The sequence below is a fragment of the Ramlibacter henchirensis genome (assembly GCF_004682015.1).
Classification (GTDB): Bacteria; Pseudomonadota; Gammaproteobacteria; order Burkholderiales; family Burkholderiaceae_C; genus Ramlibacter; species Ramlibacter henchirensis.
Genome location: NZ_SMLM01000001.1, coordinates 2487694 through 2543392, shown reverse-complemented (window position 1 = coordinate 2543392; position 55699 = coordinate 2487694). Strand labels below are relative to the sequence as shown.

Sequence of the window (55699 nt, the reverse complement as noted above, 5' to 3'; positions counted from 1 at the left end):
GGCAGCTCGATGGCCTGCAGTTCCGTCATCCGCTGTACGACGTGCACGCGGCGTACCGGCGCCTGTCGCCGGTGTACCTGGCGGACTACGCGACGGCCGACGACGGCACCGGCATCGTCCACTCCTCGCCCGCCTACGGCCTGGAAGACTTCACCAGCTGCGTGGCGCACGGGCTGAAGTACGACGACATCCTCAACCCGGTGCAGGCCAACGGCAGCTACGCCGCGGACTTCGCCCTCTTCGGCGGGCAGGACATCTGGAAGGCCGTGCCGGCCATCATCGAGGCGCTCGACCAGGCCGGCCGCCTGTTCGCCACCGCGCCCATCAGCCACAGCTACCCGCACTGCTGGCGCCACAAGTCGCCGGTCATCTACCGCGCAGCGGCCCAGTGGTTCATCCGCATGGACGAAGGCAAAGGCGTGTTCACGAAGGACAAGGCGCCCGCCACGCTGCGGCAGATGGCGCTCGCGGCCATCGAGGAAACCAGCTTCTTCCCCGAGAACGGCAAGGCGCGCCTGCGCGACATGATCGCGGGCCGGCCCGACTGGTGCATCAGCCGCCAGCGCAGCTGGGGCGTGCCCCTGCCCTTCTTCCTGCACAAGGACACGCACGAACTCCATCCGAGGACGATGGAGATCCTGGACCTCGCGGCCGGCATGGTGCAGGCCGGCGGCATCGAGGCCTGGAGCAAGGCCTCGCCCGAGGAGATCCTGGGCAAGGTCGGGGCGGCGGCAGACGCGGCGCAGTACGCCAAGAGCACCGACATCCTCGAGGTCTGGTTCGATTCCGGCACCACGCACACCACGGTGCTCAAGGGCTCGCACGCCGGCGCCGGTCATGAGAACGGCCCCGAGGCCGACCTCTACCTCGAAGGCCATGACCAGCACCGCGGCTGGTTCCACTCCTCGCTGCTCACGGCGTGCGCGATGTACGGCCGCGCGCCGTACCGCGGCCTGCTCACGCACGGCTTCACGGTCGATGCGCAGGGCCGCAAGATGAGCAAGTCGCTGGGCAACGGCGTCGATCCGCAGGAGACTTGGAAGAAGCTGGGCGCCGAGATCATCCGCCTGTGGGTGGCCGCGTCCGACTACTCCGGCGACATCGCGGGCGACGAGAAGATTCTCGCGCGTGTGGTGGACGCCTACCGCCGCATCCGCAACACGCTGCGTTTCCTGCTGGCCAACGTGAACGACTTCGACCCGGCCAAGGATTCCGTCGCGCCGGCGGAGATGCTGGAGATCGACCGCTACGCCATGAGCCGCGCGGCGCAGTTCCAGAACGAGGTGCTCGCCCACTACGAGGTGTACGAGTTCCACCCCGTCGTCGCGAAGTTGCAGGTTTACTGCTCCGAGGACCTGGGCGCGTTCTACCTGGACGTGCTGAAGGACCGGCTCTACACGACCGCGCCCAAGTCGCACGCGCGGCGCAGCGCGCAGACCGCGCTGTGGCACATCACGCATGCCATGCTGCGCTGGATGGCGCCTTTCCTCAGCTTCACCGCGGAGGAGGCGTGGAAGGTGTTCGGCACCTCCGAGTCCATCTTCATCGAGGAGTACGCGGAACTCGGCGCGCCCGACGAGGCGCTGCTGGCCAAGTGGAACCGCATCCGCGAGATCCGCGACGTGGCCAACAAGGAGATCGAGGCCCTGCGCGCGGAAGGCAAGGTGGGCTCCTCGCTGCAAGCCAATCTGACCGTCGCTGCGCCGGCCGACGACCACGCCCTGCTGCAAAGCCTGGGCGACGACCTGAAATTCGTCTTCATCACCTCGGCCCTCGCGTTGCTCAAGGGCGACGCCGTCGCGGTGCAGGTCACGCCGTCGTCCGACGCCAAGTGCGAGCGCTGCTGGCACTGGCGGGCCGACGTCGGCAGCGACGCCAGGCATCCGGAGATCTGCGGCCGCTGCGTGAGCAACCTGTTCGGACCGGGCGAAGACCGGCGGTGCGCCTGATGGCGCGCGGGGCGAGTGGAGGCCTGCGTGGAACGCTGCCCTGGCTGGGGCTGGCGCTGATCCTGCTCATCGCGGACCAGCTGACCAAGACCCTGATCCTGGGCTATTACCAGCTGGGCGACAGCACGTATGTCGCCCCCTTCTTCAACATCGTGCGGGTGCACAACACCGGCGCCGCGTTCTCCTTCCTGGCCACGGCCTCGGGCTGGCAGCGCTGGCTGTTCACCGGCATCGGGGTCGCGGCGGCGCTGTTCATCGTCTGGATGCTGCGGTCCCATTCGGGACAGAAGCTGTTCTCCTTCGCCCTGGCGTGCATCCTGGGGGGCGCCATCGGCAACGTCGTCGACCGGCTGATGCACGGCTACGTCGTGGATTTCCTGCAGTTCCACTGGAAGGACCGCTGGTTCTTTCCGGCGTTCAACGTGGCCGATGCCGCCATCACCATCGGCGCGGCGGCCTTGATCCTGGACGAGATCCTGCGCGTGCGCCGCAGCCGATAGGCTCCCCGGGCGGGGCCCGCCCGCGTATCATCGGATGCCTCAAGCATGAAGCATCTGTTGAATCTGCTGGCGGCCATCGCGCTGCTGGTCTGGGGAACCCACCTTGTCCGCACCGGCATCCTGCGGGTGTTCGGCGCCAATCTCCGGCAGGTTCTCGCACGCAGCATCAGCAACCGCTACACGGCTGCCGTCTCGGGCATCGGCGTCACCGCGTTGCTGCAATCGAGCACCGCCACCGCCCTCATCGTCTCCGCGTTCGTCGGCCAGGGGCTGATCACGCTGCCGCTGGCGCTGGCCGTGATGCTGGGCGCGGACATCGGCACCAGTCTGGTCACGGTGGTGTTCTCGTTCGACCTGTCCTGGCTGTCGCCCCTGCTGATCTTCACGGGCGTGGTGATGTTCATCTCGCGCTCGTCCACCAACGTCGGGCGCTTCGGCCGCGTGCTGATCGGGCTCGGGCTGATGCTGCTGGCGCTGCGGCTGGTGTCCGAATCGACCCAGATCATGGTGCAGTCGCCGATCGTGCAGGCGCTGCTCGCCTCCATCAGCAGCGACCTGCTGCTGGAGATCACCGTCGGCGCGCTGCTGGCCGTGCTCTCGTATTCCAGCCTGGCGATCGTCCTCCTCACGGCGACGCTCGCCAGCACGGGGATCGTCCCGACCGAGATGGCGCTGGGGTTGGTGCTCGGCGCCAACCTGGGCAGCGGCCTGCTGGGCGTGCTGACCACGGCGCGGTCGCCCGTCGAAGTGCGCCACGTTCCGCTGGGCAACCTGGTGTTCAAGTGCCTGGGCGTGCTGGTCGCCGCGCCGTTGATCGGCGTCTGGCTGCGTGAACTGCGGCCGCACCTGGCGGACGACGTGTCCACCGTGGTGCTGTTCCACCTCAGTTTCAACATCCTGCTGGCGCTGCTGTTCATCGGGGTCGTTCATCCCATCGGCCGCGCCGTGATGCAGATGCTGCCCAAGCCGCAGCGCATCGCCAACGGCCGTCCGCACCACCTGGATCCCTCCGCGCTGGGCACACCCTCGTTGGCGATCTCCTGCGCCGCGCGCGAGGCGCTGCACCAGGCCGATGTGGTCGAGACCATGCTGCTGGGCATCCTCACCGTTCTGAAGAACAACGACCTGCGCCTGGCCGAGGAACTGCGCAAGCTGGACGACACGGTCGACGAGCTGTATTCGGCCATCAAGTACTACCTGACGAAGATCTCGCGCGAGGCGCTGGGCGAGGAGGAAAGCCGCCGCTGGACCGACATCATCAGCTTCACGATCAACATGGAGCAGATCGGCGACACCATCGAGCGGATCCTGATGGACATCGAGGACAAGAAGATCCGCAAGGGCCGCAGCTTCTCCGACGCCGGCATGGCGGAGATCTGCGAGCTGCACGCGCGCCTGATCGACAACCTGCGCCTGGGGATGAGCGTCTTCCTCAACGGCTCGGTGCGCGACGCGCAGAAGCTCCTGGAGGAGAAGGCGCGTTTCCGCGACCTGGAGCACGCGTATGCGTCGACCCACCTGGAGCGGCTGTCCGGCAATACCGTGCAGAGCATCGAGACCAGCTCGCTGCACATCGACCTGATCAGCGACCTGAAGCGGATCAATTCCCACATCTGCTCGATCGCGTATCCGATCCTGGAGTCGGCCGGTGCGCTGGCGCCGAGCCGGTTACGCAGTGATGTGCTGGCGACAAGCAAGGAGCCGATCTAGGTTCAGGCGGCGACGGCGGGCCAGTTCACCGTCATTCCCGCCTCCGCGGGGATGACGGACTGACCTGCCCGCACCCGCACACTGCTCCCACGCGTCAGGCGGTGCCTGGCCCGGGCGATTTCTGGGATGAGCGGGGCCGCAGCGGCCCGGCCGACGCGAGCGCCTCGCGCATGCGAGGTGCGAAGTCCGTTTCAACTTCTGACTCGCGGGAGTTGTCCGAACAGAGAGAGCGGCCTTCGGCCGGTCTCTCTGTGAGTTCTACCGCGGGAGGCCGGGCCGCGTTGAAGGCCCCGCGCGTCCGTGTGCGAGCAAGGCGAGCACCGGACCGGCACAGCATGAGCCCGGGCCAGGCACCGCCTGACGCGAGGGCGCGATGCCAAAGAATCACTGTATTCAACACTGCCGCGCGCGTGCCCTCACCCCAGCCCTCTCCCAGAGGGAGAGGGAGCAAGGTAAAACTAGCCCACCCGAAGAGCAATCACGCCCGCGACGATCACGGCCGTGCCCAGAGCGCGGCGAGGCGTGAACACCTCCTTCAACAACCACGCCCCGAGCAGAGCGGCAAACAGCACCGAGGTCTCGCGCAACGCGGCAACCACCGCGACCGGCGCCTTCGTCATCGCCCACAGCGCGATCCCATAAGACCCCATCGAGGCCATCGCGCCCACGGTGGCCAGCGGAGCACGCGAGCGCGCATAGGGCCACGCCACCGCCACACCTCGCCGGTGCAGCACCAGCAGCGTGAAAGGCCAGCCATGCACGAGGAACAACGCGCACACGTACTGCAGGGCCGTGCCCCCGGTGTTCACCGACGCGCGCACGCCGAGCGCATCGACCACGGTGTAGAGGGCGATCACCACCGCGTTGCTCAGCGAAAAGGCCAGCGCCTTGGGCCGCTCCAGCGCATGGCTGGAAAGCCCCAGCACCAACACCCCGCCCGAGACGCCGAACACGCCGGCCCACGCCAGTGGCGACAGGCGCTCGCCCAACGCGACGGCCGAGGACAGCGCCACGAGCATCGGACCCAGGCCGCGCATCAGCGGGTACGTCAGGCCCAGGTCGCCGTGCCGGTAGGCGCCGGACAAGGCGATGTAGTAGCCGAAATGGATCACCACCGAAGCGAGAACGTAGGGCCATGCGGCGGCCGGCGGAAGGCCGGTGAAGACGACCAGCGGCAAAGCCAGCACGCAGCACATCAGCTGCAGCAGCGCCGTGTCCAGCTCCTTGTCGGTGCTGGACTTCACGAGCGCGTTCCAGCCCGCGTGAAGCAGCGCCCCGAACAGGACGGCGGTCGCGACACCCCAGGAGAGGCTCGTAGGCATGCGTCCGATTAGACCAGCCGGCAGCCGTGTCCCCTGCAAGGCCGCCCGCATTGCGCCGTGTGCATGGATGGGCTCCGGCCCGCGTAGGACCCCGCCGTCAGCGTTCCACAGGCGCGCCGAACCGTGCCACGATTGCAGCGCCGTCCCGTTCAACACGAAACGCCATGGCCAGTTCCAACATCCATCCCGCCCTCGCCGCAGTCAAGAAGAGCGGCGCCAACAAGGTCAAGGTCGCGGTCAGCGACATCGACGGCGTGCTGCGCGGCAAGTACCTGCACATCGACAAGTTCGAGGGCGCGACCGAAGGCGGCTTCGGCTTCTGCGACGTGGTGTTCGGCTGGGACATGCACGACGTCACCTACGACAACACGCAGGTGACCGGATGGCAGCACGGCTTTCCAGACGCGCTGGCGCGCCTGGACCTCGGCACTGCGCGCAATGTCCCATGGGACAACGGCGTGCCGTTCTTCCTGGGCGAGTTCGTCAATCCCGACGGCTCGCCGCATCCGGTGTGCCCGCGCCAGCTCCTCAAGCGCGTGCTCGCGCGCACCGAGAAGCTCGGCTATGCGGTGATGGCCGGCATGGAATTCGAGTGGTTCAACTTCCGCGAGACGATCCACACCTGGGCCGCCAAACAGGGCATCCCGCCCGAGCCGATCACGCCCGGCATGTTTGGCTACTCGGTGCTGCGGATGGCCGACAACCCCGGCTTCTTCAATGCGCTGATGGACGAGATGCTGGCCTTCAACGTGCCGATCGAAGGACTGCACACGGAGACCGGTCCTGGCGTCTACGAGGTGGCCATCGCCTTCTCGCCGGCGCTGGAGCAGGCCGACCGCTCGATCCTGTTCAAGACCGGCGCGCGGGAGATCGGCAAGCGCTTCGGCATCATGCCCAGCTTCATGGCCAAGTGGAGCCCCAGGTACCCCGGCTGCAGCGGCCACATCCACCAGAGCCTGTCGGACGGCAAGGCCAACCTGTTCTACGACGCGAACTCGGCGCGCAGGATGAGCCCGCTGTTCGAGAGCTACCTCGCCGGGCAGGTGGCCTGCATGATGGAGTTCGGGCCGATGCTCTGGCCCACGATCAACAGCTACAAGCGCCTGGTCGACGGCTTCTGGGCGCCGGTCAAGCCGACGTGGGGCATGGACAACCGCACCGCGAGCTTCCGCGTGATCGCCGGCTCGCCCAAGGCGACGCGGCTGGAGACGCGCTGCCCTGGCGCCGACGTGAATCCCTATCTCGCGATGGCGGCCGTCATCGCGGCCGGCATGCACGGCGTCGAGAAAGGATTGAAACTCACCGCGCCGCCGATCACCGGTACCAACCAGGGCGGCGAGAACGTCCCGCGGGCACCGCGCACCTTGATCGAGACCACACGCATCTTTCGCGAGTCGGCCATCGCGCGCGACTGGCTGGGCGACACCTTCGTCGATCACTTCGCCGCGACCCGCGAGTGGGAATGGCGCCAGTGGCAGGATGCGGTGACCGACTGGGAATTGAAGCGCTACTTCGAGATCATCTGAGCCATGGCCTTGTCCAGCTTCTCCTTTCCCACGGCGATCCGATTCGGGCCGGGCGCCCGCAAGGAAGTCGCCGAGCACTTGCGCGCGCAAGGTCTCACGCGCCCGCTCATCGTCACCGACAAGGCCCTCGCAGCGTTGCCCGTGCTGGCCGAGTTCAGGTCGCACCTGCAGGGCCTGGACGTTGCGGTGTACGCCGGCGTGGCGGGAAATCCCACGGCACGCCAGGCGATGGAGGGCGCGAAGGCCTTCCGCGCGCATGGCGCCGATTGCGTCATCGGCTTCGGCGGCGGCGCCGCGCTGGACGTTGCCAAGGTGGTGGGCATCGCGGCCACGCACGAGGGCGACATCATCGAGTACGCCTGGGACCACCCGCAGGTGCGTCCCATCGCTAAGGCGCTGCCCTACTTCGTCGCGCTGCCCACCACGGCGGGCACCGGATCGGAGGTCGGCCGCTCGGCCGTGATCAGCGAAGAGGACACGCACCTCAAGCGCGTGGTCTTCAGCCCGAAGATCCTGGCGCGCCAGGTGTTCGCCGATCCCGAGCTGACGCTCGCCCTGCCGCCGCACGTCACTGCCGCCACCGGCATGGACGCACTCACGCACAACATCGAGAGCTATCTCTCGCCCGCGTACCACCCCCTGTGCGACGGCATCGCGCTCGAAGGCACGCGCATCGCCGCGCGGTCGCTCGTCACCGCGGTCCGCGAGCCCGCCAACATCGCCGCGCGCAGCGACATGATGATGGCCTCGATGATGGGCGCGATCGCCTTCCAGAAAGATCTGGGCGCGGTGCACGCGTGTGCGCATGCGCTGGGCGCCGTGTGCGACCTGCACCACGGCCTGGCCAACGCGCTGATGATCGAGACGGTGCTGGCCTGGAACATCGAGGCGGCGACCGACAAGTTCGAGGAGCTCGCGCATGTCTGCCGCCTGGGCGGCGGCGGGCCCGGCCTGGTGCGCTGGCTGGGGCACCTCAAGCAGCAGATCGGCATCACCGGCACGCTCGCTTCGCATGGCGTGAAGAAGGAGCAGATCCCGCGACTGGTCGAAGTCGCATCCAAGGACATCTGCCACCAGACCAATCCGCGGCCCGTCACGCCGGCCGACTTCGAGCGGCTGTTCCAGGCTGCGCTCTGATCCCATGGACGACCGGCCCAAGATCGGCATCAGCGCCTGCTTCTTCCATCCGGATGCGGCACGCAAGGCGGCGCCCAGCAAGACGCTGCTCTGGATCGAGCAGTCCACCGCGCACTGGGTGATGTCGCTCGGCGCGTTGCCGGTGATGGTGCCCTCGCCTTTCGGCGACACGGCGCGCGGCGACGTGGGCCTGGACGACTACGCGCGCTGGCTCGATGGACTGGTGATGCACGGCGGCGCCGACGTCTGGCCCGGCAGCTACGGTGAGGAGCCGCTGCGTCCCGAGTGGGCCGGCGACCGCGCGCGTGACGAGTACGACATCGCGCTGGTGCGCGCCTTCGAGGCGGCCGGCAAGCCGGTGTTCGGCATCTGCCGCGGATTGCAGCTGATCAACGTGGCGCACGGCGGCACGCTGTACCAGGACATCGCGACGCAGAAGCCCGGCGCACACACCCACCGCGATACCGAGGCGTACGACCTGAACTTCCACGAGGTCGACATCATCCCGGGCTCGAAGCTCGCAAGGCTGCTCGGCGAGCCGCGCCACAAGATCAACAGCGTGCACCACCAGGGCATCAAGGACCTGGCGCCCGGCTTCGTGGTGGAAGCCACTTCGCCGGACGACGGCGTGATCGAAGCGATCCGCCACACCGGCGACGCGTGGGTGGCCGCCGTGCAATGGCATCCCGAGTTCCACTTCCCGCGGCTGGGCGTGGTGGACGACACGCCGCTGCTGCGCGACTTCCTCGACGCCGCCCGCGAGGCGCGCAGAACAAGATGAACCGCCTGCCCGTCCACAACCCGGCCACCGGCGAACTGATCACCGAACTGCCCGCCGACGACGAAGCTTCGGTGCAGGCCAGGTACACCGCCGCGCGCGCGTCGCAGCCAGCCTGGGCCGCGACGCCGCTGGCCGAACGCAAGGCCTGCATCGAGCGATTCCGCGGCGCCGTCGTGCGCGAGACCAATTCGCTGGCCGCGACCATGACGCGCGAAACCGGCAAGCCGATCCGCATGTCGCGCAATGAACTCACCGGACTCCTGCCGCGGATCGACTTCTTCCTCGGCATGGTCGAGCCCGTCATCGCGCCCGAGCAGGTGTTCGACGAGGCCGGCACGCGAGAGGTCATCCAGCATGAGCCGCTGGGCGTCGTCGCCAACATCTCGGCCTGGAACTACCCCTGGTTCGTGGGCTGCAACGTGATCCTGCCGGCTCTGCTGACCGGCAACTCGGTGCTCTACAAGCCGTCGGAATACGCGGCGATGACAGGGCTGGAGATCACGCGGTTGCTGCACGAGGCCGGCGTGCCCAAGGACGTCGTGGCCTGCCTCGTCGGTGCGGGGCCGGTGGGATCGGCCCTGCTCGCGCAGCCCGTCGACGGCGTGTTCTTCACCGGCTCGCACGCCACGGGCCGCCGCATCGCGCAGGCCGTGCAGGGCCGCTTCATCAAGCTGCAGCTGGAGCTGGGCGGCAAGGACCCGAGCTACGTCTGCGACGACGTCGATGTGCGCGCCGCCGCGGAATCGCTGGCGGATGGCGCCATGTACAACACGGGCCAGAGCTGCTGCTCGGTCGAACGCATCTACGTGCACGACAAAGTGCACGACGAGTTCGTCCAGGCCTTCGTCGACACTGTGAACGGCTATCGCCTCGGCGACCCGATGGCGGATGACACCTACATCGGCGCCATCACGCGCGCTCCGCAGCTCGAGGTGCTGCAGTCGCAGGTCGACGACGCCGTGGTCAAGGGCGCCCGGCTGCTCACGGGCGGCCACCGCAAGCCGGGCCCGGGCAACTGGTTCGAAGCGACCGTGCTCGCCGACGTCGATCACCGCATGGAGCTCATGCGCGAGGAAAGCTTCGGTCCCGTGATCGGCATCCAGAAAGTGTCGGGCGACGAAGAAGCGGTGCGCCTGATGAACGACACGCGCTACGGTCTCACCGCCGGCGTCTACACGCGCGACGAGACCCGCGCCAAGCGCCTGCTGTCGCAATTGCGCGCGGGCAGCGTCTACTGGAACTGCTGCGACCGGGTCAGCCCGCGCCTGCCGTGGAGCGGCGTCGGCGATTCAGGCGTCGGCCTCACGCTGTCGAGCTACGGGATCCAGACCTTCACCCGGCCCAAGGCCTGGCACCTGCGTTCGGCCTGAGGCCGAACGGCTCAGGCCGCTTCAAGCTCGCCGCGCGCCTTGACGCAGTAGTCCAGCAGCGCGTCGATCTCGGTGGACTTGTCGAACACGGCATCCGCGCCCAGCTGCGCGCAGCGGCGCCGCATGTCCGAGGTGGCGTGGTTGCTCAGCACGATCACCTTCTGGCCGTGCCGGCGCGAACGCAGCGCCTCCACCACGCGAAGGCCGGTGCCTTGGCGCAGGAACAGGTCCACCACAGCGACGTCCCAGCCGTCGGCGTTCTGGCTGAACCAGCGCCGCGCCTCCTGCTCGGTCTCCGCGAGGCCGACCGGCTGGACCTCGGCCAGTTCCTCCAGCGTTTCGATCAGGTTGTCTCGAATCGTCGGGCTGTCCTCGACGATGTAGGCTCTCAGCGCCATAAGGCAGTGCTCCGCTAGGCCGCGGCGCCCTGCACCTGCGGCAAATCTCACTCGATCGGGGCAATCTACCCAACCGCAATGTCGCAAGGTGCAAGCAGGAGGGCCAAGCGGCTGTAGGAAAGCGCGGTCAGCGCGTATTCACACACGAGCGGCGCGGAGCACTGCGGGAGGCAGGCCCAGGCCGCTCCCGCGCCTGTGCTCACAGGGTCAGGATGGTGGACCCCGTGGTCTTGCGAGCCTCCAGGTCCCGGTGCGCCTGCTGCACCTGTTCGAGCGGATAGCGCTGGTCGATGCGGATCTTCACCTTGCCGGACGCGACCACCTCGAACAGCTCATCGGCCATCGACTGCGTGTTCTCGCGGGTGGCAATGTGGGTGAACAGCGTCTGGCGCGTCACGTACAGCGAACCCTTGGCGCCCAGGATGCCGGGCGCGAACGGGGGCACCGGACCGGACGCGTTGCCGAAGCTGGCCATCAGGCCGAGCGGCTGCAGGCAATCGAGCGACTTGTCCCAGGTGTCCTTGCCCACCGAGTCGTACACCACCTTCACGCCCTTGCCGCCGGTGATCTCCTTGACGCGCTCCTTGAAGTCTTCCTTCGCGTAGTTGATGACATGGGCCGCGCCGTGCTCCTTGGCCAGCTTGCACTTCTCGTCGGAGCCGGCCGTGCCGATCAGCTGCAAGCCCAGCACCTTCGCCCACTGGCAGGCGATGAGGCCCACGCCCCCGGCGGCGGCATGGAAGAGGACATGGTCGCCGGGCTTCAGGCCGCCCTGCGGCTGCGTGCGCTTGAGCAGGTACTGGGCGGTGAGGCCCTTGAGCATCATGGCCGCGCCGGTATCGAAGTCGATCGCATCCGGCAGCTTGCACACCGTCATCGCCGGCATCACGCGCACCTCGCAATAGCTGCCGGGCGGCTGGCTGGCATAGGCGGCGCGGTCGCCGGGCTTGAGGTGCGTGACGCCGGGGCCGACGGCTTCCACGATGCCGCTGGCCTCCATGCCGATCTGCAGCGGCAGCGGCAGCGAGTACAGGCCGGTGCGGTGGTAGACGTCGATGAAGTTCAGGCCCACGGCCTTGTGGCGAATGCGGATCTGCCCCGGACCGGGCTCGCCGACGGACACGTCGACCAGTTTCAGTTGCTCGGGTCCACCGGTCTGTTCGATGCGGACGGCACGGCTCATCGCTGTTCTCCTCTTGCGTTGGACAAAGGCGCGCCATCCTGCCATGAATCGAATCGCCTCGCCGGGCGCGCCGCCGCTTGCCGCTACAGTCGCTGCCCATGCAACAACGCCTGACGCCGGGCACGGTCGGCCTGCTGGTCCTGCCGCCGCTGCTGTGGGCCGGCAACGCGGTGGTCGGCCGCGTGATGGCCGGCTCGGTGCCGCCGATGACACTGAATTTCCTGCGCTGGGCGATCGCGTTCGTGCTGCTGCTGCCGTTCGCCGCGCAGTTGCTCAAGCCCGGCAGCTCGCTGTGGCCGCACTGGCGACGCTTCCTCCTGCTCGGGCTGCTGGGAGTGGGCTGCTACAACGCGCTGCAGTACCTGGCGCTGACGACGTCGACGCCGCTGAACGTGACGCTGGTGGGCGCCAGCATGCCGGCCTGGATGCTGGCGATCGGCGCGATGTTCTTCGGCCAGCGCATCACGATGCGCCAGGTGACGGGCGCGGCGCTGTCGATCACGGGCGTGCTGGTGGTCCTCAGCCGCGGCGACTGGGACGTGCTGCTGCAGGTGCGGCTGGTGCCGGGCGACATCTTCATCCTGCTGGCCACCGCGTCCTGGACGTTCTACAGCTGGCTGCTGGTGCGGCCCGGAGACCCGCCCGAGATCCGCGGCAACTGGACCCTGTTCCTGATGGCGCAGCTGGTGTTCGGCCTCGGCTGGTCGGGCCTGTTCGCGGGCGCCGAGTGGCTGTCCGCGCCGCAGCACATCGAGTGGGGCTGGCCGACGATCCTGGCCCTGGCCTACATCGCGCTCGGTCCCGCGATCCTGGCCTACCGCAGCTGGGGCCTGGGCGTGCAGCGCGTCGGACCCAACATCGCCGGGTTCTTCTCGAACCTGTCGCCGCTGTTCGCGGCCGTGCTGTCGGCGGCTTTCCTCGGCGAACTGCCGAGCGCGTACCACGCCGTCGCCTTCTTGCTGATCGTCGGCGGGATCGTGGTGTCTTCGCGCAAGACCGCCTGAGCGATTGCCGCGCGACGCTCAGCGCACGTACTGGTCGACGAGCGCGCCGCCGAGGCCGCAGGCCTCGTAGTGCTTGCGGCACATCTCGATCTTGGTGAACACGTCCTCGTACCCGGTGACCTGTCCTTGTTCGTCGACGTAGACCATGGCGCCGTGGATGTTGAAGAAGGTGATCATCTCCTGCGCGCCACCGCTCGCCTGGTCCACCACCAGCGTGTGGATCTCGCCCGGCGGCTCATAGACGAACGCGCCCTCGTGCGCGATCCAGTCATGTTCCAGGTAGCGCCAGCTGCCCTTGAGCACCAGGCCGGTCACCCACGACGGATGGATGTGCCGCGACAGCACCCCGGACTTGCGCACCCGCAGCAGGTTGCACCAGCTGCCGGTGACGGTGTTCAGCAGCAGCGGCCGGAACCACACGTCGGGCGCCTGCGGCACCCACACACGCTCGTCCTCGGGAATGGCCTGCTGCGCGATCTCCGGCCGGATGCCGGGAAGCTGCGTGATCATGTGGCTCGCCTTTTTTGTATGACGTCAGCTGACGAGATATCCGCCGTCGACGGGCAGGACGATGCCGGTGACGAACGCGGCCGCGGGTGACGCCAGGAACAGCACCGCGCCGGCGATGTCCTCCGGCCGGCCCCAGCGGCCCAGCGGCGTGCGCGCCAGGATCGGGTCGCTGCGCGCCGGGTCGGCCTGCAGCGCTTCGGTGAGCCGCGTTGCGATCCAGCCCGGGGCGATGGCGTTGACGCGGATGCGGTCCGCGGCATACGCGATCGCCAGAGACTTCGTGAGCTGCGCCACGCCACCCTTGCTGGCCGAGTAGCCGGGCACCAGCGGGCCGCCGAAGAAGCTCAGCATGGACGCCGTGTTGATGATGGCGCCCGCGCTCTCGCGCAGCTTGTCGCGCGCGGCGGCGCAGGTGCGCATCGTCCCATTGAGGTTGATGTCGACCACCTCCGCAAACACCTTGGGGTCCTGCTCCATGCCGCGGCGCAGGATGCCGGCGCAGTTCACCAGCACATCCAGGCGCGGCAGTTCGCCGATGCAGCGGACGACCGCTGCCTCATCGCGGACATCGAGTACCGCGCGCTCTGCGCCGGCGAGCGTGGCGTCCTGCGCGGCGGCTTCCACGTCCTGCGGCGACGAGCCGGTCACGCGCACGCGCGCGCCGCAGCGCAGGAACCCCGCGGCGATGCCCGAGCCGATGCCCGAGGTGCCGCCCACCACCAGCACCTGCCGGCCCGCGAAGACGTCATCGCGAAACACCTGCGGCTGCGCGCCGCTCGCCGCGTCGCTCATCGCGCCTCCATGGCCGCACGCACGCGATCGGCGGTCGGGATCGGTTCCACCGCGCCATAGCCTTCGGTGGACAGCGCCGCCGCCACGGATGCATAACGCCCCGCCGTTGGCAGGGCGTCGCCCGCCAGCAGGCGCGCAATGAATGCGCCGCCGAACGTGTCGCCCGCTCCGGTGGCGTCCACGACCTTGCACGGGTGCGGCGCGATGCGGTGCCGCTGATGCGCATCGGCGACCACGGCGCCTTCATGCCCGAGCTTCAAGGCCACGATCTTCGCGCCCAGCCCGAGGCACCAGTCGACCAGCGCGTCGGGATCGCGCAGGCCGCTGATGGCCGCGACGTCGTCCAGGCTGGGCAGGCAGATGTCGCAGCGCTTCATGACATCCGTCATCACGGCGCGGGCGCGGTCCACGCCCCAGAGCTTCAGGCGCAGGTTGGTGTCGAAGGAGACCTGCACGCCGGCGTTCCGCGCGATGTCGATCGCCGCATAAGCGGTGTCGCAGGCCGACGCCGAGATGGCGAGGCTGATGCCGGAAAGGTGCAGCACGCGCGCCGCCGCGATGCTGTCGCGCGGCAGGTCGGCCGGCTGCATGCGGCTCGCGGCCGAACCGGCGCGCATGAAGTCGAAGTGGTGGCCGCGCTCGTCGTGCGTGACGAAGTAAACGGCGGTGTACGCGGAGGGATCGGTGCGCACGCCGGAGTGGTCCACGCGCTCGCGGTCCCACAGCGCGCGCAGCGTGCGTCCGTGCTCGTCGCTGCCCAGCGCGGACACGAAACCCGCCCGCGCCCCCTGGCGCGCCGCGGCGATGGCGAAGTTGGACGTGTCGCCGCCGAAGCCCTGGAGGTAGAGCCGCCCGCCGCCTTCGCCGGTCTGGTTGAACTCCACCATCGCCTCGCCAAGGGCGAGCACGTCCACCGGAGCAGCCTGCTGCGCCATGCGCTCAGATCCGCCCGTACTTGGCCAGGCCCTTGCGCAGCGATTTCTCGGCCACGATCAGCTTGGCCTGCTCGAGTTCGCGCTGGTCGATCTCGCGCGACATGGCCAGCACTTCCTTGGCCTTGTCCTTCGGCACGACGACCACGCCGTCGATGTCGGCCACGATGATGTCGCCCGGATGGACGATCACGCCGCCCACTTCCACGGGCACCTGCGAAGCCACGGTCTTGTAGCGGCCGAGCGTGGTGCCGGGGCTCACCGAGCGCGCGAAGACGGGAAAGTCGTAGTCGCGGCGGATCTCCGCCAGGTCGCGCACGCCGCCGTCGAGGATGGCGCCGGCGTGCTCGTTGGCGAACGCGCCCGCCGTCATCAGGCCGCCCCAGACGGCCACGTCCGGTTCACCGCCCTGGATCGCGATGACGATGACGCTGCCGGCCGGCGCTTCGTCGATCAGGTCCAGCGCATGCTGCGGCGGCAGGAACTCGTCGGTTGCCGCTTCCAGCACGGTGGCGGCGGGGCCGACCACGCGCTTGTCGTTGATGCGCGGCTTGATGCACTCGTCCATGTAGCCACGCTTGCCGCAGACCTTGTCCACGGCGTCGGCGACGGAGGCGACGGCGACCTCGCGCAGTCCTTCGATGATGTCCTTCATGTGCTTCGCGTCACTGCTTGCGGCTGCCGTTCGCGGCGGCCAGGAGCTTCTCGGTCCACTCCTTGCTGACGTCCGCCTCAAGGTATTTGCGCACGGCCGGCTGCGAGGCCTGGCGGAACTTGTCGATCTCGGCGGCGCTGAGCTCGGTGACGGTCATGCCCTTCTCGGCCAGCACCTTCTTGGCCGAGAGGTCCTGCTCGCGCGTCATGTCGCGGTGGATCTTCTTGGCCTTCTCCACGCCCTCGTCCACGGCCTTCTTCTCCGTGGCGGACAGGCCGTTGTAGAAGCGGTCGCTGACCAGGTAGGCATGCAGGCTGTAGACGTGGCCGTCCAGCGTGACGTGCTTCTGGTGCTGGTAGAGGCTGGCCGCGAGGATGTTGGTCACGCCGTTCTCCTGGCCGTCGGCGGTGCCTTGCGCGAGCGCGGCGGGCAGCTCACCCCAATCGATCGCGGTGGGGCTGGCGCCGAGCGACTCGACCAGCTTGACGAACACCGGGCTGGGCTGCACGCGCATCTTCAGGCCCTTCATGTCCTCGGGGCTCTTGATCGCGCGCTTGCTGTTGGTGAAGTGGCGGATGCCGTTGTCCGCATAGGCCATCAGGCGGATGCCGGTCTTCTTGCGCATGTCCTCGGCGAGTTCCTTGCCGAACTGGCCGTCCAGCACGCGGTAGGCGTGGTCGTGGTTGTCGAACACGAAGGGCAGGCCGAAGATGTTGAACGTCTTGTAGACGCCGGGGATGCCGCCGTCGTGCACCACCGCCATCTCGATGGAGCCCAGGCGCAGGCCTTCCATCATCTGCTGCGCGGTCCCCAGCTGGCCGGCCGGGTAGATCTCCACCTTCACCGAGCCGTTGGTGGACTTCTCCACGTGCTCCTTGAATGCGACCGCCGCGGCGTGCTTGGGCTGGTCGCTCTTGCCCGGCTGGAAGTGGGCGTACTTCATCACCTTCTGCGCGTGGGCCGGAAAGCTCGCGGCACCGGCGCAGAGCGCCGCCGCCAGGGCGAGCAGGGAGATTCGACGTGTCGTCATGGTGGGGTCTCCTTCGAAAAAAACGTGGACGGGCTCAGTTCCTGTAGCCCAGCAGGCCCGGCAGCCAGGTCGACAGCACGGGGAAGAAAGTGAGAAGCGCCAGCACGATCAACAGTGCGACCAGCATGGGCCGCGCCTCGCGAACCATCGGGCCCATCTGGACGCCCGAGACGATGGAGGTGACGAAGAGCAGCCCGCCCACGGGCGGCGTGATCATCCCCAAGGTCAGGTTGACGATCACCACGATCGCGAAGTGCAGCGGATTCAGGCCGGCCGCGTCGGCCAGCGGCGCGAGGATCGGCACCATGATCATCACGCCGGGCAGGGGCTCGATGAAGATGCCGACGACCAGCAGCAGCACGTTGATCGCGAGCAGCAGCATGGTGGGCGAGAGCTGCATGCCTGCGATCCAGCCGGCCACCGTCTGCGGGATCTGCCCCACCGTCAGCACCCAGGCGAACACCGCCGAGGTGGCGACGATGAAGAGCACGGACGACGTCATCAGCGCGGTGCGGAACAGGATGGCGGGCAGCATGCTCCACTGCAGCGTGCCGTACACGAAACGGCCGACCAGCAACGCGTACAGCACGGCGGCGGCCGAAGCTTCCGTGGGCGTGAAGACGCCGGAATGGATGCCGCCAAGGATGATGAAGGGCAGCAGCAGCGCGGGCAGCGCGCGCACGAACAGGCGGGTGAGCGGCAGCGTCTCCTCGGGCGCGCTGCGGTAGTTGCGCTTCGCACTGACGATGTGGTTCACCACGGCGAGCGAGAGTGCGATCAACACGCCGGGGACGATGCCCGCGAGGAACAGGCCCGTGACGGTGACGCTGTTGTCCGTCAGGGCGTAGATGATCATGATGATCGAGGGCGGGATGATCGGGCCGACGATGGCGGTCGATGCGGTGAGCGCCGCCGCGTACGCGTCGCTGTAGCCGGCCTTCTTCATCATCCGGATCAGCATCGCGCCGGGGCCGGCCGCATCGGCCAGCGCCGAGCCGCTGATGCCCGAAAAGAAGGTGAGGGTCAGGATGTTGGCGTGGCCGAGGCCGCCCCGGTGCCGCCCCACCAGGCGCGCCGCGAAGTGCAGCAGCACGTCGGTGAGAGCGCCGCCCGACATCAGCTCCGCCGCCAGGATGAAGAACGGGATGGCCATCAGCGGGAAGCTGTCCAGTCCGCTGAACAGGTTCTGGATCACCACCAGCGCACTCAGGCCCGGCTTGACCCACACGGCCACGAAGCCGGCGACCAGCATGGCGAAGGCGATCGGCGCACCCAGCACCATCAGGCCGACGAACACTCCCCCCAGGACGGCGCTCACGGGCTTTCGCTCCTAAAGGGCTTGCGGGTCGAAGCCTTCGATCCGCTCCCACTCGCCGGAGCGGATCCAGCGCGGGGCGACGAAGAACAGGTGCACGAGCATGAGCGCGGCGCCCACGGGAATGGCCAGGTAGACCTTGCCAAAGGACCAGTTGAGCACCGGTGTCTCCTGCTCCCAGCCGAACTCCGCGTACTCGATGCCGAGCCAGATCACGGCCAGCAGCGATGCGGCGATCACTGCGACGATCAGCGACCGCACCCATCGGGCCGGCCCGGCCGGCAAGGCATTCGGCAGGGTGTCGATGGCAATGTGCCCACCGACCCGAAGCGCCAGTCCGGCTCCCAGGAAGGTGGCCCAGATCATCATGTAGCGGGTGACTTCCTCCACCCAGGTGAAGGAGTAGGAGAAGGCGTAGCGGGTGATCACATTCAGGATCACCAGCACGGACATGAGTGCGAGAAGCACCACCAGTACCGCCTTGTTGGCCGCGATGAACCGCTGCTCCCACCGGTTCGGCGGCGCGGTCAGGACCGGTGCGTCCAAGGGCTGTCTCCAGTTGTGTGCGGCAGGGAAGCGGTGTATCGTATCTAATATCTCAGATTCGCGATGCTGGTTAACCCTGAAGCGGTGTCGCTGCCCTTATCCTCGGCAGCCCAAGTGGAGATCAACGCCCGACTCTCATGCAGCGGTTTCTGGAACGCCCCAAGTCCCTGACGGACCTTGCTCACGACAGCATCCGGCAGCTCATCGTGAGCGGCCAGATCGGGCTGGGCGAGCAGCTCTCCGAGGCTTCGCTCGCCGCGCAACTCGGCATCAGTAAGACGCCCGTGCGGGAGGCGCTGCTGCGGCTGCGCGTGGACGGCCTGATCGACATCCAGCCGCAGCGCGGCACCTTCGTGTTCTCGCTTTCAACGCGCGAGGTCGAGGAGATCTGCCGCTTCCGCGAGTTCGTGGAGGTCGCGGCGCTCGCCGGCGCGATGCGCGAGCGCCGGGCCGAACTCGTTGCGGCGCTGCAGGCCAACGTGGCACAGATGGCGCGGGCCCACGAAGCCGGCGACTGGCGTGCGATCCCGTCACTCGACCAGTCGTTCCACCAGGTCATCGTCGATCACTGCGAGAACTCGTATCTCAAGCAGGCCTACCAGCTGATCTCCTCCAAGATCGCCGCCATGCGCGCGCGCCTGCCGGAGGAGAACGAGCGGGTCGGGCACTGCCAGGAGAACCACGCCGCGATCGTGCGCCTGATCGCGGACGCAGCGCCCGCCGAGGCGCAGCAGGCCCTGGCGCTGCACATCCAGGACACGCTGCAGTCGTACATGGCCGCGATCAGTCCTGAAAGCGCCGCCAACTCGCCTTTCGTGGCCGCGCGTCGCCGCAACGGAACGGGCGCCGGTATCGCGGCCGCCTGACCGCGATCCGCCCAGGTCCGCTCAGTAGGTGCCGGGGTAGGTGCCGCCGTCCGCGAGGATGTTCTGCCCCACGATGTACCCCGCGTGCTGGCTGCACAGGAAGGCGCAGATCGCGCCGAACTCCTCGGGCGTTCCGAAGCGCTGCGCGGGGCCGAGCTTTCGCCTCGCATCCATCGCCTGCTCCAGCGTCTGGCCCGCCTTGCGCGCGGCCTCCGTCATGGTCTTGCGCAGGCGGTCGGTGTCGAACGGGCCGGGCAGCAGGTTGTTGATGGTGACGTTGCGGGATGCCACGTCCGTCATGCGCGCAACGCCCGCGACGAAGCCCGTGAGGCCGCTGCGCGCGCCGTTCGACAGGCCCAGCAGCGCCAGCGGCGCCTTCACCGCGCTCGAAGTGATGTTGACGATGCGGCCGAAGCCGCGCGCCGCCATGCCGTCGACCGTGGCCTTGATCAGCTCGATGGGCGTGAGCATGTTGGCGTCGAGCGCGTCGATCCACGCCTGGCGGTCCCAGTCGCGGAAGCTCCCCGGCGGAGGCCCGCCGGCATTCGTCACGACGATGTCGTAGTCCTTGCGGTGCGTGAACACAGCGGCGCGTCCTTCGGCGCTGGTGATGTCGGCCGCCACGAATTCCACTTTCGCGGCTTGCGGCCGCTGCGGGTCGGCCTGAAGGCGCGCCGCCGCTTCCTGCAGCGCCGGCAGGCCTCGCGCGACGATCACCACGTTCACGCCTTCGCGCGAAAGCGCCTGCGCGCAGCCGAAGCCCAGTCCCTTGCTGGCGCCGCACACCAGCGCCCACTTGCCCGAAATGCCCAGATCCATGGCGACGTCCTGCTAACGGTGAAGCGCCGGATGATACGGTCGGCGCGCGGCGCGGCCGTCAGCGGCCGCTGCGCGTGAAGACGAAGATGCCCGCGATCACCAGGGCCGTGCCCACGACGATCCAGCCCGTGAACGGTTCGCCCAGGATGAGCGCGCCCATCGCGATGGTGGACAGCGGCCCGACCATGCCCGTCTGCGCCGACAGCGCGGGGCCGATGCGTTCGATGGCCATCATCACCAGCAGCACAGGCACGGCCGTGCACAGCGTGGCGTTGAGCAAGGACAGCCACACCACCTGCGGCGCCACCGAAAGCGCCGCGCCGACGGGCCGCAGCAGCAGGAATTGCACGATGCAGCACAGGCACGCTACGGATGTCGCCAGCCCCACCAGCCGCAGGGATCCAAGCCGCTGCACCAGCTGGCCGCTGCAGACCAGGTAGATCGCGTACGTTACGGCGCTGATGAAGATCAGGGTGGCGCCGAACAAGGTGCCCTCGCCTTGCAGCCCGAGCTCGTGCCCGAACACCAGCAGCACGCCCGCGTAGCTGATGCCCATGCCGGCCAGCTGCGTGCGGGTGAACGGCTTGCGGTGCAGCAGCCAGCCGAGCAGCAGCACCAGCGTCGGCGTGAGGTACAGGATCAGCCGCTCCAGCGATGCCGTCACGTACTGCAGCCCGACGAAGTCGAGGAAGCTGGAGACGTAGTAGCCGCTGATGCCCAGCCCCACCACGCCAAGCCAGTCGCGCGGCTGCAGGCGCGGCCTGCCGCGGCTGGCCCACCACGCCATCGCCGCGAAGAACGGCAGCGCGAACAGCATGCGCAGCATGATCAGCGTGACCGCATCCACCCCGTAGCGGTAGGCGAGCTTGACGATGATGGCCTTGCCGCTGAACGTGATGGCGCCGGCGACGGCAAAGGCCAGCCCTGGCAGGAGACGCGGTGCAGAAGCCGCGGACGCCGGGCTTTCAAGGCCGGTGTTGGTGCGCATCGGTGGCGGATCGTGCGGGCCGCCTACCACGACCTCAGGTCGAACGGTCCGCGCGGAAAAACATGCAGCGCGGACACCTCTTGATGACGGATCCGGCTTCGCCGGTCCATCATCAACTGTTCAGAACCACCTGGAAAACACGAAGTGTTTTCAGGTGAGCGCCGCTCAGGCCTCTTCCTCGTGGAACACGTCCTCGCGCTGCTTCTTGACCGAGGGCAGCAGCACGATGATCAGCAGCAGCAGGGCGGCGCCCAGCAGGCCGGCCGAGAGCGGGCGGCTGACGAACACCGACCAGTCGCCCCGCGAGAGCAGCAGCGCGCGGCGCAGGTTCTCCTCCATCATCGGGCCCAGGATGAAGCCCAGCAGCAGGGGCGCCGGCTCGGCGCCGAGCTTGATGAAGAGGTAGCCGATCACGCCGAAGATCGCCACCATCCAGATGTCCCAGGTGTTGTTGTTCGTGGAGTAGACGCCGATGGCGCAGAACAGCACGATCGACGGGAACAGCCAGCGGTAGGGCACCGTCAGCAGCTTGATCCAGATGCCGATCAGCGGCAGGTTCAGGATCACCAGCATGGCGTTGCCGATCCACATCGAGGCGATCAGGCCCCAGAACAGCTGCGGGTTGCTGGTCATCACCTGCGGCCCCGGCTGGATGTTGTGGATGGTCATGGCGCCGACCATCAGCGCCATCACGGCGTTGGGCGGGATGCCCAGCGTGAGCAGCGGGATGAACGAAGTCTGCGAACCGGCGTTGTTGGCCGCCTCGGGCGCCGCCACGCCGCGGATGTTGCCCCGGCCGAACGGCAGCTCGCCCGGCTTGAGCTTGGTCTTCTTCTCGATCGTGTACGCCGCGAAGGCCGACAGCAGCGCGCCGCCGCCGGGCAGGATGCCCAGCATGGACCCCAGCGCGGTGCCGCGCAGGATCGCGGGCGCCATGCGCTTGAAGTCCTCCTTTGTCGGGAACAGGCCACTCACCTTGGCCGTGAAGACCTGGCGCTCGTCGGCATGCTTGCCCAGGTTGGAGATGATCTCCCCGTAGCCGAACACGCCCATGGCGATCACGATGAAGCCCAGGCCGTCGGTCAGTTCCGGGATGTCGAAGGAATAGCGCGCCACGCCGGAGTTCACGTCCGTGCCGATCAGGCCCAGCAGCAGGCCCAGCAGGATCATGGCGACCGCCTTGATCAGCGAGCCGGACGCCAGCACCACCGCGCCGATCAGGCCCAGCACCATCAGCGAGAAGTATTCGGCGGGGCCGAACTTGAAGGCGACCTCGGTCAGCGGTGCGGCGAAGGCCGCCAGGATGAGCGTGGCGACCGAGCCGGCGAAGAACGAGCCGATGCCGGCGGCCGCGAGCGCCGGCCCGGCGCGGCCCTGGCGCGCCATCTGGTAGCCGTCGATGATCGTGACCACCGAGGACGATTCGCCCGGCAGGTTGACCAAGATGGCGGTGGTGGAGCCGCCGTAGGCCGCGCCGTAATAGATGCCGGCCAGCATGATCAGCGCCGACACCGGCGGCAGCGCGTAGGTGGCCGGCAGCAGCATCGCGATGGTGGCCACCGGGCCGATGCCGGGCAGCACGCCGATGGCGGTGCCCAGCACGACGCCGATGAAGCAATACAGCAGGTTGATGGGCGTGAAGGCGACGCCGAAGCCCAGCGCGAGATTGGTCAGGAGATCCATGGCGGGCGTCCTATCAACGTGTCAGGAAGGCGGGCCACACCGGGAACTGCAGGTTCAGCAGCACGATGAAGGCGACGTAGCTGAGGATGGCGAGCACGGTGGCAAGCACGATCACTTCCTTGGCCTTGTGCTCCTCGCCCGCCATGCTGGCGATGAACGTCAGGGCGTAGATGCCCACGATCAGGCCGAGCGAGGGGATGCCGAGCTTGGGAAGGCCGCCGATGCAAATGCCGAAGACGATGTTCGAGCCAATGATGAACAGCAGCGGCTTCCAGGCGATGCTGCCGATCTTCTCCCCGTCCTCGGTCTCGACGACGAGGGACTCGAAGACCACGATCGCCCCGATGATGGCCAGCAGGATGCCCAGCATGAGGGGGAAGTAGCCGGGGCCCATGCGGGCGCCTTCGCCGATGGTGTAGTTGGTCGCTCCGAGTGCGAAGCCGGCGCCCACGATCGCGAACATCAGGCCGGCCACGAAGTCTTTCTGGCTCTTGATTCTCAAGTTTCTTCTCCTGAAAGGCGATGCCAAAGGGCTGGATTGTCCCGACCGCCAGTCCCTGCTTCGTTGTGGATTACACCTATACACACTTGACCCAGCCGCAGCCCGGCGGGTGGACGGCTCAGTCCAGCGGGGGCGTGGCGGTCAGCACCTCTTCCAGGGTGGTGAGGCCCTCCGCGACCCGCAGCGCGCCGGCCAGGCGCAGCGGACGCATCCCGTCCTGGATGCCCTGCCGGCGCAGGGCCTCCATGGAAGGCTCGCGTGACACCTTGTCCTTGAAGCCTTCGCCGACGGTCAGCAGTTCGTACAGGCCCATGCGTCCCATGAATCCCGTCATGCGGCAGTCCACGCAGCCCACCGGGCGGTAGGGCCGCCAGCCGCCGGTGAGCTTCCAGGGACGGACCACCTCCTCCACCGCTTCCCGGCTGGAGGCGCTGTCGGGCTGGCGGCATTGCCTGCACAGCGTGCGCACCAGCCGCTGGGCCAGCACGCCCAGCACGGTGGCGTTGATCAGATACGCGGGGACGCCGAGTTCCATCAGGCGGGAGATGGCCGAGGGCGCGTCGTTGGTGTGCAAGGTCGAGAACACCAGGTGGCCGGTGAGCGCGGCCTGCACCGCCATCTCGGCCGTCTGGATGTCGCGGATCTCGCCCACCATGATGATGTCCGGGTCCTGCCGCATCAGCGCGCGCAGGCCTTCCGAGAAGCCGAAGTCCAGCTGCGTCTGCACCTGCGTCTGGTTGAAGGCGGGCTCGATCATCTCGATCGGGTCCTCCACCGTGCTGACGTTGACCTCCTCGGTGGCCACGCGCTTGAGCGTGGAGTAGAGCGTCGTCGTCTTGCCCGAACCGGTCGGGCCGGTCACCAGGATGATCCCGTGCGGCCGGCGCACCAGCGCCTCCCAGCGCTGCGCGTCGTGCTGGGTGAAGCCGAGCGCGTCGAGGTCCTTGACGGCGGTGTCGGGATCGAAGATGCGCATCACCATCTTCTCGCCGAAGGCGGTGGGCAGCGTCGACAGGCGCATCTCCACCTCGTCACCGCGCGGGTTGCGCGTCTTGATGCGGCCGTCCTGCGGGCGGCGCTTCTCCACCACGTCCATGCGGCCGAGCAGCTTGATGCGCGCCGTCATGGCGTTGAGCACGCCCATCGGCATCTGGTAGACCGGGTGCAGCACGCCGTCGATGCGGAACCGGATCACCCCCTGCTCCCGCCGCGGCTCCAGGTGGATGTCGCTCGCGCGCTGGTCGAAGGCGTATTGCCACAGCCAGTCGACGACCTGCACCACGCCCTGGTCGTTGGCGTCCAGCTGCTTGTTGCTGCGCCCCAGCTCCACCAGCTGCTCGAAGCTCGCGGCGCCGCTGCCGCCTCCGGTACGCTGCGCCGCGCGCACCGACTTGGCCAGCGCGAAGAACTCCGCCGTGTAGCGATGGATGTCCTGCGGGTTGGCCACCACGCGACGCACCGCGCGCTTGGCCTGCCGCTCGACCTCGGCGACCCAGTCGGTGGTGAAGGGTTCGGCCGTGGCGACCACCACCTCGGAACCCGTCACCTGCACCGGGAGCACGCGGTGCCGCTCCGCGTAGCCCGCGCTCATCGTGTCGGAGACGCGGCCGACGTCCACCTTGAGCGGGTCGATGCGCAGGTATTCCATGCCGGCGCGCTGGGCGAGGTATTGCGTGAGCGCCTCGATGTCCAGCGGCTTGCCGTCGCTGGCCCTCGTCATCGACACGGCCGCGAGGCGCACGAGCGGATGCTGCGAGCTCTCGGCCTGCGAGCAGCGGGCGATGGTGCGGGCGGCTTCCTCGCCCGAGATGACGCCGTCCTCGCTCAGCCACTCGACCATGCTGCGCCAGTCCAGCGGACCGTGGAATTCGGTGCGAGCGGAGGGCTTCGGTCGGGCGCTAGGGCTCATGGCGCCATCATTCCACACTCTTGAGCACGCGCAGCCACTTGACCGCGGGCAGCTCCCACCGCTGCTGGATGGTGTAGGCGCGCTCCATCAGTTCCGCGCGCGTCGGCAGCTGCGGCGTGCGCAATGCGAGCACGATCGTGTTGCCTTCCCGCGTCGGCCGGAACGACCAGACCGCATCGGGCCCGAAGGCGGAGCAGATGCGAGCCAGGCTCCGCTCATAGCTGGAGGACCGGCCGAACAGGTTGACCGTCATGCAGCCATCCTCGGTGAGCAGCCGACGGCAATCCGCATAGAAGGCCTGGCTGTCCAGGACCGGGGCCGCGGCCTCGTGGTCGTACAGGTCGACCTGCAGCGCGTCGATCGCGCCGCGCCAGTGCTCGTGCGCCGCGACTTCCGCGGCATCGCCGAGGATCACGGACAGGCGGCTGTCGTCGCGCGGAAGCTTGAACCACAGGCGGCAGGCGGCGATCACCTGCGGGTTGAGCTCGATGGCGGTCGTCTTCATCCGCAGGTGGCGGTGACAGAACTTGGTCAGGCCCGCGGCGCCCAGACCGAGCTGCATCGCGTGCCGCTTCGAGACGGACGCAGGATCGACGAACAGCAGCCAGGCCATCATGCGCTGCACGTATTCGAGGTGGATCGAGAAGGGATCGTCCAGGCGCATCGACCCCTGGACCCATTCGGTTCCGAGATGCAGGTAGCGGATGTCGCCGTGGTCGGAGAAGTTGACTTCAGGCAGCGGGGTCGGGCGGGCGCTCACGGCGGCGGATTATCCGCAGCGCAACGAACGGGCCCATCCGCAAGCAGCGCCGCCAGCCGTGGAACCACGTCCTGGGCATTTTGCGTCGTCGCCTCCGCCAGCTCTTCAACCGCAATGCCTCGCAGGCCCGCGACCACCTCTGCAATACGCGCCAGCTCCCCCGGCTCATTGCGCCCTTGGGGCAAGCCTTGCGCCCTCTCCTGCGCCGTCCGGTAGAGCCAGTGCGGCGGAATGTCCGGTGCGTCCGTCTCCAGCACGAGAGCCGAAAGAGGCAATCCCGCCGCGAGTCGGCGCAACTGAAGCGCCCTGTCATACGTGACCGCGCCCCCAAAGCCGAGCTTGAATCCGAGCGCGATGAATTCGTGCGCCTGTTGCTCGCTGCCGTTGAACGCATGCGCGATGCCTTGCACGGACACCTCCCGCAGATGCCTCAGCAGCCGGTCCGCCGACCTTCGCACGTGCAGCACAACCGGAAGCCCATGACGGCGCGCGATGCGCAGCTGCTGGCGATAGAAGAACTCCTGCTTGTCCGCGTCCAGGCCCGGCACGAAATAGTCGAGCCCGATCTCGCCGACCGCGACCAGTCGCGGATCGTTCGCGTGTTCGGTGAGCGCGCCATCGAGCGTCTCGAGGTCCTCTTGCGACGCTTGCGGCGTGAACAGCGGATGGATGCCCAGCGCATAGCTGTCGCCGCCCTGGTGCGCGAGGGTCCGCACCGCGTCAAACGCAGCCGTGTGAACCGCCGGAATCAGGCAGTGCACGACACCCGCACGCCGCGCGCGCTGACGCACATCCGTGGCATCGCGAGCGAACTCGGGAGCGTCGAGGTGGCAGTGCGTATCGACGAGCGCTGACATCGCGCGGATCATGCCCGATCCCCTCCGGAGGGCCCGGCCGCAATCGTGCACCGCGCAGCAAACCGTGATACCGTGTGCTCTCGCTTTCCAGGGTTCTTGAAGCGAACCCTTCGTTGTGGACAAGGTGATCCGATGCGCAGGCCAGCTCTCTACAGCTCCAGCCGTCCGGCTCCTGCGCACCCGGCTCGAGCCGCAGCGCAGGAAGCACCCGAGGCGGCAACCCCTTCCGCCCCCCAACCCGCAGCACCGGCCCGCAAGCGCCGTTTCAATCTCTCCAGCCCAGCCATGATGTGGGCGGCCATCGCGCTGCTCGCTGCGATGCTGGCCGCCAGCCTCACGCTCAACCTGCGGCCGGGCCAGCAGCGCATCACGCAGAAGGACATCAACGCGGCGGTGCTCAAGACGCTTGAAACCCAGCAGTTGCCCTCCGAGTACGCCAAGGCATACGAGAACGTGCGGCCATCGGTCGTGCGCGTCGTGAGCTACGTGAAGAAGAGCCGGCTGAAGGAAGAGCCGCCAAGCCGGCTGCCGCAGCGCACGCCCAAGGCCAAGCCCGAAGCGATCGATCCCGCGAACAAGGTCGAGCGGCCCTCCGCCTCGGGTGACGAGGAAGAAATCGAAGCCGGCGTCGGCACGGGCGTGGTGATCGTGGACAAGGGAATCATCCTGACCAACCTGCACGTGGTCTCCGGCGCGGACAGCATCAAGGTGACGTTCCACGACGGCCTGGAGGCGTCGGCCACGATCACCGGCGTGCAGGCCGAGAACGATCTCGCGGTGCTGCAGGCCGCGAAGATCCCCGACGACATGATCGCGGCCACCATGCGGTCCACCGGCGACCTGGGACCGGGCGACAAAGTGCTGGCCGTCGGCTTCCCGTTCGGCATCGGGCCTTCCGCTTCCGGCGGCGTGATCTCCGGCCTGAAGCGCTCGTTCCGCTCGCCGGAGGGCAAGCAGGAGATGAGCAACCTCATCCAGTTCGATGCGGCCGCCAACCCCGGCAATTCCGGTGGCCCGCTGGTCACGATGGATGGCGAAGTGGTCGGCATCGTCACCGCCATCCTCAATCCCACCCCGGCGCGCACCTTCCTCGGCATCGGTTTCGCCGTACCCATCGAGAACGCCGCGCAGGCCGCCGGCCTGCCGCCCTTCTGAGCGGCAATTGCGCCTTTCATCCCGTCCGCCCCTTCCTCCATCCAACAGAGAAAGCACGCCTGCAATGGATTCCACGACGCGCCAGGACACCGCCACTGCCAAGCTCATGGAGCAGATCCTCTATGAGGTCAAGCGCATCGTGGTCGGGCAGGACCGCTTCCTCGAACGCGTGATGGTCGCCATGCTCGCCCAGGGCCACCTGCTGGTGGAAGGCGTGCCGGGACTGGCCAAGACGCTGACAGTCAAGACGCTGGCCAGCACGGTGCGCGGCCACTTCAAGCGCATCCAGTTCACGCCCGACCTGGTGCCGGCCGACCTGGTGGGCACGCGCATCTACAACCAGAAGAACGGCGACTTCAGCACCTCGCTCGGCCCGGTGTTCACCAACCTGCTGCTCGCCGACGAAATCAACCGCGCCCCCGCCAAGGTGCAGAGCGCGCTGCTCGAAGTGATGCAGGAGCGCCAGGTCACGATCGCCGGCGAGACGCACAAGGTGCCCAGCCCGTTCCTGGTGATGGCGACGCAGAACCCGATCGAGACCGAGGGCACCTATCCGCTGCCGGAAGCGCAGGTGGACCGCTTCATGATGAAGGTGCTGGTCGACTACCCCACCGACGAGGAGGAGTACGTGATCGTCGAGCGCGTCACCGGCCCCGCGGTGGACGTGTCGCCCGTGGCCACCACGGAGCAGCTGGCGACGCTGCAGCACGAGTGCCGCCGCGTGTACGTCGATCCGTCGCTGGTGCAGTACGCGGTGAAGCTGGTGTCCGCCACGCGCAACCCGGAGCGGCACGGCATGAAGGAGCTGCGCCGCTTCATCACCTTCGGCGCCAGTCCGCGCGGCACCATCAGCCTGACCGAGGGCGCGCGTGCTCTGGCCATGCTCCGGGGACGCACCTACGCCTTGCCCGAGGACATGACCGACCTGGTGAGCGACGTGCTGCGCCACCGCCTGGTGCTGTCGTACGAGGCCCTGTCCGAAGGCATGAACGCCGATGCCGTGATCGGGCAGATCATGGCCAGGATTCCGGCGCCGGCCCGCCCGCTCGAACATGAAAAACTGGCTGCGTAGGGCGCCTGCGGCGCCCCAGCCCGTTGCCGAACCGGCGCCCGCGCCGGGCGGCGCCGCCGAGCGCGTGCTCAAGCGCCTCGAGTGGACGGTCATCCGCCGGCTCGATGGCTTGCTGCAAGGCGACTACCGCACGCTGATGCGCGGTGCGGGGCTGGACCTGGCCGACCTGCGCGAGTACCAGCACCACGACGACGTGCGCCACATCGACTGGAACGTCACCGCCCGCACCGACACGCCGCACGTCCGCGTCTTCACCGAGGACCGCGAGATGGCCGCGTGGTTCCTGATGGACCTGAGCCCGTCGGTCGACTTCGGTTCGGGCGAGCAGCGCAAGCGCAATGTCTCGGCCGAGTTCGTGGCCGTGCTGGCGCGCATGCTCACCCGACACGGCAACCGCATCGGCGCGATGCTCTACGGCTCCGGCGTGGACACGGTGATCCCGACCCGCGGCGGCCGCCGCCATGTGCTGCACCTGCTGCACACGCTGCAAGACCGCCCCAGCATCAAGGAGGGCGGTCCGACGCGGCTGCGCGACCTGCTCGATTCGGCCGCCGGCCTGATCAGGCGCCGCTCCACGGTGTTCGTCGTGTCCGACTTCATCAGCGAGCCGGGCTGGGAGCGCGCGCTCGCGCTGCTGGCCCAGCGCCATGAGGTGGTGGCCGTGCGGGTGCTCGATCCGCTGGAGCTGCAGCTGCCGGACCTGGGCCTGCTGACGCTGCGCGACGCGGAGACCGGCGAGCAGGTGCTGGTGGACACGCACGACGCGGGCTTCCGCAAGCGCTTCGCCCGCATCGCCGCCCAGCGCGAAGCCGACCTGCGGCAGGCGCTGATGCAGGCCGGCGTCGACGCGCTCGAGCTTTCCACCGACGCCGACCTGGTCGACGCGGTGATCCGCTTCACCGAAATGCGCAAGCGCCGCACCCGCCTCTCGGCCGGCGGCGGGATGCCGGCGCACCTCAAACACGCCGCCTGATGAACACGCCCACCCCCGAAGCGGCCTTCGGCCGCCTCCCCCTCAAGGGGGCGCCACCAGCGGCCCAGCAAAGCCGGTTCCGCGGTGGCCGCTTGCATGTCCCGGTCGATCGCACGCCGTGCGCGATGCGAACTCCGTTTAGCGAATGACGGGAGGTCCGATGCATTTCCTCTGGCCCGAATTCCTCTGGCTGCTGCTGGCCCTGCCGCTGCTGGTGGTGACGTATGTCTGGCTGCTGCGCCGCAAGAAGAAGATGGCGGTGCGCTACGCGTCGCTGTCGATCGTGAAGGAAGCGATGGGCGCCGGCCAGAGCATCAAGCGCCACATCCCGCCCGTGCTCTTCCTGCTGGCCATGACGGCGATGCTGCTGGCGGCAGCGCGGCCGCATGCGGTCGTGACGCTGCCGTCGAACCAGCAGACCATCATCCTGGCCATGGACGTGTCGGGCAGCATGCGCGCCGCGGACGTGCAGCCCAACCGCCTGGTTGCGGCCCAGAACGCCGCCAAGTCCTTCATCGGCGACCTGCCGCGTCATGTGAAGGTCGGCATCGTCGCCTTCGCCGGTTCGGCGCAAGTGGCCCAGCTGCCGACGGTGAACCGGGACGACCTGATCACCGCGATCGACCGCTTCCAGCTGCAGCGCGCCACGGCCACCGGCAACGCCATCGTCATCTCCCTGGCCACGCTGTTCCCCGACCAGGGCATCGAACTCGCGGCCATGCAGGGCAGCGGCCGCGAGCGGCAGCGTGGCTTCGCCATCGATGCCGACAAGAAGGAGAAAAAGGAGTTCACTCCCGTCGCTCCGGGTTCGTACAGCTCGGCCGCGATCATCATGCTGACCGACGGCCAGCGCACCACGGGCGTGGACCCTCTCGAAGCCGCCAAGATGGCCGCCGACCGCGGCGTGCGCGTCTACACGGTGGGCATCGGCACGGTGGACGGCGAAACCATCGGCTTCGAAGGCTGGTCCATGCGCGTGCGCCTCGACGAAGAGACGCTCAAGGCGATCGCGCAGAAGACCCAGGCCGAGTACTTCTACGCCGGAACGGCGCAGGACCTGAAGAAGGTCTACGAGACGCTCAGCTCCAAGCTGACGGTGGAGAAGAAGGAGACCGAGATCTCGGCGCTGATGGCGATGGCCGCGGCCGCGCTGGCGCTGTTGTCGGCGGGGCTGTCGCTGCTGTGGTTCAACAGGATCCTTTGACGCTTCGCGTCAAAAGGCCCGGTTGCCGTTGATCAAGCGAGGCGACCCGACGTTAGCCGCAGCTGCCTTCCGCAGCGCGCCGCCAGCGCCTCGTCGTGCGTCACGAGCACGAACGCCGTTCCGCGCTCATGGGCCAGGTGCAGCATCAGGTCGAAAACCGCGTCGGCCGTCACGCGGTCCAAGTTGCCGGTGGGCTCGTCCGCCAGCACGCAGTCAGGTCGCGTGACCAGCGCCCGCGCGATCGCGACGCGCTGGCGCTCGCCGCCGGAAAGTTCGGCGGGACGATGCCCCAGTCGATGCCCCAACCCCACCGCCTCCAGCGTTTCGGTTGCCGCGGCGGCGCAGGCCTCGGGCGATTCGCGCCGGATGCGCAGCGGCATGCCGACGTTGTCGAGCGCACTGAATTCCGGAAGCAGGTGATGGAACTGGTACACGAACCCCAGGTGCTTGTTGCGCAGGTCGCCCTGTTTCGCCTGATTCAGCGAAGCCATCGCGTGACCGGCCAGCTGCACCGACCCCGCCGTGGGCGCGTCCAGGCCGCCGAGGAGGTGCAGCAGCGTGCTCTTGCCCGAGCCGGAGGCGCCGACGATGGCCACCGTTTCGCCGCTTTCGACGTCGAGGTCCACGCCGCGCAGCACCTCCACGTCCAGGCCGCCTTCGGTGAACCGCTTGGCCAGGCCGCGGGCCTGGAGCACGGGCGCGCCGTTCTCATTCATAGCGAAGCGCCTCGGCCGGGTTGACGCGGCTCGCTCGCCAGCTCGGGTACAGCGTGGCCACGAAGGCCAGCACCAGCGAGATCACCGCGATCGGCACGATGTCGCCGCTTTGCGGGTCGCTGGGCATGCGGCTGATCAGGTAGATGTCGCGCGGCAGGAAGCTCGCGCCGAGGGCGGTCTCCAGCGCCGGCACGATGACGTCGATGTTGAGGGCGATCGCCAGCCCGAGCAGCAGGCCGGCCAGCGTGCCGATCACGCCGACGGTGGCGCCCTGCACGACGAAGATGCCCATGATGCTGCGCGGACTCGCGCCCAGCGTGCGCAGGATCGCGATGTCGGCCCGCTTGTCGGTGACGGTCATCACCAGCGTGCTCACCAGATTGAAGGCGGCCACCGCGACGATCAGCGTCAGGATGATGAACATCATCCGTTTTTCCAGTTGCACGGCCGCGAACCAGGTGCGGTTCTGGCGCGTCCAGTCCCGCACCACCACCGGCCCGGTGAGCACTTCGCTCGCCAGATGCGCGGCGACTTCGCGCGCCTGGTGCAGATCGGCGAGCTTCAGGCGCACCCCCGTCGGGCCTTCGAGGCGGAACAGCCGCTCCGAGTCCTGCAGGTGCATCAGCACCAGCCCGCTGTCGTATTCGTAATGGCCGGAGTCGAAGGTGCCCACGACGGTCATCTGCTTCAGCCGCGGCACGATGCCGGCGGGCGTGACCTGCCCGCCGGGCGCGATCATCGTGACGGGATCGCCCTCCCGGACGCCGAGCGCCCGCGCCAGCTCCGCGCCGAGCACCACGCCGAACTCGCCCGGCGCCAGCCGCTCCAGCACGCCGGCGCGCACGGTGCGCGCGAGGTCCGTCACCTCGGGTTCGCGCGCGGGGTCGATGCCGCGCACCAGCGCGCCACGCATGTCCTCGCCGCGCGCGATCAGCGCCTGCGCGGCGACGAAGGGCGCGGCGCCCCGCACCTGCGGATGGCTGCGCGCCTCGCGCATGGTGCGGTCCAGGTCGGGCAGCACGCCGCCGCCGGGTCCGTACACCTCGATATGCGACACCACGCCCAGCATGCGGTCGCGCACTTCCTTCTGGAAGCCGTTCATCACCGACAGCACGATGATCAGCGCCGCCACGCCCAGCGCGATGCCGAGCATGGAAACGCCGGAGATGAAGGAGATGAAGCCGTTGCGGCGGGTCGCCCGCCCGGCCCGGGTGTAGCGCCAACCCAGCACCAGCTCGTAGGGGACGCGCATGGTCGTGAAATAGGTTTGAGGCGGGATTTTGGCATCCGCGACAATCCCGGCCATGTCGGACGGTGACCACTTGTTGATTCCCTTCGCCGCGAGCGGGGAACCGGGCTGCCGCGAGACCCTGCAGGGGCTGTCCCTGCCGCACCTGGAGCGGCTGGCCGCGCGCCTTGCGCCCGACGACGCGGAGCCGGGCGACGAACGCTCCTTCTCGATGCCCTACGAGCGCGTGCTCGCACGCGAATGCGGGCTGGCCGCGCCCGACGGTCTTCTGCCTTTCGCCGCCTGGGAAATGCGGCAGGGCGGCCGCGATCCCGGCATCGCCGGGTGGGCCTGGGTGACGCCCTGCCACTGGCGCGTGGGCACGGACCATGTCTTCATGCTGCACCCGCAAGACCTCCAGCTCGATGCGCAGGAATCGCAGGCGCTGCTGGCCGCGATGCAGCCTTACTTCGAGCAGGACGGCATCCGGCTCGCCTACGAAGCGCCCACGCGGTGGCTAGCCGAGGGCGAGCTGTTCGCGAAATTGCCGTGCGCGTCGCTGGACAGAGTCGTCGGCCGCGTCATCGATCCCTGGATGCCGCGCGGCGACGCCGGCAAGCCGCTGCGCCGCCTGCAGCAGGAGATGCAGATGCTGCTGTACACGCATGCGGTGAACGAGGAGCGCACCCGGGGCGGACAGCTGCCGGTGAATTCCTTCTGGGTCAGTGGCAACGGCGCTTTGCCCGAAGGCGCCGCTCGCACACCGAGAGGCGGCATGCGACTCACCAACTCCCTGCGCGACGCGGCCCTGCTGCGCGACTGGCGCGCGTGGGCCGCGGCCTGGCAACAGCTCGATGAACGCGAATGCGCGCGACTCGAACGAGCGCTCGACCAGGGCCTCTCCGTCGCGATCACCCTCTGCGGCGACCGCTCCGCACGCACCTGGCGCAGCGGCGGCGCGGGCTGGCGGCGCCGCATCACTTCCGTTTTCTCCCGCCGGCGGACCGCCGACCTGCTGGCCGACCTATGAAGATCATCACCCGCGACATCCCGCCCCGCGCGGCCTGGACCCTCGAACAGGCCGGCATCCATCCCCTGCTCGCCCGCCTCTACGCCGCCCGCGGCGTGGTCGCACGCGACGAACTGGACGACGGCCTCGCGCGCCTGCTGCCTCCTTCGGACCTCAAGGGCGCGCAGGAAGCGGCGGTGCTGCTCGCCGACGCGATCGCGGCGCAGCGGCGCCTGTGCATCGTGGCCGATTACGACTGCGACGGCGCGACCGCCTGCGCCGTCGGCGTGCGGGGCCTGCGCCTGCTCGGCGCGCGCCACGTCGACTACCTCGTTCCCGACCGCGTGGCCGACGGCTACGGCCTCACACCCGCGATCGCGCGGCGAGTGAAGGAGACGGGCGCGGAGTTGCTGATCACCGTGGACAACGGCATCGCCAGCGTCGAGGGCGTCGCGGCCGCCAACGCGCTCGGCCTTCAGGTGCTGGTGACCGATCACCACCTGCCCGGCCCGCAGCTGCCGGACGCCGCGGTCATCGTCAATCCCAACCAGCCGGGCTGCAGCTTCGAGAGCAAGTCCATCGCAGGCGTCGGCGTGATGTTCTACGTGCTGCTGGCGCTGCGGGCCGAGCTGCGCTCGCGCGGCGCGTTCGATGCGGCATCGCAACCCAAATTGGACGCGCTGCTGCCGCTGGTTGCGCTCGGAACGGTCGCGGACGTGGTCAAGCTCGATCCCAACAACCGCCGGCTGGTCGCCCAGGGTCTGAAGCGGATCCGCGCGGGCGCGCTGCCTTGCGGCCTGGCCGCCCTGTTCAGCGCCGCCGGCCGGAAATCGCAGGCCGCGACGACGTTCGATTTCGGCTTCGCTCTCGGCCCGCGCATCAACGCGGCCGGACGACTGGCCGACATGCGACTGGGCATCGAGTGCCTGCTCACGGACGATGCCGCGCGCGGGGCCGAACTCGCGGCGACGCTCGACGGCATCAACCGGGAGCGCCAGGGACTGGAAGGCGAGATGCGCGAGCAGGCGCTGCAGATCGCCGAAGCCCTGTTCGACGAAGGCGAGGAGCCGCCCGCGGCGCTGTGCGTGTTCGATCCCGACTTCCACGAGGGCGTGGTGGGCATCGTCGCCTCACGCCTGAAGGATCGATTCCATCGCCCCACGTTCGTCTTCGCGGCGAGCCAGGCGCCGGGGCGCGAGCACGAGCTCAAAGGTTCGGGCCGTTCGATCCCGGGCTTTCACCTGCGCGACGCGCTCGACCTGGTGGCCAAGCGCCATCCTGGGGTGCTGCTTCGGTTCGGCGGCCATGCGATGGCGGCCGGCTGCACCATCGCCGAGGAGCACCTCGACAACTTCGAGCAGGCGCTGGCCACCGTGGCGCAGGAATGGCTGGATGCTGCGACGCTGATGCGGCGCCTGCACACCGACGGCCCGCTGGCGCCCGAGTACCGCCGGCCCGACCTCGTGGACACGCTGCACGAACAGGTGTGGGGCCAGGGGTTCGCGCCGCCGGTGTTCAGCGAGGAGATGGACGTGCTGTCGCAGCGCCTGGTCGGCGAGCGCCACCTGGCCCTGAAGCTGCGTCACCAGGGGCAGCCCGTCGACGGCATGTGGTTCGGCCGCACCGAGCCGCTGCCGGCCCGGGCGCGCATCGCTTACCGGCTCGAAGCGGATGAATGGCAGGGTGCGCGGCGGGTGCGCTTCCTGATCGAGGGGATGGAGTCGGCCTAGAGGCGGTGGCCCCAGCCGTGCTCGTCGTCGAAGTAGGCGAACAGCCGCACGGCGATGCGCCGCAGTTCGTCGTCGGGCAGCGTCTGGGCGCGCGCGAGCTGCCACATCGCGTACTCGCGATCGCCCAGCATCATGGAAGAACTCACGCAGCGGCCATGGCCCGCCATCAGCAACGTGAACGTGCCCAGCAGCTCGGTGGGGCAGTAGCGCGTGGAGGACGCCGGCAGGTCGAAATCGTCACTCGCCTCCAACGATGCGGCCTGCTCCGTGCCTGCTTCCTGCAGGGCCGGATCGGCGAGACGGGCTGGATTCATGGCGGGCTCCCTGGCGATGTTTTCTTGATCAAACGATAGGCAGCGGCACGGCACGGACCAGTCGGCGGCTGTGCCTTGGGCCTGTCGGACGCCAGCTCAACACGGGCGGGCAAAACGGTGCGTCCGCCGCGGTGAAAACGCGCACGCCGCCGCAGGACAGGGGCGCGCCAAGGATGGGTCAGCGGGAGACGAGGGTCACCGGCGCGCCGGATTCGGCGGCGGCGGGACGGCTGGTGCCAGGGATGAACGGCACGGCACAGCTTCCGATGGTGGACTGCGCCAGGTACTGCAGGCAGTCGGCATGCGCCATGCGCTGCACTTCCACCGCGGCGCGCCGGTTCTCGGCCTTGCGCACCTGGTGGCTGCACAGGAGGTAGAACGCCATCAGCTGCGTCGCCACCACGCCGCACAGGGCCAGCCAGAAGGCGGGCTGGCGGGACATTGCTTGGCGGGACTCGAGCAGGCGCGACGGCATGGAACGCTCCGATGGATTCTTCGTTCGATGCTAGGAACGCGTTGCGTCACCTGCTTTCCGTGCCAAACGCGAATGGCGGTAGGACAAAATCGCGTGCTCGCATGAATCCCATCCTTGACGCGGACGGCACAGCGCAGAGCCTCGAGGCGGTCGCGCTGGCACGCGCGATCGAAGCCCTGCTGCTCGATGCAACGGTCCAGGTACCGGCACGCCTGGTGCAGCCGCTGCCCGGGGGCGGCAGCCTATTCGTGATGCCGGCGCTGGACGCGCGCATCGCGATCACGAAGCTGATCACTTTCACGCCGGCGAATGCGGGCACGGGCAGGCCTGCGATCCAGGGCGACGTGGTCGTCTTCGATGTCGCGACCGGCGAACGGTTGTTCGTGCTGGACGGACCCACGGTGACGGCGCGGCGCACTGCCGCGGTCTCGCTCTTGGCGGCGCAGAAGCTGGCGGCCGGGAAGAAGGGACCGCTGCTGATCGTCGGCGCGGGCGCGCAAGGTCGGGCGCATCTCGAAGCGTTCGCGAAGGGGCTGCCGCTGTCGGGCGTGATGGTTGCGTCGCGCAGTGATGCCAGTGCGCAGGCGCTCGTCGAACACGCGCAGACGCTCGGCGTGCCGGCCACGGTCGTGAGGGACCCCGACGAGGCGCTGGCGCACTGTCCACTGGTGGTCACCTGCACGCCGGCCGACGGCGTGGTGCTGCGCGCGCGGCCGCGCGCCGATGCCTTCATCGCGGCAGTGGGCGCCTTCACGCCGCGCATGGTGGAACTCGCGCCGGACTTGTGCCGGCATGTCGCCGATCAAGGCAGCATCGTCGTGGACACCGCCGACGCAGTGCACGAGGCCGGCGACCTGATCCAGGCGGGACTGGACGTGGCGCGTTATCCAACGTTGAAGGACGTGGTGGAAGGCCGCGTCAAGGCGCGGTCCGGGCCCGTGCTGTTCAAAAGCTGCGGCTGGGCGGGCTGGGACCTCGCCGCGGCGCGCGCGGCGCTGGCGGCGCTCAGGCCTTCGGCAGCGTGACGCCGCGCTGGCCCTGGTACTTCCCGCCGCGGTCCTTGTAGCTGGTCTCGCAGGTCTCGTCGCTCTCGAAGAACAGCACCTGCGCGCAGCCCTCGCCAGCGTAGATCTTGGCGGGCAGCGGCGTGGTGTTGGAGAACTCCAGCGTGACGTAGCCCTCCCACTCGGGCTCGAAGGGCGTGACGTTGACGATGATCCCGCAGCGCGCGTACGTGCTCTTGCCCAGGCAGATCGTCAGCACGTTGCGCGGGATGCGGAAGTACTCCAGCGTGCGCGCCAGCGCGAAGCTGTTGGGCGGGATGATGCAGACGTCGTCGTGGAAGTCGACGAAGCTTTTCTCGTCGAAGTTCTTCGGGTCCACCACCGTGCTGTGGATGTTGGTGAACACCTTGAACTCGGGTGCGCAGCGGATGTCGTACCCGTAGCTGGACGTCCCGTAGCTGATGACGCGCCGGCCGTCCACCTGCCGGATCTGCCCGGGCTCGAAAGGCTCGATCAGCCCGTGCTCCTCGGCCATGCGCCGGATCCACTTGTCGCTCTTGATGGTCATCGCGCGCTCTCCTGCCGCCATTCTAGGTGCCGTGACCTGACCGCTTTTTCCCACCAGGACGTGCGGTGGGCTCAGGTCAGCCTGGTTCGCCTAAGAATCGTCTGCGGGCATGCCGTCCACGTACACCCGCTCGACCAGACGGTCGTCGCCCAGCACGATCAGGGAGAACAGCAGTTCGTCGAGGTTGCGCGCATTGGCCACCTTGCGCGCCAGCAGCGGCGTGGCCTGAGGGTTGAGCACCAGGAAGTCGGCCTCGCAGCCGGGCTGCAGGTTGCCGATGACGCCCTCGAGCCCGAGCGCCTGCGCCGCGCCCGCCGTGTGCTGCCACCAGAGGTTCTGCGGGCTGAGGCTCACACCCGGCTTGGTCTGGCCCTCCCGGCCCACGTAGTACGCAGCCAGCATCGTGTGGAACGGGCTGAAGCTGGTGCCGCCGCCGACATCGCTTGCCAGCCCGTAGCGGAAGCCCACGCGCTGCGCGCCGTCGTAGTCGAAGAAGCCGCTGCCCAGGAACAGGTTGCTCGTGGGGCTCACCGCAGCGGCCGCGCCGGTGTCGCGCATCAGCGCGCGGTCGTCGTCGTCGAAGTGGATGCAGTGCGCGTAGACGGCGCGCTCGCGCATCAGGCCGAAGCCCTCGTACACCGCGAGGTAGCTGCGCGCGTGCGGAAACAGCTCGCGGGCCCAGCGCACCTCGTCGCGGTTCTCGGCCACGTGCGACTGGATCCAGACGTCGGGGTACTTCGCGGCGAGTTCCCCTGCCCCGCGCAGCTGCGCTTCCGTGCAGCTGGGCGCGAAGCGCGGCGTGATCGCATAGCCGAGGCGGCCCTGGCCGTGCCAGCGGCGGATCAGCGCTTCGGTGTCTGCGAGCGAGCGCTCGGTTTCGTCTCGAACACCGTCGGGCGAATGGCGGTCCTGCAGCACCTTGCCCGCGATCAGCCGCAGCCCGCGCGATTGCGCCTGCGCCATCAGCGCATCGACCGACGCGGGATGCGAAGTCGCGAACGTCAGCGGCGTGGTGACGCCGTTGCGCAGCAGCTCGTCGAGAAACACCTTCGCCACCGGCCCGGCATAAGCCGGGTCGGCGAAGCGCGCCTCGTGCGGGAAGGTGTAGTTCTCGAGCCAGGGTAGCAGGCCGTCGGCGGGCGAGCCGATGACGTCGGTCTGCGGGAAATGCACGTGCAGGTCGATGAAGCCCGGTGCGAGCAGGCGGCCCGGCAGGTGCTCGACCGAGACGCCCGGGTAATTGGGCGAAAGCGCGGACCAGGCGCCCGCGGCGCGCACGCGGCGAGTGCCGTCCGTGCCGGGGCCGATGAGCAGCAGCCCGTCCTCTTCGTAGAGGGCCGAACCGTCGTCGGCGAAGCGCAGCAAGGCGGCTCGGTAGGCTTTCATGTTCTTGATCCTGGATCCCCGCATGCGCGGGGATGACGTCGGCGCTCTTGCGCCCACGTCATTTTGGGATCTTGCCCTGCACGCCCGATACGAGAAAGTTCATGGACAGTATCTGCTCGTCGGTCATGGCCGAGCCGGCCGGCACGATGGCGCGCCCGTCGTTGTCGTTGATCGGGCCATTGAAGGGCTTGAGGCGCCCTTCGGCGATGTCGCGCTGGCGCGCCAGCACCTCGTCGCGCACCGGCTGGGGCATCTTCGGGCCGAAGTGCTCGACCCGCACCATGCCTTCCCGCACGCCGCCCCAGACGTTGCCGCTGCGCCAGCCGCCGTCCAGCACGTTGCGAGTGCGACGGGTGTAGTAGTCGCCCCAGTGATGCGTCACGGCGAGCAGTTGCGCGTCCGGCGCGGCGAAGCGCATGTCGGAGTGGTAGGCGATCGCCAGCTTGCCGCGCTCCTGCGCCGCCGTCATGACCGCGGTGGAGGCGGTGTGGAAGGCGACGACGTCCACGTCCTGGTTGAACAGCGACAGCGCCGCCTCGCGCTCGCGCGGCGGGTCGAACCAGGCGTTGAGCCATAGCACCTTGACCTGCGCCTGCGGGTTGACCGACCGCATGCCGAGCGTGAAGGCGTTGATGCCCTGCAGCACCTCGGGGATCGGAAAGCCCGCGACATAACCGGCCACGTTCGTCCGCGTCATGCGGCCGGCTGCAACTCCGGCGAGGTATCGGCCCTCGTAGTAGCGCGCGTTGGCCGTCGCCACGTTGGGCGCGGTCTTGTAGCCGGTGATGGATTCGAACTTCACGTCGGGGAATTCGCGCGCGACCTTCAGCGTGGGTTCCATGTAGCCGAAGCTCGGCGTGAAGATCAACTTGTGGCCCTGCCGCGCCAAATCGCGCAGCACGCGCTCGGCGTCGGGTCCTTCGGGCACGTTCTCGATCGAGCGCGTTTCGACACGGTTGCCCAGCGCGGCCTGCACCGCCTTGCGGCCTTCCTCGTGCTGGCGCACCCAGCCCGCTTCGGTGAGCGGCGCGACGTGGATGAAGCCGACCTTCAGCGGCGCGGAGGTCTGCGTGGCGGCGGGCAGGGAAAACAAGGCGGCCGCGAATGCGGCAGCGAGGTTTTTGTACATGGTGTTCCTCTACATGGCCCAAAAATTGTCCCCCCCGAAGCGGCCTGCGGCCGCCTCCCCCCGAGGGGGCGCCACCAGCGGCCCGGCGAAGCCGGTTCCGCGGTGGCCGTTGAATGGGAAATTGCCGCTGAGGGCGCAGCGGCACTTGCAATTCTAAGAGGTGGCGTCAGGCGGCCGCGAAGCGGTGGGCCGCGATCTCCAGGAGGCCGTCGAAGATGAGGCTGTCCACCAGCTCGAACGGAATCGTCATGTGCGGCGCCATCTTCCAGCCCGCGCCGCCGGTCATGAAGCAGGCCGGCTCGGCGCCGCAGTGGCGGCGCACGTGCTGCACCATGCGCTCGATCGCGCCCGCGATGGCGTAGGTGCCGCCGCTGGTGAGCGCGTCGCTGGTGTTGGTCGGGAACTCGCGCACGTCGCCGGTGGGCACATGCAGGCCGGCGGTGCCGGATTCGAGCGCGCGCAGCATGATGCCGTGGCCCGGCAGGATGAAGCCGCCCAGGAAGCGGCCGGCCTCGTCGACCGCCTCGACCGTCACGGCGGTGCCCACCATCACGACCACCATCGGCCGCGCCGGGCCTTCCGCGAGCAGCCGCTGCCTCGCGCCGATCATCGCGATCCACCGGTCCGCGCCCAGCCGCCCGGGATGGTCGTAGCCGTTGGTGAGCCCGCATTCGGCCGCCGTGGCGTAGACCCATTGCGCCCGCAGATCCCAGGCTTCCTCGAGCTGTTCCTCCGCCCGGCGCCGCACCGCATCTCCCGCCACCGCGCAGCCCAGCATGCGCTTTGGTGCGGCCATCCCGGCCCAGGGGCCCTCGGCGAGCTGCTCGATGTTCTCGAGGAACTCCGCGCCGTGGTCCAGCACCGGCGAGCCCGGGCGCGGGTCGGCATGCACCGCCCACTTCAGGCGCGTGTTTCCGATGTCGATGAGGAGGACGGACACGCCTTCAGGCGGCGGCCGAGAGCTGCTCGCCCAGGATGGACAGGCACTGCGCCTGCGAATCTTCCTGCGTGCGCAGCTGCTCGCATTCGGCCAGCAGCTTGTCCAGGCGCCTGCGCAGGTGCTTGTGGGCCTCCTTCGGACCGTCGAGGTTCAGGCCCGACGTCTTGCCCTCGGCCGCCGCGCGGGCGAGCGTGCCGAGCTGCGAACGCCACTCCTTGGCCTCCTGGCCAAGCGCTTTCTGCAGGGATGCCTGCAGTCCGAGGCGACGGTCGGCGCTCGCGCGCGTCTGCTGGTGGACCTGCTGGGCGGCGGCCACCGCCGCGCGCAGCAGCTTGAGCCGGGCCACCAGCGTCTCGCAGCGGGCGTTGTCCGCGCGGATCTGCTCCTGCGCGCCGGTGTCCGCGCCCGCCTGCGCCTCACGCGTCTTGAGCTGGTTGCGCATGTCCTGCAGCCAGCGCGCGCCCTGGTCGATGATCTTGTCCAGCGCGCGGTATTCCACCTCCAGCTCCACCAGCGTGCGGTCGCCCGCGGCTGCGTGCGGCTGCTCCTGCCGGAACAGCGCCGACAGTTCAGCCGGAAGGGTCTTGATCACCGAATCGATCTCCTCGACCTGGGCCGCGAACTCGGCGCCCGCGGTGCGGTTCTTGCCTGTCACGGTGGCCCACAGCCCCTTGGGCTGCAGCAGATCGAAATCCAGCGAGGGCAGCACCTGCGCGAGGCGGTCCAGCACCGGCTCGACGGCAGCGGCGCGCGAGGAGGTGGATTGCTCCTGCAACTGCGTCCGCAGTTCCGAGAGGCGGTTGACGTGCTGGTGGCCGGCATCGGCCGCCATCTGGTCCAGGAAGGCCGCCGGCGAGATCGGCGCCCTGACGGTGGACGCCACTTGCGCCAGCTTGGCCGGCGTCATGAGGGAAGCCGTACGTTCGTTGGAGGTGTCCATGGGCGGGGGTGGCGAGGGGTGGGCGCCAATATACCGCTCCGGCGGCGGCTTTCCCGCGGCGCGGCAGAGCCGCCGATCAGATCGCGCCGAGCCAGCAGGCGCGCTGGATGGCCGCCAGCTTGCTGTCGACGCGCAGCTTGCCCATGGCGTTGGCCAGGTGGTAGTTCACCGTGCGTTCGGAGCAGCGCAGCTGCAGGGCGCTTTCCTTCGCGGTGAGGCCCTGGAAGGCTAGCACCAGGCATTGGCGCTCGCGCGGGCTGAGCGTGGACCGCTCGGCGGCGATGCAGCGCCGCACCACCGGCCAGACATTCAGCGCCGACCACACCAGAGAGGCGGCCTCCGCCCGGTCATTGAGTTCACGCGGGCTGAACATGAAGCATTCGAACGCGCGGCCCGCGGGCAGCGGGAACTCGACGCGCACGACGGTCTGGAAGCCGTGCGCCATCCACAGCAGACGCCAGCGGGCGGCGTGCTGGTCGGCCTTTGCGATGTACTGCCAGGCCACCATCGGCGCGTCCGAGTCGCGCCAGCGCGCGCCGAAGTCGTGGCTTTGCGCCAGCGCCTGGGCGGCGGCGTCGAGGCTCGGGGGATGGACGGCGACCACCTGGCGGTCGTCGCTGGTGCCGAAGGGGTCGGGGCCGAGGACCGCGATCGCCTCGACCGACGACTCGCGCAAGGCGCTGACCCATTCGCTCAGGACGGTGTCGAGATCCGAACTGTCAAAATTAGCAGGTTTCGACATCGACACGGTCGTGTTCTCGCACGGGGCTGAGACAATAGCAGTTCCGTGTGCCCCAGGCTGAGCTTTCCGCCCCTCCCATGATCCATCCGACATCCTCGCTGGCGCAGGAGATGTGGACAGCGGCGCGCCGGCGGGCGGGAACCCAGGGCGCATGACCTTTCCGCTGTTCAAACGGCCCGGCACGCTCGTCTTCCTGGACGACGACGCCGACTATCTCGAGATGCTCGCCCTGATGCTGCCGCGCAAGTGGCGCGCGAGGCTGTTCGTGCAGCCGCGCGAATGCATCCGCCAGCTGCAGCAGGAACGGCCCTTCTGGGAAGCCGACGCCTGGTACCAGCAGCAGCTGGTGGACCAGTGGCGGGCCGGCCGGCCGCTGGTGCCGCAGGTCCTCGAATACTGGGCGCGCCAGACCGAAAGGTTCTCCCTCACCAGCGTCTGCGCGGTGGACTACTCGATGCCGGAGATGGACGGCCTGCAGGCGCTCGCGGAACTGGGCGACTGGCCGGGCGCGCGCGTGCTGCTCACCGGCCAGGCCGACGACCAGGTCGCCATCGACGCCTTCAACGCCGGACTGATCCAGCAATTCATCCCCAAGCAGACGGCCGACATCGCCGCCCGTTTGCTGGAAGTCGTGGATCGCCTTCAGGGCACGCCGCATCCGACCCACGCCCAGACCTGGCGCGCGACGCTGCGCCCGGAGCAGGCCGCGTTGCTGCGCAACCCCGCGATCGAGCGCGAACTCGCCACGCTCGCCGACAAGCACTGGGTGGAGCACATCGTGATCGGCGACCCCTTCGGCGTGATCGGCCTGGATGCTGCCGGTTCCCCCAGCTGGCTGCAGCTGGAAACCGGCGCGGGCCTGCCCGCCCTGGCGGAGCTCGCGCAGCTTGAAGGCGTGGACGCTCCCGTGGTGCAGGACGTCCGGGACGGCCTCAAGCTGGTCGACCTGGAAGTGAGCCAGTCGCTGCGCCGGCCGCCCCAGGTGGCACAGGCCGTGGCGCTCGATGCGGACCGGTCCCTTTTCGCCGCCTGGTTCCCGCTGGAAGCGCAAGGCCTGGCGGACGCCGGCTACAGCCGCTGGCTGGCGCGCCAGCCGCAGCGCCGAATCGACGCCTGAATTCTCCTCAAAGGAGGGCACGGCCAAGGCCTGCGCCCGCGCCGCGCGTGAGCCTGCGCGGCGGCCGCCGGCTGGAGCGGGCAGGGTCCGGCGGGAAATATGGCCTTGCATGGAAGGCGGATTGGAGTGGAACGCGCGCTGCAGCGGGCGGCAGCACCTGTCAGTCCTGACAGGTGAGCACGCGCGGGACGCCACGCGCTGTGGCCTTCAGGCCAACTTGCCGTGGCACTGCTTGTACTTCTTGCCGCTCCCGCAGGGGCAGGGATCGTTGCGGCCCACTCGCGGCATCGTCGCCAGGGCGGCCGCGGCGGCAGTGGCGCGCACCGCGGTGGCCTCGTCCAGCCGGCTCTCGACTTCGCCGGTCTCGTTGGGCGCGGTGTAGGTGACGTTCGAAATGCGCTCGGCGCGCTCCTCCATGTCCTCCGCCGCCTGGTCCAGCTGTTCGCTGGACTGGACGCGCACGGTCATGAGGATCTTGGTGACCTCGTTCTTGACCGAATCAAGCAACTGGCCGAACAGCTCAAAGGCCTCGCGCTTGTACTCCTGCTTGGGCTGCTTCTGCGCGTAGCCGCGCAGGTGGATGCCCTGGCGCAGGTAGTCGAGCGCCGCGAGGTGCTCGCGCCAGTGCGTGTCGATGCTCTGGAGCAGCACCACGCGCTCGAACTGAGTGAAGTTCTGCGGGCCGATCTCCGCCACCTTGCGCTCGAACGCTTCGTGCGAGGCCTTGATCACCATCTCGAGCAGGTCCTCGTCGGTGATGGCGCTGGATTCCTGCACCTGTTTCTGCAGCGGCAACTGGATGCCCCAGTCGTCGGCCAGCGCCTTCTCCAGGCCCGCGATGTCCCACTGCTCCTCCACCGACTCCGGCGGCACATACTGGTGGACCAGGTCGGTGAAGCAGCCTTCGCGCAGCGCGGCGATCTGGGCCGACAGGTCGCCCGCGTCCATGATGTCGTTGCGCTGCTGGTAGATCACCTTGCGCTGGTCGTTGGCGACGTCGTCGTACTCGAGCAGCTGCTTGCGGATGTCGAAGTTGCGCGCCTCCACCTTGCGCTGCGCGCTCTCGATGCTTCGCGTGACGATGCCGGCCTCGATGGCCTCGCCGTCGGGCATTTTCAGGCGGTCCATGATGGCCTTGACGCGGTCTCCCGCGAAGATGCGCATCAGCGGGTCGTCCAGGCTCAGGTAGAAGCGCGAGGAGCCCGGGTCGCCCTGGCGTCCGGAGCGGCCGCGCAGCTGGTTGTCGATGCGGCGCGACTCATGGCGCTCGGTGGCGATGATGCGCAGGCCGCCCTGCTGCACCACGAACTCGTGGTCCTTCTGCCACTCCGACCGCAGCTCGGCGATGCGCTGCTGCTTGGCCGCAGGGTCCACCGATTCGTCCGCCTCCACCGCCTCGACGGCCTTTTCCACGTTGCCGCCCAGCACTATGTCGGTGCCGCGGCCCGCCATGTTGGTGGCGATGGTGATCATCTTCGAGTGGCCGGCCTGCGCCACGATCTCGGCTTCGCGCGCGTGCTGCTTGGCGTTCAGCACCTGGTGCGGCAGGCCTTCCTTGATCAGCAGCTGGTCGATGATCTCGGAATTCTCGATCGAGGTCGTGCCCACCAGCACCGGCTGGCCGCGCCCGTAGCACTCCTTGATGTCCTCGATGGCAGCCTCGTACTTCTCGCGCGTGGTCTTGTAGACGCGATCGAGCTGGTCCTCGCGGCGGCTCGGCTTGTTGGGTGGGATCACGACGGTCTCCAGGCCGTAGATCTCCTGGAACTCGTAGGCTTCGGTGTCGGCCGTGCCGGTCATGCCCGCCAGCTTGGCGTAGAGGCGGAAGTAGTTCTGGAAGGTGATGGACGCCAGCGTCTGGTTTTCCGGCTGGATCGGCACGCCTTCCTTGGCTTCCACGGCCTGGTGCAGGCCGTCGCTCCAGCGGCGTCCGGCCATCAGGCGGCCGGTGAATTCGTCGACGATGACGACTTCCATCTTGCCTTCTTCGCCGCGCTGCACGACGTAGTGCTGGTCGCGGTGGTACAGGTGCTTGGCCCGCAGCGCCGCGTACAGGTGGTGCATCAGGGTGATGTTGGCCGGGTCGTACAGCGAGGCGCCCTCGGGGATCAGGCCGAGGTTGAACAGGATGCGCTCGGCGTTCTCGTGGCCCTGCTCGGTGAGGTAGACCTGGTGGGTCTTCTCGTCCACGGTGAAGTCGCCCGGCTTGATGATGCCCTCGCCCGTGCGCGGGTCGGCTTCGCCTTCCTGCTTGGTCAGCATCGGCACCACCTTGTTGATGGCGACGTACAGGTCGGTGTGGTCCTCGGCCTGGCCGCTGATGATCAGCGGCGTGCGCGCCTCGTCGATCAGGATCGAGTCCACCTCGTCGACGATGGCGTACTGCAGGCCGCGCTGCACGCGGTCGGCCGGCTCGTACACCATGTTGTCGCGCAGGTAGTCGAAGCCGAACTCGTTGTTCGTGCCGTAGGTGATGTCGGAGCGGTAGGCTGACTGCTTCTGCTCGCGCGGCATGTGCGGCAGGTTCACGCCCACCGTCAGCCCGAGGAAGTTGTACAGCTTGCCCATCCACTGGGCGTCGCGGTTGGCCAGGTAGTCGTTGACCGTGACGACGTGGACGCCCTTTCCGGTGAGCGCGTTGAGGTACACGGACAGCGTCGCGGTAAGCGTCTTGCCCTCACCGGTGCGCATCTCGGCGATCTTGCCGTTGTGCAGCGCCATGCCGCCCAGCAGCTGCACGTCGAAGTGGCGCATCTTCATGACGCGCTTGGAGCCTTCGCGCACGACGGCGAAAGCTTCGGGCAGCAGCGCATCGAGCGCCTCGCCCTTGGCCACCCGGTCCTTGAACTCCTCGGTCTTGCCGCGCAGCTGCTCGTCGTTCAGCTGCTCCAGCTGCGGCTCCAGCGCGTTGATCTGGTCGACGACCCGGCGGTACTGCTTGAGCAGCCGGTCGTTGCGGGATCCGAAAATCTGGGTCAGGAAGTTCTTGGCCATGAACGCGATGCTGCCCTGCCGGCCCGAAGGCCCGACAGGGCAGCGCAGTCCTTAGATGCTGCAGCAGTTGGGGGTCACCGCCGGCCGCCGCAAGCGGCAGCCGGGGTAAAGGGGAAGATTTTACCGCCGGGCCGCAGCGGCAATCCGGCTGGAACCCATGCCGGGCAGGTGGGCGCCCGCGTTGAGGAACTTCTGCGGATCCTGGGGCACGCCGTCGAGCATCACCTCGAAGTGCAGATGCGGACCGGTCGAGCGGCCCGTCGACCCCACCTCGGCGATCTTCTGGCCGCGCTTGACCAGGTCGCCCTTGCGGACCAGCACGCGCGAGGCGTGCGCGTAGCGCGTGACCAGGCCGTTGCCGTGATCGACCTCGACCATGTTGCCGTAGGCATGGTGCGGCTCCTGGGTGACGACCACGCCGCCGGCGGCGGCCAGGATGGCCGTGCCGGTGTCGGCCTGGAAGTCCAGCCCGGTGTGCAGGGCCGAGCGGCCGGTAAAGGGATCGATTCGATAGCCGAAAGCCGAACCCGCGCGCACGCCGTTCACGGGATGCTGGGTGGGCACCATCATCTTGCGCACGCGCTGGTCGAAGAGGCGCGACTCGACCACGGTCAGCAGGTCCACGCGGTTGTCCGCCACGGCGTCCAGGTCGGACAGCGTGGTCTGCAGTTCCTCCATCGAAAGCGGCCGGCCGGAAACCAGGGCGCCGCCGCGGGCGGGCACGGTCTTGATCTCGGCCGGATTGACGCCGGCCAGGCCCGATACGCGCTCGCCGAGCGCTTCCAGCTGCACCAGCTTGGCCTGCATCTCGCCGACGCGGCGAGCCATGGCGTCGAGGTTCTCGCGCATGTAGCGCTCGCGCTGCTCGATCTCGTCCTGGACCACCAGCCGCACGATCGCACCGACGACGGGCCAGCCCTCGCGTGCGCCCTTGAGGATGACCCAGTGGTACAGCGTCGCCACCGTCATCGCGAGCAGCAGCGAGAGTCCGCACAACGCGACCCCCAGCCGGCGGCCGCTCAGGTGAATGGCGCGGCTCTTGGCGAGCCAGGCGTCCGTGATAATGAAGTTCATTTCGCTTCTCCTCCATCCGCCCTTTGGACCGAAGACTCCATCCCGTCACCCTGCAGCAGGCCGCCGAGGACTCGCCCACTCTGGCGAGGCTGGCGGAGCTGGCGCGGGAATCCGGTGCACGGCTCCGGGCGATCGAATCGCTCCTCCCCGCGGGATTGCGATCCGCCGTCAAGCCCGGTCCCATCGAGGGAACGGCCTGGTGCCTGCTGGTGGAAGGCAACGCCGCGGCCGCGAAACTGAGACAGGTACTGCCTGCGTTGCAAGCTCAGCTGTGCGACCTGGGATGGCAGGTTACAGCAATCAGAATCCGGGTCCAGGCCGCGGGCAGGTGAGCCGCCGGACGGGCTTGACAGCGAGCCGAACGGCGGGAAGCGTGAAATTGGTGCCGATTGTCGGGATCGAACTGACGACCTACCGCTTACAAGGCGGTTGCTCTACCACTGAGCTAAATCGGCTTGGCCGGAAATTCTAGGGCGCGCCGCGGCCGCAGGGCGCGTCCCGGGCTCACTTGACCCGCTTGAGCGTGGGCCGGGGCCCCGTGGGGGGCTTGGGCGGATCGCCGTCCGGCGCGCCGCCGCCACCCGCCTCGGGCGTGACCAGCTGGACCACCTTGCCTTCGTCCGAGGACGTGCCGGCGGCGGGCACGCTGCTCAGGGGCGAAGGCCTGGACGGCTCGGCACCGGGCGCCGGCACCGGGAAGGCCATCCCCTGGCCGTTCTCCCGTGCGTAGATGGCGATGACGCGGTTGACGGGGACCATGATCTCGCGCGCCGTGCCGGCGAACCGGGCCTTGAACTCGATGAACTCGTTGCCCAGCTTGAGCGAGCTGGTGGCGTCGAAGCTGATGTTCAGCACGATCTCGCCGTTCTTGACGTACTCGCGCGGGACCTGGACGGTGTCGTCCACCTGCACCGCGACATAGGGCGTCAGCCCGTTGTCGGTGCACCAGTCGTACAGGGCCCGGATCAGGTACGGGCGCGTGGACGTCGACTCCAGTGCGTTCATCCTAGTTGGCGCGACAGTCGCCGCCGGGCCGCCCCAAGGCGACTGCGGCCCCCTCGGGGGGCAGCGCAGCACACGAAGTGGCAAGCGTGGGGGCCATGATTACTTGCGCATCACCTTTTCGGACGGCGTCAGCGCCTCGATGTAGGCCGGGCGCGAGAAGATGCGTTCGGCGTACTTGAGAAGCGGCGCGGCATTCTTGGACAGCTCGATGCCATAGTAGTCCATGCGCCACAGCAGCGGGGCGATGGCGACGTCGAGCATCGAGAAGTTGTCGCCCAGCATGTACTTGTTCTTGAGGAAGACGGGCGCCAGCTGCGTCAGACGGTCGCGGATGTGCGAGCGGGCCTTCTCCAGCGCCTTCTCGTTGCCCTTGGCGGCGCGCGACTCGAGCGTGCTCACGTGGACGAACAGCTCCTTCTCGAAGTTGAGGAGGAACAGCCGCACGCGCGCGCGGTCCACCGGATCGCCGGGCATCAGCTGCGGATGCGGGAAGCGCTCGTCGATGTACTCGTTGATGATGTTCGACTCGTACAGGATCAGGTCGCGCTCGACCAGGATGGGGACCTGGCCGTACGGGTTCATGACGTTGATGTCCTCCGGCTTGTTGTAGAGGTCGACGTCGCGGATCTCGAAGTCCATGCCCTTTTCGAACAGGACGAAGCGGCAGCGGTGGGAAAACGGGCAGGTGGTTCCCGAGTACAGCACCATCATGTCAATGGCTCCTTGGCAAAAGTGAAAACACGGTCGGCGAGCCGACCGTGTCCGTGAGGAGGCGAGCCGGCGCCGCCGGACAGCGCTCCCGCGTGTCTATCGGACTTCCTTCCAGAAGGCCGCGTTCAGGCGCCAGGCGATCACCGTGAAGACCAGCAGGAACATCAGGACCCAAACGCCGACGCGCACGCGGGTGTTCTGCGCCGGCTCGGCCATCCACTGCAGGTAGCCCACAAGGCCGGCGATCGCCTCGTCGTACTGCACCGGCGACATCGTGCCGGGAGTGACCTGCTTCCAGCCCTTGAACACCTGGGTCTCGTGGCCGTGCGAAGTGACGGTGTCGAACACCGGCTCACGGATGCCCTGCAGCTCCCACAGGACATGCGGCATGCCGACGTTGGGAAACACCAGGTTGTTCCAGCCCGTGGGCTTGGTGGGGTCGCGGTAGAAGGTGCGCAGGAACGTGTAGAGGTAATCGGCGCCCGTGCCGCCGTGGCCGGAGCGGGAGCGCGCGATCAGCGTCAGGTCGGGCGGGTTGGCGCCGAACCATTCCTTGGCCTGCTTGGGGTCGATGGCGGCCTTCATCGTGTCGCCCACCTTGTCGGTGGTGAACAGCAGGTTGTCCTTGATCTGCTGCTCGGTCAGGCCGATGTCGCGCAGGCGGTTGAAGCGCATGAACGCCGCCGAGTGGCAGCTGAGGCAATAGTTGACGAACAGCTTGGCGCCGTTCTGCAGGGACGGCAGGTCGGTCGTCATGTCCGGCGCCTGGTCCCATGCGATGCCTTCGCTTGCCGCGTGCGCGGGCGCAGCCAGCAGGGCCGACAGCGCGACGGCCAGGGAAAGGAGAAGCTTTTTCATTCTGGTCGTGTCCCCGGGATCAGTGCGCGGCGAAGGTGATGCGATCGGGGACGGGCTTGAACTCGCCCAGCCGGCTCCACCAGGGCATCAGCAAGAAGAAGCCGAAGTACAGGACGGTGCCGATCTGCGAAACGAGCTGCCCGACCTCCGACGGCGGCTGCACGCCCAGGTAGCCCAGCACCAGGAACACGGCCACGAACGCGGCGTACACCCACTTGTGCCAGCCCGGGCGGTAGCGGATCGACTTGACCGGGCTGTTGTCCAGCCAGGGCAGGAAGAACAGGATGATCACCGCCGCGCCCATCACCACCACGCCCCAGAACTTGGGGTCCAGCACCAGCATCAGCAGGATGCCCAGGGCGGCGGCGACGAGCGCGACGGCCTTGCCGATCATGCCCATGCGGGAGCGCAGCAGCACGAAGGCGGCCGCCAGCGCGACGAACAGCACCAGCACGTACATCATGTCCGTCGTGATGGCCCGCAGCATCGAGTAGTACGGCGTGAAGTACCAGACCGGCGCGATGTGCGGCGGCGTCTTCAGCGGGTCGGCCGGGATGAAGTTGTTGTACTCGAGGAAGTAGCCGCCGAACTCGGGCGCGAAGAAGATCACCGCCGAGAAGATCATCAGGAACACCGACACGCCCATGATGTCGTGCACGGTGTAGTACGGGTGGAAGGGGATGCCGTCTACCGGCCTGCCGCTGGCGTCCCTGGGCGCCTGCGGGCCCTTGATCTCCACGCCGTCGGGGTTGTTGGAGCCGACGTCGTGCAGCGCCAGGATGTGCGCCACCACCAGTCCCAGCAGCACCAGCGGCACGGCGATGACGTGGAAGCTGAAGAAGCGGTTGAGGGTGGCGTCGCTCACCACGTAGTCGCCGCGGATCAGCAGCGCCAGGTCGGGGCCGATGAACGGAATCGCGGAGAACAGGTTCACGATCACCTGCGCACCCCAGTAGGACATCTGGCCCCACGGCAGCAGGTAGCCCATGAAGGCTTCGGCCATCAGCGTCAGGAAGATGGCGCAGCCGAAGATCCAGACCAGTTCGCGCGGCTTGCGGTAGCTGCCGTACATCAAGGCCTTGAACATGTGCAGGTACACGACGATGAAGAACGCCGAGGCGCCGGTCGAGTGCATGTAGCGCACCAGCCAGCCCCAGGGAACGTCGCGCATGATGTACTCGACGGAGGCGAACGCCGTGCTGGCGTCCGGCTTGTAGTGCATCACCAGGAAGATGCCGGTGACGATCTGGATCACCAGCACCAGCAGCGCGAGCGAGCCGAAGAAGTACCAGAAATTGAAGTTCTTGGGCGCGTAGTACTCGGACAGGTGCGCCTTGTAGAACAGCCCCGCCGACGGGTAGCGGTTGTCGAACCAGTTGGCCAGTTTCTGGCCCATCGTCGCGTTCGGGGAGATTTCCTTGAATTCAGCCATGGTGCTTTCCCGCTCAGGCCTTCTTGTCTTCGCCGATCAGCAGGCGCGAGTCGGAGAGGTACATGTGCGGCGGCACTTCGAGGTTGTCGGGCGCGGGCTTGTTGGCGAACACGCGGCCGGCCACGTCGAACGTGGAGCCGTGGCAGGGGCACAGGAAGCCGCCCTGCCAGTCGTCCGGCAGCGAGGGCTGCGGGCCGGGCTGCAGCTTGTCGCTGGGCGAGCAGCCCAGGTGCGAGCAGATGCCGACGGCGACGAACAGCTCGGGTTTGATCGAGCGGTACTGGTTCTTGGCGTACTCGGGCGTCGGGTACGCGGTGCGCTCGGACTTCGGGTCGGCCAGTTGCCCTTCGATCTTCTGCAGCGAAGCGAGCTGCTCGGGCGTGCGACGCATGATCCACACGGGCTTGCCGCGCCACTCGACGGTCACCTTCTCGCCGGGTTTGAGCGTGGAGATGTCGACTTCCACCGGAGCCCCGGCCGCCTTGGCCCTCTCGGAGGGCTGGAAACTGGCCACGAAGGGAACGGCGGTGAATGCAGCGCCGGCCGCGCCAGCACAGCCGGAGGCGATCAGCCACGTCCGCTTGCTGGAGTCCAGTGGGGTGTCACTCATGTAATCCTCGAAGGGAGATCGCTTGTAAGGTCAACCCGCGATTGTAGCCGACCGTATCCCGACGATGCCACCCGCGCGGGCATCGAAAACCGCTGCGCCATACTCGCGCGCATCCACAACCACAAGGAGCGTCTATGGGCATGGCCAAGGAGTTCCGCGAGTTCGCGGTCAAGGGCAACGTGGTCGACCTCGCCGTGGGCGTGATCATCGGCGCCGCCTTCGGCAAGATCGTCGACTCGCTGGTCAAGGACCTCGTCATGCCGGTCGTGAGCCTCTTCACCGGCGACCTGGACTTCAGCAACAGGTTCCTGCTGCTGGGGCCCCTGCCCCCAGGCGTGCCGCGCACGCTGGCGGACGTGACCAAGGCCGGAGTGCCGGTGTTCGCGTGGGGAAACTTCGTCACCGTGCTGGTGAACTTCCTGATCCTCGCGCTCATCATTTTCCTGATGGTCCGGCAGATCAACCGCATCAAGCGCGCGCATGCAGATCCGGCGGCCGCCGCCCCGGGCGCACCGCCGGAGGACATCGTGCTGCTGCGCGAGATCCGCGACAGCCTCAGGAAGTAGCCGGCGCGCTGTTTCCGGCGGCCAGCCGCCGCGCCATTCGCAATGCGGCCAGCAGGCTGGACGGATCGGCCCGGCCCGTGCCCGCGATGTCGAAGGCGGTGCCGTGGTCCGGGCTGGTGCGCACCAGCGGCAGGCCGAGCGTCACGTTCACGCCCTGCTCCAGGCCCAGGTACTTCACCGGGATCAGGCCCTGGTCGTGGTACATCGCGACGACCACGTCGAACTCGCCTGCGCGCTGCGGCGTGGACCGCGCGCGCATGAAGACGGTGTCGGGCGCCCAGGGACCGGAGGCGTCGATGCCTTCAGCCTTCGCGGCCTGCAAGGCCGGGACGATCGCGTCCTGCTCCTCGCGCCCGAACAGGCCGCCCTCCCCGGCGTGCGGATTGAGTCCCGCGACACCGATGCGCGGCGAGCGGCCCAGCAAGGGCGACAGCGCGGCGTGCGTGATGCGCAGCGTCTCCAGCACGTTCTCGCGCGTCACCGCCGCGATCGCATCGCGCAAGGAGACGTGGATGCTCACGAGCACCGTCCGCAGTTCCTCGCTGGCCAGCATCATCCGCACCGGCATCCGGGCGAGGTCGCAGCCGGCATGCGCCGCCGCCTCCGCCTGCAGCAATTCGGTGTGGCCCGGGTAGGTGACGCCGGCCGCCGCCAGCGCCTCCTTGTGCAAGGGCGCGGTCACGACAGCGGCGACATCGCCTCGCAACGCGGCCCGCGCGGCCCACACCACAGCATCCGCCGCGATCCGGCCGGCGGCGGCGTCCACCTGGCCCCACGGCACGAGCGCCTGCGCTTCGCTCGACGCGAGGAGTGGAATGCAGCGCGGCGGCACCTCGAGCGCCTCGCGCGGCGATTGGATCAGCGCGACCGGCAGGCTCGCGTGCCCGGCCGCTGCGATGGCATCGACGGAGCGACGCAGATGGAGCAGGTCGCCCACGGCGAAGCAGCCCGGCACGTCTTGCGGATGGTCGCGGAACAACCGGGCGATGATCTCGCCGCCGATGCCGGCGGGGTCTCCCTGAGTGATCGCGATGGGCTGTCCAGCGGGACTCACGCGTGCCTCACGCGGGGTTGTCGATGTCGATGAACCGGTGCTCGATCCCGAGCGCCGCCGCGACGTGCGCGGCCACCGCCGGCGCGCCGTAGCGCTCGGTCGCGTGGTGCCCGCAGGCCAGGAAGCTCACACCGCATTCGCGCGCGTAGTGCGCCTGCGGCTCCGAGATCTCGCCGGTGATGAAGGCCTGCGCGCCCGCCGCGATCGCCGCCTCGAAGTAGCCTTGCGCACCGCCCGTGCACCAGCCGATGCGCGACACCGGCCCGGCGCCGCCCTCCACCAGGGTCACCACCCGGCCGAGCACCTGCTGCACATGGTCGGCCAGCGCACGCGGGCTGCCGAAGGCCGCGCCGTCCTGCCGCATCCCGAGGAAGCCGAGGTCCTGCTCGCCGAAGCGCGACCGGGCCTGCAGCCCGAGCACAGCGCCCAGCTGCGCGTTGTTGCCCAGCTCGGGGTGAGCATCCAGCGGCAGGTGGTAGGCGAACAGGTTGATGTCGTGCTGCAGCAGCAGCGAAAGGCGCTGCTTCATCCACCCGGTCACGCGGCCGTCCTGCCCGCGCCAGAACAGGCCGTGGTGGACGAACACCGCGTCGGCGCCGGTCTGCACGGCCGCCTCGATGAGCGCGCGGCTGGCCGTGACGCCCGAGAC

The 55699-nt window shown here is 68.5% G+C and carries 55 protein-coding genes and 1 tRNA gene (2 of these 56 running past the window's edge); 19 read left to right on the top strand and 37 right to left on the bottom strand.

Features of this window, described 5'->3' with window-relative positions; translation table 11 throughout:
• The 3 genes in view from ileS to EZ313_RS12555 are tightly spaced (at most 45 nt apart) and all read left to right on the top strand, a layout consistent with a single transcriptional unit that may run on beyond the window.
• Window positions 1–1949, top strand: the 3' portion of a protein-coding gene (gene ileS, locus EZ313_RS12565; RefSeq protein WP_135263480.1) for an isoleucine--tRNA ligase. Its footprint begins 904 nt before the window's first position; 1949 of the gene's 2853 nt are visible here — the last part of the coding sequence; the start codon falls outside the window, past its left edge; the stop codon is at window positions 1947–1949.
• Window positions 1949–2449: a signal peptidase II gene (gene lspA, locus EZ313_RS12560; RefSeq protein WP_135263479.1), complete on the top strand. Its 501-nt coding sequence runs from the start codon at window positions 1949–1951 to the stop codon at window positions 2447–2449. The genes ileS and lspA overlap by 1 nt, the downstream gene beginning before the upstream one ends.
• Window positions 2450–2494: 45 nt before the next feature.
• Window positions 2495–4159, top strand: a complete 1665-nt coding sequence (locus EZ313_RS12555) for a Na/Pi cotransporter family protein (protein ID WP_135263478.1) — start codon at window positions 2495–2497, stop codon at window positions 4157–4159.
• A gap of 458 nt (window positions 4160–4617) precedes the next feature.
• On the opposite strand, the gene EZ313_RS12550 is transcribed toward EZ313_RS12555, so the two are convergent.
• Window positions 4618–5481 (bottom strand): EamA family transporter, encoded by an 864-nt coding sequence (locus EZ313_RS12550; RefSeq protein WP_135263477.1) that lies wholly within the window; start codon window positions 5479–5481, stop codon window positions 4618–4620.
• Between the two features lie 164 nt (window positions 5482–5645).
• On the opposite strand from EZ313_RS12550, the gene EZ313_RS12545 reads away from it, so the two are divergent.
• The 4 genes from EZ313_RS12545 to EZ313_RS12530 are packed head-to-tail and all read left to right on the top strand — an operon-like array spanning window position 5646 to window position 10295.
• Window positions 5646–7007, top strand: a complete 1362-nt coding sequence (locus EZ313_RS12545) for a glutamine synthetase family protein (RefSeq protein WP_135263476.1) — start codon at window positions 5646–5648, stop codon at window positions 7005–7007.
• A 3-nt stretch (window positions 7008–7010) separates the two neighbouring features.
• Complete coding sequence (locus EZ313_RS12540; protein ID WP_135263475.1) at window positions 7011–8144, top strand: iron-containing alcohol dehydrogenase; 1134 nt, start codon at window positions 7011–7013, stop codon at window positions 8142–8144.
• A gap of 4 nt (window positions 8145–8148) precedes the next feature.
• The gene (locus EZ313_RS12535) at window positions 8149–8925 is read left to right on the top strand and encodes a gamma-glutamyl-gamma-aminobutyrate hydrolase family protein (RefSeq protein WP_135263473.1); all 777 of its coding nucleotides are present in this window, start codon (window positions 8149–8151) and stop codon (window positions 8923–8925) included.
• A complete protein-coding gene (locus EZ313_RS12530; RefSeq protein ID WP_135263472.1) occupies window positions 8922–10295 on the top strand; it encodes an aldehyde dehydrogenase family protein in 1374 nt (457 codons plus the stop codon). Before EZ313_RS12535 ends, EZ313_RS12530 begins: the two co-directional genes overlap by 4 nt.
• 11 nt (window positions 10296–10306) lie before the next feature.
• Here the strand turns inward: EZ313_RS12530 and EZ313_RS12525 are convergent, their stop codons facing one another.
• Both EZ313_RS12525 and EZ313_RS12520 read right to left on the bottom strand, forming a co-directional pair.
• Entirely contained in the window at window positions 10307–10693 is a 387-nt protein-coding gene (locus EZ313_RS12525) for a response regulator (RefSeq protein ID WP_135263470.1), read from the bottom strand.
• Between the two features lie 199 nt (window positions 10694–10892).
• A complete protein-coding gene (locus EZ313_RS12520) occupies window positions 10893–11876 on the bottom strand; it encodes a quinone oxidoreductase family protein (RefSeq protein WP_135263469.1) in 984 nt (327 codons plus the stop codon).
• 98 nt (window positions 11877–11974) lie between these two features.
• Between EZ313_RS12520 and EZ313_RS12515 the strand changes: the two genes are divergently transcribed.
• Window positions 11975–12880 (top strand): DMT family transporter, encoded by a 906-nt coding sequence (locus EZ313_RS12515; protein WP_135263467.1) that lies wholly within the window; start codon window positions 11975–11977, stop codon window positions 12878–12880.
• An 18-nt stretch (window positions 12881–12898) separates the two neighbouring features.
• Here the strand turns inward: EZ313_RS12515 and EZ313_RS12510 are convergent, their stop codons facing one another.
• The 7 genes from EZ313_RS12510 to EZ313_RS12480 are packed head-to-tail and all read right to left on the bottom strand — an operon-like array spanning window position 12899 to window position 18660.
• A complete protein-coding gene (locus tag EZ313_RS12510; RefSeq protein ID WP_135263465.1) occupies window positions 12899–13390 on the bottom strand; it encodes a 2,4'-dihydroxyacetophenone dioxygenase family protein in 492 nt (163 codons plus the stop codon).
• A 24-nt stretch (window positions 13391–13414) separates the two neighbouring features.
• A complete protein-coding gene (locus tag EZ313_RS12505) occupies window positions 13415–14182 on the bottom strand; it encodes an SDR family NAD(P)-dependent oxidoreductase (RefSeq protein WP_135263464.1) in 768 nt (255 codons plus the stop codon).
• On the bottom strand, window positions 14179–15117 hold the full coding sequence (locus tag EZ313_RS12500) for a sugar kinase (protein WP_135263462.1): 939 nt from the start codon (window positions 15115–15117) through the stop codon (window positions 14179–14181). Before EZ313_RS12500 ends, EZ313_RS12505 begins: the two co-directional genes overlap by 4 nt.
• A gap of 4 nt (window positions 15118–15121) precedes the next feature.
• Complete coding sequence (locus tag EZ313_RS12495; RefSeq protein WP_135263461.1) at window positions 15122–15769, bottom strand: RraA family protein; 648 nt, start codon at window positions 15767–15769, stop codon at window positions 15122–15124.
• A gap of 10 nt (window positions 15770–15779) precedes the next feature.
• Entirely contained in the window at window positions 15780–16799 is a 1020-nt protein-coding gene (locus EZ313_RS12490) for a TRAP transporter substrate-binding protein (protein WP_135263460.1), read from the bottom strand.
• Window positions 16800–16833: 34 nt separating this feature from the next.
• Window positions 16834–18117 (bottom strand): TRAP transporter large permease, encoded by a 1284-nt coding sequence (locus EZ313_RS12485; protein WP_276606955.1) that lies wholly within the window; start codon window positions 18115–18117, stop codon window positions 16834–16836.
• A gap of 12 nt (window positions 18118–18129) precedes the next feature.
• Window positions 18130–18660 carry a TRAP transporter small permease gene (locus EZ313_RS12480; RefSeq protein WP_240788597.1) on the bottom strand — a complete coding sequence of 177 codons (531 nt, stop codon included), beginning with the start codon at window positions 18658–18660 and terminating at the stop codon, window positions 18130–18132.
• 137 nt (window positions 18661–18797) lie between these two features.
• Here EZ313_RS12480 and EZ313_RS12475 point away from each other — a divergent pair, with 137 nt between their 5' ends.
• Entirely contained in the window at window positions 18798–19526 is a 729-nt protein-coding gene (locus EZ313_RS12475) for a GntR family transcriptional regulator (protein ID WP_135263458.1), read from the top strand.
• 21 nt (window positions 19527–19547) lie between these two features.
• Here the strand turns inward: EZ313_RS12475 and EZ313_RS12470 are convergent, their stop codons facing one another.
• From EZ313_RS12470 to EZ313_RS12440, 7 genes are all read right to left on the bottom strand, one after another.
• Complete coding sequence (locus EZ313_RS12470) at window positions 19548–20345, bottom strand: SDR family oxidoreductase (RefSeq protein ID WP_135263457.1); 798 nt, start codon at window positions 20343–20345, stop codon at window positions 19548–19550.
• Between the two features lie 58 nt (window positions 20346–20403).
• Window positions 20404–21333, bottom strand: coding sequence for a DMT family transporter (locus EZ313_RS12465; RefSeq protein ID WP_135263456.1), 930 nt, complete (start codon window positions 21331–21333; stop codon window positions 20404–20406).
• Window positions 21334–21498: 165 nt separating this feature from the next.
• Window positions 21499–23016 (bottom strand): tripartite tricarboxylate transporter permease, encoded by a 1518-nt coding sequence (locus tag EZ313_RS12460; RefSeq protein ID WP_135263455.1) that lies wholly within the window; start codon window positions 23014–23016, stop codon window positions 21499–21501.
• Between the two features lie 13 nt (window positions 23017–23029).
• Window positions 23030–23518 carry a tripartite tricarboxylate transporter TctB family protein gene (locus EZ313_RS12455; protein ID WP_135263454.1) on the bottom strand — a complete coding sequence of 163 codons (489 nt, stop codon included), beginning with the start codon at window positions 23516–23518 and terminating at the stop codon, window positions 23030–23032.
• 118 nt (window positions 23519–23636) lie between these two features.
• On the bottom strand, window positions 23637–25427 hold the full coding sequence (tfpB, locus tag EZ313_RS12450; protein WP_135263453.1) for a type IV pilus assembly ATPase TfpB: 1791 nt from the start codon (window positions 25425–25427) through the stop codon (window positions 23637–23639).
• A gap of 7 nt (window positions 25428–25434) precedes the next feature.
• Window positions 25435–26187, bottom strand: a complete 753-nt coding sequence (locus EZ313_RS12445; RefSeq protein WP_135263452.1) for a class I SAM-dependent methyltransferase — start codon at window positions 26185–26187, stop codon at window positions 25435–25437.
• The gene (locus EZ313_RS12440; protein WP_135263661.1) at window positions 26184–27044 is read right to left on the bottom strand and encodes a TatD family hydrolase; all 861 of its coding nucleotides are present in this window, start codon (window positions 27042–27044) and stop codon (window positions 26184–26186) included. The genes EZ313_RS12445 and EZ313_RS12440 overlap by 4 nt, the downstream gene beginning before the upstream one ends.
• A 132-nt stretch (window positions 27045–27176) precedes the next feature.
• Here EZ313_RS12440 and EZ313_RS12435 point away from each other — a divergent pair, with 132 nt between their 5' ends.
• The 4 genes from EZ313_RS12435 to EZ313_RS12420 all read left to right on the top strand — a co-directional run bounded on the left by EZ313_RS12435 (window position 27177) and on the right by EZ313_RS12420 (window position 31448).
• Window positions 27177–28199 carry a S1C family serine protease gene (locus EZ313_RS12435; RefSeq protein ID WP_135263451.1) on the top strand — a complete coding sequence of 341 codons (1023 nt, stop codon included), beginning with the start codon at window positions 27177–27179 and terminating at the stop codon, window positions 28197–28199.
• Between the two features lie 64 nt (window positions 28200–28263).
• Entirely contained in the window at window positions 28264–29271 is a 1008-nt protein-coding gene (locus tag EZ313_RS12430; protein ID WP_135263450.1) for an AAA family ATPase, read from the top strand.
• Entirely contained in the window at window positions 29252–30244 is a 993-nt protein-coding gene (locus EZ313_RS12425) for a DUF58 domain-containing protein (protein WP_135263449.1), read from the top strand. The genes EZ313_RS12430 and EZ313_RS12425 overlap by 20 nt, the downstream gene beginning before the upstream one ends.
• Window positions 30245–30404: 160 nt before the next feature.
• Complete coding sequence (locus tag EZ313_RS12420) at window positions 30405–31448, top strand: VWA domain-containing protein (RefSeq protein ID WP_135263448.1); 1044 nt, start codon at window positions 30405–30407, stop codon at window positions 31446–31448.
• Between the two features lie 32 nt (window positions 31449–31480).
• Here the strand turns inward: EZ313_RS12420 and lolD are convergent, their stop codons facing one another.
• Window positions 31481–32164 (bottom strand): lipoprotein-releasing ABC transporter ATP-binding protein LolD, encoded by a 684-nt coding sequence (gene lolD, locus EZ313_RS12415; protein WP_135263447.1) that lies wholly within the window; start codon window positions 32162–32164, stop codon window positions 31481–31483.
• On the bottom strand, window positions 32157–33416 hold the full coding sequence (locus EZ313_RS12410) for a lipoprotein-releasing ABC transporter permease subunit (protein WP_135263446.1): 1260 nt from the start codon (window positions 33414–33416) through the stop codon (window positions 32157–32159). Before EZ313_RS12410 ends, lolD begins: the two co-directional genes overlap by 8 nt.
• A 52-nt stretch (window positions 33417–33468) precedes the next feature.
• On the opposite strand from EZ313_RS12410, the gene EZ313_RS12405 reads away from it, so the two are divergent.
• Both EZ313_RS12405 and recJ read left to right on the top strand, forming a co-directional pair.
• On the top strand, window positions 33469–34422 hold the full coding sequence (locus EZ313_RS12405; RefSeq protein WP_135263445.1) for a phosphoglycerate mutase: 954 nt from the start codon (window positions 33469–33471) through the stop codon (window positions 34420–34422).
• Window positions 34419–36131 (top strand): single-stranded-DNA-specific exonuclease RecJ, encoded by a 1713-nt coding sequence (recJ, locus tag EZ313_RS12400; protein ID WP_135263444.1) that lies wholly within the window; start codon window positions 34419–34421, stop codon window positions 36129–36131. Before EZ313_RS12405 ends, recJ begins: the two co-directional genes overlap by 4 nt.
• Here recJ and EZ313_RS12395 read toward each other — a convergent pair.
• Together EZ313_RS12395 and EZ313_RS12390 are read right to left on the bottom strand one after the other, a co-directional pair.
• Window positions 36128–36445: a hypothetical protein gene (locus EZ313_RS12395; protein WP_135263443.1), complete on the bottom strand. Its 318-nt coding sequence runs from the start codon at window positions 36443–36445 to the stop codon at window positions 36128–36130. The two genes, recJ and EZ313_RS12395, sit on opposite strands and share 4 nt — an antisense overlap.
• 178 nt (window positions 36446–36623) lie before the next feature.
• Window positions 36624–36920, bottom strand: a complete 297-nt coding sequence (locus EZ313_RS12390) for a hypothetical protein (protein ID WP_135263442.1) — start codon at window positions 36918–36920, stop codon at window positions 36624–36626.
• A 101-nt stretch (window positions 36921–37021) separates the two neighbouring features.
• Here EZ313_RS12390 and EZ313_RS12385 point away from each other — a divergent pair, with 101 nt between their 5' ends.
• A complete protein-coding gene (locus tag EZ313_RS12385) occupies window positions 37022–37945 on the top strand; it encodes a delta(1)-pyrroline-2-carboxylate reductase family protein (protein ID WP_135263441.1) in 924 nt (307 codons plus the stop codon).
• Here EZ313_RS12385 and dcd read toward each other — a convergent pair.
• The 6 genes from dcd to EZ313_RS12355 form a co-directional block, all read right to left on the bottom strand.
• Window positions 37926–38492, bottom strand: a complete 567-nt coding sequence (gene dcd / locus EZ313_RS12380; RefSeq protein WP_135263440.1) for a dCTP deaminase — start codon at window positions 38490–38492, stop codon at window positions 37926–37928. The genes EZ313_RS12385 and dcd overlap by 20 nt on opposite strands.
• A gap of 90 nt (window positions 38493–38582) precedes the next feature.
• Window positions 38583–39878, bottom strand: coding sequence for a guanine deaminase (gene guaD / locus EZ313_RS12375; RefSeq protein WP_135263439.1), 1296 nt, complete (start codon window positions 39876–39878; stop codon window positions 38583–38585).
• 58 nt (window positions 39879–39936) lie between these two features.
• Window positions 39937–41007 carry a BMP family ABC transporter substrate-binding protein gene (locus EZ313_RS12370; RefSeq protein WP_135263438.1) on the bottom strand — a complete coding sequence of 357 codons (1071 nt, stop codon included), beginning with the start codon at window positions 41005–41007 and terminating at the stop codon, window positions 39937–39939.
• Window positions 41008–41173: 166 nt separating this feature from the next.
• On the bottom strand, window positions 41174–41947 hold the full coding sequence (locus tag EZ313_RS12365; protein ID WP_135263437.1) for a type III pantothenate kinase: 774 nt from the start codon (window positions 41945–41947) through the stop codon (window positions 41174–41176).
• A gap of 4 nt (window positions 41948–41951) precedes the next feature.
• On the bottom strand, window positions 41952–42887 hold the full coding sequence (locus tag EZ313_RS12360; RefSeq protein ID WP_135263436.1) for a hypothetical protein: 936 nt from the start codon (window positions 42885–42887) through the stop codon (window positions 41952–41954).
• A gap of 76 nt (window positions 42888–42963) precedes the next feature.
• Entirely contained in the window at window positions 42964–43629 is a 666-nt protein-coding gene (locus tag EZ313_RS12355) for a helix-turn-helix transcriptional regulator (protein ID WP_135263435.1), read from the bottom strand.
• Between the two features lie 151 nt (window positions 43630–43780).
• On the opposite strand from EZ313_RS12355, the gene EZ313_RS12350 reads away from it, so the two are divergent.
• Window positions 43781–44746, top strand: coding sequence for a response regulator (locus EZ313_RS12350; protein ID WP_135263434.1), 966 nt, complete (start codon window positions 43781–43783; stop codon window positions 44744–44746).
• A gap of 207 nt (window positions 44747–44953) precedes the next feature.
• Here the strand turns inward: EZ313_RS12350 and secA are convergent, their stop codons facing one another.
• Window positions 44954–47740: a preprotein translocase subunit SecA gene (secA, locus tag EZ313_RS12345; protein ID WP_135263433.1), complete on the bottom strand. Its 2787-nt coding sequence runs from the start codon at window positions 47738–47740 to the stop codon at window positions 44954–44956.
• Window positions 47741–47860: 120 nt separating this feature from the next.
• Window positions 47861–48814: a M23 family metallopeptidase gene (locus EZ313_RS12340; RefSeq protein ID WP_135263432.1), complete on the bottom strand. Its 954-nt coding sequence runs from the start codon at window positions 48812–48814 to the stop codon at window positions 47861–47863.
• Between the two features lie 23 nt (window positions 48815–48837).
• Between EZ313_RS12340 and EZ313_RS23605 the strand changes: the two genes are divergently transcribed.
• A complete protein-coding gene (locus tag EZ313_RS23605; RefSeq protein WP_135263431.1) occupies window positions 48838–49146 on the top strand; it encodes a hypothetical protein in 309 nt (102 codons plus the stop codon).
• Window positions 49147–49194: 48 nt separating this feature from the next.
• Here EZ313_RS23605 and EZ313_RS12330 read toward each other — a convergent pair.
• From EZ313_RS12330 to petA, 6 genes are all read right to left on the bottom strand, one after another.
• A tRNA-Thr gene (locus EZ313_RS12330) sits at window positions 49195–49269 on the bottom strand.
• A gap of 49 nt (window positions 49270–49318) precedes the next feature.
• On the bottom strand, window positions 49319–49819 hold the full coding sequence (locus tag EZ313_RS12325) for a ClpXP protease specificity-enhancing factor (protein ID WP_135263430.1): 501 nt from the start codon (window positions 49817–49819) through the stop codon (window positions 49319–49321).
• Between the two features lie 99 nt (window positions 49820–49918).
• Entirely contained in the window at window positions 49919–50530 is a 612-nt protein-coding gene (locus EZ313_RS12320; protein WP_135263429.1) for a glutathione S-transferase N-terminal domain-containing protein, read from the bottom strand.
• A gap of 96 nt (window positions 50531–50626) precedes the next feature.
• The gene (locus EZ313_RS12315; RefSeq protein WP_135263428.1) at window positions 50627–51388 is read right to left on the bottom strand and encodes a cytochrome c1; all 762 of its coding nucleotides are present in this window, start codon (window positions 51386–51388) and stop codon (window positions 50627–50629) included.
• A 19-nt stretch (window positions 51389–51407) separates the two neighbouring features.
• Entirely contained in the window at window positions 51408–52820 is a 1413-nt protein-coding gene (locus tag EZ313_RS12310) for a cytochrome b (protein ID WP_135263427.1), read from the bottom strand.
• 13 nt (window positions 52821–52833) lie between these two features.
• Window positions 52834–53430 (bottom strand): ubiquinol-cytochrome c reductase iron-sulfur subunit, encoded by a 597-nt coding sequence (gene petA, locus EZ313_RS12305; protein WP_135263426.1) that lies wholly within the window; start codon window positions 53428–53430, stop codon window positions 52834–52836.
• A 134-nt stretch (window positions 53431–53564) separates the two neighbouring features.
• Here petA and mscL point away from each other — a divergent pair, with 134 nt between their 5' ends.
• On the top strand, window positions 53565–53996 hold the full coding sequence (gene mscL, locus EZ313_RS12300; protein ID WP_135263425.1) for a large conductance mechanosensitive channel protein MscL: 432 nt from the start codon (window positions 53565–53567) through the stop codon (window positions 53994–53996).
• On the opposite strand, the gene pdxA is transcribed toward mscL, so the two are convergent.
• Both pdxA and EZ313_RS12290 read right to left on the bottom strand, forming a co-directional pair.
• Window positions 53986–55050 (bottom strand): 4-hydroxythreonine-4-phosphate dehydrogenase PdxA, encoded by a 1065-nt coding sequence (gene pdxA / locus EZ313_RS12295; RefSeq protein ID WP_135263424.1) that lies wholly within the window; start codon window positions 55048–55050, stop codon window positions 53986–53988. The two genes, mscL and pdxA, sit on opposite strands and share 11 nt — an antisense overlap.
• Window positions 55051–55057: 7 nt before the next feature.
• Window positions 55058–55699 carry the 3' portion of a Nif3-like dinuclear metal center hexameric protein gene (locus EZ313_RS12290; RefSeq protein WP_135263423.1) on the bottom strand. It continues 117 nt past the right edge of the window, so 642 of the gene's 759 nt are visible here — the last part of the coding sequence; its start codon lies beyond the right edge, outside the window — the gene reads right to left on this strand; its stop codon occupies window positions 55058–55060.

Bases quoted from the DNA above. Each gene is read 5' to 3' on its own strand.
- lspA (WP_135263479.1), top strand. From the start codon at position 1,949: ATGGCGCGCGGGGCGAGTGGAGGCCTGCGTGGAACGCTGCCCTGGCTG.
- EZ313_RS12555 (WP_135263478.1), top strand. From the start codon at position 2,495: ATGAAGCATCTGTTGAATCTGCTGGCGGCCATCGCGCTGCTGGTCTGG.
- EZ313_RS12550 (WP_135263477.1), bottom strand. From the start codon at position 5,481: ATGCCTACGAGCCTCTCCTGGGGTGTCGCGACCGCCGTCCTGTTCGGG.
- EZ313_RS12545 (WP_135263476.1), top strand. From the start codon at position 5,646: ATGGCCAGTTCCAACATCCATCCCGCCCTCGCCGCAGTCAAGAAGAGC.
- EZ313_RS12540 (WP_135263475.1), top strand. From the start codon at position 7,011: ATGGCCTTGTCCAGCTTCTCCTTTCCCACGGCGATCCGATTCGGGCCG.
- EZ313_RS12535 (WP_135263473.1), top strand. From the start codon at position 8,149: ATGGACGACCGGCCCAAGATCGGCATCAGCGCCTGCTTCTTCCATCCG.
- EZ313_RS12530 (WP_135263472.1), top strand. From the start codon at position 8,922: ATGAACCGCCTGCCCGTCCACAACCCGGCCACCGGCGAACTGATCACC.
- EZ313_RS12525 (WP_135263470.1), bottom strand. From the start codon at position 10,693: ATGGCGCTGAGAGCCTACATCGTCGAGGACAGCCCGACGATTCGAGAC.
- EZ313_RS12520 (WP_135263469.1), bottom strand. From the start codon at position 11,876: ATGAGCCGTGCCGTCCGCATCGAACAGACCGGTGGACCCGAGCAACTG.
- EZ313_RS12515 (WP_135263467.1), top strand. From the start codon at position 11,975: ATGCAACAACGCCTGACGCCGGGCACGGTCGGCCTGCTGGTCCTGCCG.
- EZ313_RS12510 (WP_135263465.1), bottom strand. From the start codon at position 13,390: ATGATCACGCAGCTTCCCGGCATCCGGCCGGAGATCGCGCAGCAGGCC.
- EZ313_RS12505 (WP_135263464.1), bottom strand. From the start codon at position 14,182: ATGAGCGACGCGGCGAGCGGCGCGCAGCCGCAGGTGTTTCGCGATGAC.
- EZ313_RS12500 (WP_135263462.1), bottom strand. From the start codon at position 15,117: ATGGCGCAGCAGGCTGCTCCGGTGGACGTGCTCGCCCTTGGCGAGGCG.
- EZ313_RS12495 (WP_135263461.1), bottom strand. From the start codon at position 15,769: ATGAAGGACATCATCGAAGGACTGCGCGAGGTCGCCGTCGCCTCCGTC.
- EZ313_RS12490 (WP_135263460.1), bottom strand. From the start codon at position 16,799: ATGACGACACGTCGAATCTCCCTGCTCGCCCTGGCGGCGGCGCTCTGC.
- EZ313_RS12475 (WP_135263458.1), top strand. From the start codon at position 18,798: ATGCAGCGGTTTCTGGAACGCCCCAAGTCCCTGACGGACCTTGCTCAC.
- EZ313_RS12470 (WP_135263457.1), bottom strand. From the start codon at position 20,345: ATGGATCTGGGCATTTCGGGCAAGTGGGCGCTGGTGTGCGGCGCCAGC.
- EZ313_RS12465 (WP_135263456.1), bottom strand. From the start codon at position 21,333: ATGCGCACCAACACCGGCCTTGAAAGCCCGGCGTCCGCGGCTTCTGCA.
- EZ313_RS12460 (WP_135263455.1), bottom strand. From the start codon at position 23,016: ATGGATCTCCTGACCAATCTCGCGCTGGGCTTCGGCGTCGCCTTCACG.
- tfpB (WP_135263453.1), bottom strand. From the start codon at position 25,427: ATGAGCCCTAGCGCCCGACCGAAGCCCTCCGCTCGCACCGAATTCCAC.
- EZ313_RS12440 (WP_135263661.1), bottom strand. From the start codon at position 27,044: ATGTCAGCGCTCGTCGATACGCACTGCCACCTCGACGCTCCCGAGTTC.
- EZ313_RS12435 (WP_135263451.1), top strand. From the start codon at position 27,177: ATGCGCAGGCCAGCTCTCTACAGCTCCAGCCGTCCGGCTCCTGCGCAC.
- EZ313_RS12430 (WP_135263450.1), top strand. From the start codon at position 28,264: ATGGATTCCACGACGCGCCAGGACACCGCCACTGCCAAGCTCATGGAG.
- EZ313_RS12425 (WP_135263449.1), top strand. From the start codon at position 29,252: ATGAAAAACTGGCTGCGTAGGGCGCCTGCGGCGCCCCAGCCCGTTGCC.
- EZ313_RS12420 (WP_135263448.1), top strand. From the start codon at position 30,405: ATGCATTTCCTCTGGCCCGAATTCCTCTGGCTGCTGCTGGCCCTGCCG.
- lolD (WP_135263447.1), bottom strand. From the start codon at position 32,164: ATGAATGAGAACGGCGCGCCCGTGCTCCAGGCCCGCGGCCTGGCCAAG.
- EZ313_RS12410 (WP_135263446.1), bottom strand. From the start codon at position 33,416: ATGCGCGTCCCCTACGAGCTGGTGCTGGGTTGGCGCTACACCCGGGCC.
- EZ313_RS12405 (WP_135263445.1), top strand. From the start codon at position 33,469: ATGTCGGACGGTGACCACTTGTTGATTCCCTTCGCCGCGAGCGGGGAA.
- recJ (WP_135263444.1), top strand. From the start codon at position 34,419: ATGAAGATCATCACCCGCGACATCCCGCCCCGCGCGGCCTGGACCCTC.
- EZ313_RS12395 (WP_135263443.1), bottom strand. From the start codon at position 36,445: ATGAATCCAGCCCGTCTCGCCGATCCGGCCCTGCAGGAAGCAGGCACG.
- EZ313_RS12390 (WP_135263442.1), bottom strand. From the start codon at position 36,920: ATGCCGTCGCGCCTGCTCGAGTCCCGCCAAGCAATGTCCCGCCAGCCC.
- EZ313_RS12385 (WP_135263441.1), top strand. From the start codon at position 37,022: ATGAATCCCATCCTTGACGCGGACGGCACAGCGCAGAGCCTCGAGGCG.
- dcd (WP_135263440.1), bottom strand. From the start codon at position 38,492: ATGACCATCAAGAGCGACAAGTGGATCCGGCGCATGGCCGAGGAGCAC.
- guaD (WP_135263439.1), bottom strand. From the start codon at position 39,878: ATGAAAGCCTACCGAGCCGCCTTGCTGCGCTTCGCCGACGACGGTTCG.
- EZ313_RS12370 (WP_135263438.1), bottom strand. From the start codon at position 41,007: ATGTACAAAAACCTCGCTGCCGCATTCGCGGCCGCCTTGTTTTCCCTG.
- EZ313_RS12360 (WP_135263436.1), bottom strand. From the start codon at position 42,887: ATGGACACCTCCAACGAACGTACGGCTTCCCTCATGACGCCGGCCAAG.
- EZ313_RS12355 (WP_135263435.1), bottom strand. From the start codon at position 43,629: ATGTCGAAACCTGCTAATTTTGACAGTTCGGATCTCGACACCGTCCTG.
- EZ313_RS12350 (WP_135263434.1), top strand. From the start codon at position 43,781: ATGACCTTTCCGCTGTTCAAACGGCCCGGCACGCTCGTCTTCCTGGAC.
- secA (WP_135263433.1), bottom strand. From the start codon at position 47,740: ATGGCCAAGAACTTCCTGACCCAGATTTTCGGATCCCGCAACGACCGG.
- EZ313_RS12340 (WP_135263432.1), bottom strand. From the start codon at position 48,814: ATGAACTTCATTATCACGGACGCCTGGCTCGCCAAGAGCCGCGCCATT.
- EZ313_RS12325 (WP_135263430.1), bottom strand. From the start codon at position 49,819: ATGAACGCACTGGAGTCGACGTCCACGCGCCCGTACCTGATCCGGGCC.
- EZ313_RS12320 (WP_135263429.1), bottom strand. From the start codon at position 50,530: ATGATGGTGCTGTACTCGGGAACCACCTGCCCGTTTTCCCACCGCTGC.
- EZ313_RS12315 (WP_135263428.1), bottom strand. From the start codon at position 51,388: ATGAAAAAGCTTCTCCTTTCCCTGGCCGTCGCGCTGTCGGCCCTGCTG.
- EZ313_RS12310 (WP_135263427.1), bottom strand. From the start codon at position 52,820: ATGGCTGAATTCAAGGAAATCTCCCCGAACGCGACGATGGGCCAGAAA.
- petA (WP_135263426.1), bottom strand. From the start codon at position 53,430: ATGAGTGACACCCCACTGGACTCCAGCAAGCGGACGTGGCTGATCGCC.
- mscL (WP_135263425.1), top strand. From the start codon at position 53,565: ATGGGCATGGCCAAGGAGTTCCGCGAGTTCGCGGTCAAGGGCAACGTG.